The following is a 57,671-nucleotide window of genomic DNA, read 5'->3' as shown; positions in this document are numbered from 1 at the left end:
TTTAATTTCTTTAAAAAACTCATAATTCTCCTTCTTTCTTATGCTTCATTTAAAATAGCAGCTGTTTCTTCTAGTTTTACTGAGACAAAGCGAGAGACACCTGACTCTTGCATAGTAACCCCATATAAGACGTCTGCACCTTCCATCGTGCCTTTTCTATGAGTAATGACGATAAACTGTGTCTCTTGACTATAATCCTTCAGATAGCGGCTAAAACGTTCGACATTAGCTTCGTCAAGCGCGGCTTCCACTTCATCTAGGACACAAAATGGCACGGGTCTCACGCGTAAGATACTAAAGAGTAAGGCAATCGCGGTGAGTGCTCGTTCACCACCTGAGAGTAACGCTAATTGTTGGGCTTTTTTACCTGGTGGTTGGGCTTTTATTTCAACCCCTGTTTCAAGTAAATCATCTGGATTCGTTAACTTAAGTTCTGCATGTCCCCCACCAAATAATTGTTGAAACACTTCGCTAAAGGCCGATTTAATTTGGCTAAACGTTTTATCAAACCGCTTCTCCATCTCGGTATCCATTTCAAAAATAACATCGTATAATGTTTCCTTTGCCTCAAGTAGATCTTGTTCTTGGTTTGTTAAAAATTCAAACCGTTCATTAATACGGTCATACTCATCAATCGCCCCAAGATTAACGACACCTAATTCATCAATGTCACGCTTTAATAATTTAACTTTCATCTGGTCTTCAGCTAAGGTCTCGGTTTTGTCCGTCTCCTGTTGAAGCCGCTCAAAACTCATTTCATATGTTTCTTGTAAGTAGTTTAAGCGATTTTCTAATTCGACATCCAAACGATTCGCTTTCACTTCTAAACGGTTTTGTTCTTCTTTTTTTGCTGTTAGCTGATGACGTTCTGTTTTTAACTCAGCTTCTTTTGTTTCAAGCGTCGTTTGTAAGTTTAACCGTTGCTCGCGTTTTTGCTGAATCGTTTGTAGTAACGTCTGTTTTTCTTCTTCCAATGTTTTCAGCGTTTGAGCGAGGGCTTGTTTTGCTGCTTGATGTTTATCTTCATCCTTATGCAGATCATAAGCGTCGGTTAATTGTTGAACCGTCTCTAACAATTCTTGTTCTCTTGCTTTAACTGCTGTCAATTTTTCTAATTGATATTCGAGCGCCTTCATTTGTTCGGCGTAGTCGATCTTAAGTTGTTGCCACTGTTGATCGTATTGTTTCTTATACGCTTCATGGTGCTCTTTTTCTTCTTCTAGCTGATCAATGGCTTCTTTTAGCGCATCTAGCTGGGCCTTTGTTTTCGTTAACTTTTCTTCAGACTGTTCTTGTTTATTTTTCAATTGATTTTGATCATCATTAAACGTCTGAAGTAAGCGCTCATTGTAGTGATAACTTTCTTCTTGATGCTTTAATTCAAGTACTTTTGCTTTACGCACATCTTCCAATGCATTAAAGTGTGCCTTCTGTTCTGACATCGTTTCTTCCAGTGACTGAAGCTCTTCTTTTAACGCTTGATAAGCCTTTTCTTTCGCTTTAATCGAGTCCATATACGCGTCTGTTCGTGTCACAAATGCGTGTAACTTTTCTGTTACTTGCTTTAATTCCGTTTCACGCGAAAACAAAGAGGACTGTTGACGTTTCATCGCTCCACCGGTCATCGACCCACCAGGATTGACAAGATCCCCATCAAGCGTAACTACCCGGAATTTCCGGTCAACAGCGGTTGCGATACTATTCGCATCTTTTAACGTTTTAGCAATCAACGTCTGTCCGAGTAAATATTGAAGCACAGGGCGATAAGGTTCACTCGTATGAATCACGTCACTTGCGACCGCAATAAAGCCTGGTTCATGTTGTAATCGCTCTTTATAGACATGTGGCAGCACACGCGGTTTAATGGTCGTGAGCGGATAAAAAGTCGCTCGCCCTTGGTTATGTGTTTTTAAATATTGAATAGCTTCTCGGGCGGCTTTTTCATCTGAGACAATCACGTGCTGGGATTGCGCACTCATTGCCGACTCCATAGCCATTTGATAGTCACGCGGAATATCAATCAGCTCAATCACGGCTCCGTGGATACCTGTTAGAGCGTTTTTATCGCGTGCTTTAAGGACAGCTTTAACCCCTTGATAAAAACCTTGAAAGCTTTCTTTAAGCTCTTCTAACATATCTTTCTTAGATTCTAACTGATCAATTTGTCTTTCTGCATGGCGGCGTTTATCGTACATGTCTTGAAGTCGCGCTGACTCTTCGTCTAACTTGCTTTTTAAAGCACTGACATCCTTATTCTGACGTTCAAGCGTCTCACCTAACGCTGCCGTTTCTTGCGTGAGCTCTTTTAGCTCGTCATTTAGTTCAGCGCATAGAGATTTTTTATCGTTTACCTGCGCTTTAAAATCTAACTCTTTGTTAGACAAGTTGTGATAGTCTTTTTCATATGAGTCTCTGGCGTGTTTGAGTCGTGCCTCTTCGTTTAAAAGCTCGATATAATCACTTTTCTTATCGGCTAATTGTCGGTCAAGGTCATCGACAGACACCGCTAATTTTTCTTTCATATGAGCGATTTTAATTTTCAAATCTTGTACAGATTCAAGCATCGTACTATACGTCGTTTCAAGTGACTGTCTTCTCTTTCGCTCATCAGTGAGTGCTTGTTCGTTTTTTTCTTTATCTTCTACTATTTTATCTAGCGAAGCTTGTGCATGACGTTCACGTTCCAATAAGAGTTTTTGTTCACCCGATTGTTTTTCAAGTGTTTCTGTTACTTCTAATAAGGACGTTTGAAAAGACTGAACCTCTTCGTCAATGTGGTCTAACTGCGCATGAATATCATCATTTTTTTGCTCTTTTTGATCTAACTCCAGTTGCGCTTGAATCACATGATCTTTTAATTGGTCAATTTTCGCTAACTGTGCACGCCATTCTGTGAGCATACGATCAATTTCTGTATGAAGAACGGACTTTTCAACAGTCATCAATGCTTTCTTTTTCGCTAAGTAATCTTTAGCCACTGTCGCTTGTTCTAAGAGCGGTTCGCGCTGTTGATTAATTTCATGAAGAATATCCTCTACGCGGTTTAAGTTTTCTTCTGTTTCAACCAATTTAAACTCAGCTTTTTTCTTGCGTTGTTATATTTTAAAACACCCGCCGCTTCTTCAAAGATCACCCGGCGTTCTTCCGCCTTTGAACTTAAAATCTCTTCAACTTTACCTTGACTAATAATAGAGAAGGCTTCGCGTCCTAAACCAGAATCTAAAAACAAATCAACAATATCTTTCAGTCGACAAGACTCTTTGTTTATGTAGAACTCACTCTCGCCTGAGCGATAGACCCGGCGTGTCACACTGATTTCATTATAATCCAGCGGAAGGGTTCCTGAACGGTTATCTAGCGTTAAGGTTACCTCAGCCATATTAAGTGGCTTACGCGTATCACTCCCTTGAAAAATAATGTCTTCCATTTTCGTTCCACGCAATGATTTCGCTGATTGTTCACCTAGTACCCAGCGAATCGCATCTGTCACATTACTTTTACCACTGCCATTTGGACCAACAACAGCTGTCACACCTGGGACAAAATCAACGTGAATCTTTTCGGCAAAGGATTTAAACCCGACCGATTCTAATTTTTTTAAATGCATATTGTCGTCACCTTTTCTAATTAAACCAAAGAGTTAGGCACTCCTTGTTTCTTTTTCGCCGACTTTATTTTATCATAGATTAAGGACAGTTAGAAGATGAGATATGAGGGGGATAAACAAATGTCAACGAACCAATCACTTGAGTCATTGCTAAAGACGTTACAATCAAGGTTAAATGTTGTGAATGAAGGTGTATTTAATCCAGAAGATTTTGATCCAGACAAGATAGATGATTTAGCTGCACTTGTCAATTTTATCGAAGCACGCTCGCATTTATCTTTACAAGAAAATGAGGCTGTCATTACTGAATTAAAAGCCTTACGAAAATAAAACATCGCTTGAATCTATGTTAATTACAGGGATTCAAGCGATGTTTTGTACACTTTATTTTTTTAGGATTGGTGCAAATCAAGCGCCCGTTTAGCTGCACGTTGTTCTGCTTCTTTTTTCGTCCGGCCGTGGCCTTTTCCTGATACTTCTTGATTAATTTTCACATGAGCGACAAACTCACGGTCATGGGCAGGTCCATGTTCAGCGATAATTTCGTATTCAATTTCAGCATGTTTATTTTGTTGGATCAATTCTTGCAGTTGACTCTTATAATCCAGCCCATGTAAAAAGGCCCCTTCTTTGACTTTGGGATAGACATGCTGTTTTAAAAACGAAACCACGACTTCAAATCCTTGATCGAGATATAACGCCCCGATAAAAGCTTCAAATACATCTGCTAAGAGTGCCGGTCGTTTTCTTCCTCCGGTGCGTTCTTCACCTTTTCCTAGTAAGACAAATTTATCAAAATGCAATTCTTTCGCAAATTTCACCAGGCCGGTTCACAAACGATGGATGCTCTTAATTTAGTTAATTCACCTTCGGCTTTGTTTGGAAATTCACGGTAGAGATATTGAGAAATACCCAGTTCTAAAACGGCATCACCTAAAAACTCTAATCGCTCGTTATCTTGATAAATCCGATTTTTATGCTCATTGACGTAGGATGAATGAGTAAATGCTTGTTCAAGTATCTTTTGATCATGAAAGAAAATCCTTAACTCTTTTTGTAAATCTTTAAAATTCATTCCTTCACCTCCTTTTTTTCTCCCTATATCTTATCTTTATTTAGTGAAAAAAGCAAAGGTCTCGTTTAAAAAAACGAGACCTTTTTCAATATTTTTTAAGCTTGACTGTCTATGTAGTTCACAGCATCAGCTACTGTTTGAATTTTTTCTGCTTCTTCATCAGCAATTTCCATATCAAACTCATCTTCAAGTTCCATCACTAATTCAACAACATCTAGTGAATCTGCTTCAAGATCATCTTTGAAAGATGCTTCAAGTGTTACTTTTTCTTCTTCCACATCTAAACGGTCAACAACAATTTTCTTTACGCGATCGAAAGTTTCTGCCATTTGTCATTCACCCCCTTTCAAATAATATTATGATTACATGTACATGCCACCATCAACCGACAGCGTCTGTCCTGTAATATAGCTTGCCGCATCCGACGCTAAGAAATACACAGCATCAGCCACTTGTTTCGGTTCCCCAAGAGCTTTGAGTGGTATTTGATTGAGCAATAATGTTTTTTGTTCATCTGAGAGTGCATCTGTCATATCAGTCGTAATAAACCCAGGAGCCACCGCATTGACACGAATCTGTTTGGCTGCGAGTTCTTTCGCGGCTGATTTTGTCATGCCAATCACACCTGACTTCGCTGCGACATAGTTAATTTGACCAGGGTTTCCTGACAAGCCCACAACAGAACTTAAGTTAACAATCGCGCCACCTTTTTGTTTCATCATCGGACGTGCGACAGCTTTCATCATCAGAAAGACACCTTTTAAATTCGTATCAATCACCGCATCAAAATCGGCTTCTTTCATGCGCATAAGCAAATTATCACGCGTAATACCCGCATTATTAACGACAACATCAATCTGTCCAAACGTATCGATCGTCTCTTTGACCATGCTTTTGACATCAGTCTCATCGGCGACGTTTGCTTTTACCACAAGGGCTTCTTGACCTAAAGCTTCTACTTCAGCCTTCACAGCCAACGCTTTGTCTTCATTACCATTGTAGTTTACCACAACACTATAGCCATTTTCAGCAAAAGTTAAGGCGATTTCTCGACCAATTCCTCGCGATGCTCCAGTAATAAGGGCAACTTTTGTCATGATTCATCCTCCTTGTACCATTGAACAAAGGCCGTCAATGAGTCTTGATCTTCTACTTGAAAAACACGTGCCCGTCGATGAATTTTTTTCACTAAGCCGGTTAATACTTTTTTATTACCGACTTCGACAAAGGCATCAATTTCATCATGATCTAACAGATGGCGGATACTTTCTTCAAACCGTACTTTACTATAGAGCTGTTCTGTTAACCTGTGTTTAATTTCATCCGGGTCTGTTTCCGCTTGCGCTGTCACGTTATGTAATAACGGGACTTGCGGGACTTTAACATCCACATCCTTTAAGACAGATGCAAACTTGTCTGCTTGCGGCTTCATAAATGACGAGTGGAACGGCCCACTTACCGCTAAAGGAATGACACGTTTGGCGCCTTTTTCTTTTAATAACGGCGTTATTTCTTCAATCTTTTGTTTGTCACCTGAAATAACAATTTGACCAGGTGAATTAAGGTTAGCTATTTCTACTTGGTTATTTGTCGTATTTAATACGTCTTCAAGCACATCCTCAGTTAGACCAAGGACCGCACTCATCCCGCCTTTACCTTCTGGGTCGGCTTGTTCCATCAATACCCCTCTTTGGTAGACGAGTGTCGTTGCTTGTTCTAAAGTTAAACTCCCACTCGCAACAAGGGCACTATATTCTCCTAAACTATGTCCTAAGACCGCAACAGGTTCAACCCCTGCTGCTTTTAGAGCGTCTAACAATACACCACTTGTTAAAACAAGCGCCGGTTGAGCATGTTTTGTTTCTGTTAATGATTCGATTGGACCGTCAAACATTAACCCGCGCAGATCAAAACCTAACCAATCATTTGCTTGGTCAATCGTTTGTTTGGTTTTTTGGTCATGTTGATATAGACTCATGCCCATCCCTAAGTCTTGGGACCCTTGTCCAGGAAACATGAAGACAACACGTTTCATTCGCTCACCTCCATGTCCTTCATTGATTGAACCGTGTCAGCAATCGTCTCGCTCACCCGGTGTTCAACCATGGTCATAGTTTGTTTAATGGCGCTATAAATCGCTCGGTCATTGGAAGACCCGTGCGCTTTAACCACAGGCGCTTTTAAACCGAATAAAGCCGCGCCACCGTACTCTGCGTAATCTAATTGGTCTTTTAAACCTTTTAAATCTTTCTTTAAGACGGCGGCGGCGAGTTTAGTTTTTAGTGATGACATGAAAGTTGCTTTAAGCATCTTAAACATGTTCATCGCTGTCCCTTCGACTGTTTTAAGAGCAATATTGCCACTAAAACCATCCGTTACGACCACATCGGCCACACCTGAGAGTAAGTCACGCGCTTCCACGTTACCAACAAAGTTAATCGGTGCCTGTTGTAACAATTGAAACGCTTCTTTTGTTAATTCTGTTCCTTTATTATCTTCTGTTCCAACATTTAATAAACCGACGCGTGGTTGTTTTATCCCGCGTACTTTTTCGGCATAAATTGACCCCATGATACCATATTGTAGTAAATGTTTCGGTTTCGCTTCAACATTCGCTCCGACATCAAGCAGGACGAAGCCTTTTTGATCAATCGTCGGTAACGTTGGGCTTAATGCTGGGCGCTCAATACCTTTAATTCGGCCAACTTGAAATAACCCCGCACTCATTAATGCCCCCGTATTCCCGGCTGAAATACACGCATCCGCGCGGTGTTCTTTCACCTCATTAGCCATTAAGACTAAAGAAGCATCTTTTTTACGACGTACCGCTTTTACGGGTTCATCGTCCCCTGAAATCACGGTCGTCGTATGGATCATCTCAATCCGCTCGGTTGAAGTTAAAAACGACTGAATCTTTGATTCATCACCGACTAAAATAATCGTTAAATCTTTATGAGCTTTGGTTGCTAACATCGCACCTTTTACAATGGCTTCTGGTGCATGGTCGCCACCCATTGCATCTATGACAATTCGCATGAATTTTGCCTCCTACTGTTCCTTCTGGCGATACATCGTAAAGTTCCCTTTAAAAACGGGTTCGCTTTCTACAAAACTTTCCACGACCACACGTGTCCGGTTGTGTTTTTCCAACGTTTCTACGTGTGCTTTAGCTACGACACGTTCGCCTTGTTTCACTTGTCGAGTAAATTTAATCTCAGCCTTTTCAGTTAAGGCAAGTTCATCATCAATCACGGCCACCGCAAGTGAATTGGCTTGGGCAAACAAATGGTGCCCACGCGCGATATCATTGCGACTAAATACATGGTCTTTCGTAATATCTAATATGGAAATCGCTCGGTGATCAAGTTCAAGATCAATGATCTCTCCTATCACATCATCTAGCGGGAGTGCCTTCACTGTTTCATTCCACTGATCTGTCGCTACCGACTTGATTCGTTCACGTAATTCTGGAATCGATAACTCCATCCGATCTAACCGAATCGTTTGAATGCTGACCCTAAAAAAGTCCGCTAAGGCTTCGTCAGTAATAAAAGGCGTTTCTTCAATTTTATCTTTTAATTTCTCTTGGCGAATTTTCTTTGGTAATCGCATGTTTTCACCACCTATATCTGTGCCGTTTCTTCATCCTATGACTAGGTACTAATAGTAATATATATGACTTTGATTGTTTTTGCAAGTCTAAATTAATCAAATCCTTGTTGATATTGTTTTAAAATCGTTTCCACATGTTGTTTTAAAGGGGCATAGTCTAGGTCATTATCTAACAAATCACCGTATATAATATCAGTCGCATCGCGTCTTGCTGTCTCAAGCGTACGATAATCCTCCACTAAATCCGCTAAACGAAATTCTGGTAAACCGCTTTGTTTTTTACCGAAGAAATCCCCCGGACCACGTAACTTTAAATCATACTCAGCCAGTTCGAATCCATTGGTCGTCTCTGTCATGACCCGCATCCGCTCTTTTCCGACATCACCTTTTGGATCAGCAATCAAGATACAATAACTTTGTGTATCGCTTCTTCCTACTCGACCACGTAACTGGTGTAGTTGTGAAAGACCGAACCGCTCCGCATCATAAATAACCATCACGGTCGCATTTGGGACATTCACACCGACTTCAATGACCGTTGTCGAGACTAATACATCACGCTTTCCTTCAGTAAACTCCTTCATGACCGCATCTTTTTCATCATTTGTCATACGCCCATGTAGTAAGCCAATCAATACCCGGCTGTCATAATATACCGCTAACTGTTGATACAGATCAACCGCATTCTGGATATCCATCTTATCAGACTCTTCTATTAACGGTGTAACAATATACGCTTGATGCCCTTTATTTACTTCCTTTTCAATAAATGCTAAGATACGGTCTAACATAGTGTCTTTCACCCAAAACGTTTCAACCGGTTTTCGACCAACGGGCATCTCATCAATAATAGACACATCCATATCCCCAAAACTTGTTATCGCTAATGTCCGCGGGATTGGGGTTGCGGTCATAAATAGCACATCAGGATCCATGCCTTTCTCACGCAACACTTTCCGTTGATTCACACCAAATCGGTGCTGTTCATCAATGACAACAAAGCCGAGGGAATCAAAATCAACCTCAGCTTGAATTAAAGCGTGTGTTCCGATGACGACATCTACTTCGCCACTCGCAAGTCCCGCTAAAATCTCCCGCCGTTTTTTACCTTTGACTGACCCTGTTAACAATTCAATGTGGAGCGTGTCTTTAAACAGCTGACAAAAACCTTGATAGTGTTGTTCTGCCAGAATTTCTGTCGGCACCATTAACGCACTCTGACTACCAGCCGTATGTGTCAAGTAGATGCCAATCGCCGCCACAATCGTTTTCCCTGAACCAACATCCCCTTGCAGTAAGCGGTGCATGCGATAAGGTGAGGTTAAGTCTGCCTGAATCTGTTTCATCGCTTTCATCTGAGCGTCTGTCAGCGTGAACGGTAACGCATGGATAAACTGTTGCACCAGCTCAAAATCCGGTTGTTTTTTAACACCGGTCGTTCGTTCGCGGTTAAACTTTTTAATCGCCTGAAGTTTTAACTGAAACAACAACAATTCATCATACACGAGTCGTCGCTTTGCTTGTTTTAAATGTTTAAAACTTTCCGGGAAATGCATCTGTTTAAGCGCGTAAGCTAAAGAAATCAATTTATACTTCGTCATATATGTATCGGGTAAAAATTCATCTAGTTGTCCTTCGACTTGTTCTAAGGCTTGTTTGATTAGTTTTTTAAACCGTTTTGACGGAACGACTTGTTTTAATAGGTACACAGGTTCAATCGGCTCATCCGGTCCTTTCTCACCAAGAAAGTGATGCTCCGCTGTTAACTGTTGACGGTATTGATCCCACTTTCCTGTGACAGTCACCGTTTTACCTGCTTGTAATTGTGTTTTTAAAAAGTGGCGATTAAACATGATGACTTTTACTATCACATCACCGACTTGTAAGGGAAAAGTTAAACGAGATTTTTTCTTACCAAAAAAGCTCACTAAACTATCGGCGACGATTGTCCCTTGAATCGTCGCCTTTTGTTCGTGGATCAGTTCACTTAGCGGTAAGATTTGATGATGATCATAACGTGATGGAAAAGTATAAATTAAGTCTCTAACCGTATAGATGTGTAATTGATTGAGTTTTTCTTCTAGTGCCTCACCAACACCTTTTATTGTCGTTACTCGACTATCCAACATCGTTATCCACTCACTTTGTCGTTTGATTTGAGAATATTTCTTGAGCTAGTCGTTTCCCCGTTGGTGTGGCAGCCAAACCACCTTCTGCGGTCTCTTTAAATGCTACAGGCATCCGTTGACCGACGCGGTACATCGCTGAAATAACCTCATCCGTTGGAATGACGCTCTTCACACCGGCTAAGGCCATATCGGCAGATACAATGGCTTGAGAGGCGCCTAGTGCATTGCGCTTCACACAAGGTACTTCAACGAGACCAGCGACAGGGTCACATATTAACCCTAACATATTTTTTAGTGTGATACTAAAAGCATGCGCGGACTGCTCGGGCGTCCCGCCTGCCATTTCAACGACAGCAGCCGCCGCCATTGCAGAGGCTGACCCAACTTCTGCTTGACAACCCCCTTGCGCGCCCGAAATAAAGGCATTATTCGCCACCACTAACCCAAAGGCGCCTGTCGTAAATAAAAACTTGACCATATCTTCTCTTGACGCGTGTAATCGGTCTTTTACCGCAAATAACACACCAGGGACACAGCCGGCACTCCCTGCTGTTGGTGTAGCACACACTTTCCCCATCGCAGCGTTAACTTCATTTGTCGCCACCGCTTTACTAACCGCATCTAGTAAAATAGGACCTGAGAGAGGCTCGTGTTCAGTGAGATACTTATTGATTTTCACCGCATCGCCACCAGTCAGCCCAGTAACAGAGCGCACGCCCTCTAAACCTCGCTCAATAGCTTCTTCCATCACTACTAACTGAGATTCCATTCGACTAAATACATCTTCATAACTCAATTCATATAAAGCCATTTCACGTTCAATCATAAGATCTGCAATGGCTGTATTTTTTAATTCTGCCAGTTCAATTAATTCTTTTACAGTACGAAACATCCTAACTTCCCTTTCCTTGTCTCTATTTATCTCTATCGAGATTATACTTACAACAAACGATATGACGCGACATTAACTGAACCCAAACATCAATCGACGACTTTAGCGAGCCGCAAAATATGTTTAGCATCACGTAAAGCGGCTTCTACCTCTGGTTCAATGTTCTGATCTAATTCAATTGTCATGAGCGCTTCTTTACCAACATCTTTACGATTTACTTCCATCCGTCCGATATTTATTTCGTAACGGGCTAAAATTTCTGTCACTGATGCGATCGCTCCGAAACGGTCGTTATGCATCACTAAGATGGCAGGATGGTTACCTGACAAGTTTAAGTTAAAGCCGTTTAACTCAACAATTTCAACTTTACCCCCACCAATCGATTGACCGACCAACTCTAAATGATCTGTGGCATTCATTACTTCGATTCTCACCGTATTTGGATGAGGTACCGCAGAATAATCTTCGATAAACTCCACATGAATGCTTGATCTTTTGCGTGAGACAAAGCGTCAATGATTCGCTCATCATCCGTATTATATCCTAAAATCCCCGCGATTAAAGCAACATCAGTCCCGTGTCCTTTATACGTTTTTGCAAACGAGCCGTACAAGTGACATTTGACGTAATGAATGTCTTCAGCAAACAAGTAACGTGTCGCTCGTCCAATTTTCACTGCTCCTGCGGTATGAGAACTCGATGGCCCAACCATGATAGGTCCTATAATATCAAAAACTGATTGAAATTTCCCCATTCAGTCATCTTCCCTTCAACTTTAAAAATTAATGATATAAAGAAAAGTGTCTCGAAATAAAAATTCGAAACACTTTCGTCTAAATTCACGCTTATTCAACTGAGAAAATATAAGAATAGATGGGTTGTTGTCCTTGATGAACTTCAACTTCAAGATCTTCAAATTCTGCTTCTAAGTAATCAACGATCGCTGTCGTTAACTCATCTGTTGCATCTTCACCTTGTAATAACGTGAAAATCTCATCATCTTCATCAACTAATTCATTCAGTAACGCTTTGATTGTTTCAAATTGATCTTTATTAGATGCTTTGATTTTGCCATCGAGTAAGCCCATAAAATGGCCATTTTCAATTGTCAAACCGTCAATTTGCGTATCGCGAACGGCATACGTAATCTGCCCCGTCTTCACAGCTTTTGCACCGTCAATCATCTGTTGTTTATTTTCTTCTAAATTCGCCTCTGAATTAAACGCAAGTAAGGCGCTCATGCCTTGAGGAATGGTTTTTGTCGGTACAACGACGACGTCACACTCGGCTAATTCAGCTGCTTGTTCAGCGGCCATAATAATATTTTTATTATTAGGTAAGACGATCACTTTTTTCGCATGGGCTGCTTTAATTGCTTCTGTTATATCTTTTGTGCTAGGATTCATCGTCTGTCCGCCTTGCATCACGACTGTTGTACCTAGACTCTTAAGTAATTCAGCAATACCCTCACCAACTGAAACAGCGACAATACCGTATTCACTTAATTCTTTTGCCGTTTCTTTCGGTTGGTCTTCGTTCACGATTGCACTGTGTTGTTCACGCATGTTTTCTACTTTAATCATCATAAAGCTACCAAAACGTTGCGCTAAGTTCATCGCTTCACCTGGATATTCCACATGCACATGCACACGGACATAATCATCATCTGAAACAACGAGTAATGAATCACCCATTTCTGATAATTCCGAACGGAATGTTTCTTCGTCATACGGATGATCTTTTAACTTATCGTCTTCGAACTTCACCATGAACTCCGTACAGTAACCGAATTCAATCTCTGATGTATCCATATAATCTTGGTGATGTGATTGGTGATGTTCAGCACTTACTAAGTCATCCATCGCCACAGAAGCCACTTCACGTTCTGGTAAGGCTTCACCTTTTAATGAAGCTAAAAACGCTTCATAAATCACAACAAGTCCTTTACCACCACTATCAACAACACCGACTTCTTTTAAAATCGGTAAGAGTTCTGGGGTATAATCCAAAGATACTTTACTCGCTTTTACAACTTCTTCTAGAAATACTTCTAAGTCTTCTGTCGTTTCAGCAATTTCTAACGCTTTATTTGCTGTATCTTTTGCGACAGTTAAAATTGTTCCTTCTACAGGTTTAATAACCGCCTTGTACGCTGTTTTCACACCGTTCTCTAAACCTTTAGCGAAAGTTTTCGTTGTAAGAACATCAAGTCCTTCAACCCCTTTACTAAACCCTCTAAAAAGTTGAGACAAAATAACACCTGAGTTTCCTCTAGCACCCATTAAAAGACCTTTAGCAAACGCACTAGCTACGTCACTAATCGTTGGATTTTTTAGCTTACTTACTTCCTGAGCACCTGATGTCATTGATAAATTCATGTTTGTTCCTGTATCGCCATCTGGCACAGGGAATACGTTTAATGCATCAATCATATCTGCATTATTTGATAAGTGATCGGCGCCAACTAACACCATTTCTTGGAGCTTGTCACCTTCTAGTTGTTTTAATACCACAATGAGTTCCTCCCTTTAAACCTTACAAAAATAGACGTTAGTCAGCTTGAACACGTACGCCTTGAATATAAATATTTACTGCTTTAATTGGTAAGCCTAATGTCTTATCTAATGTATACTTGACTTGTGATTGCACGTTGTGAGCAATTTCAGAAATCTTAGTACCGTAGCTCACAATAATATACATATCAATAGAAATTTCATCTTCTTGTTGTGTCACAACCACACCTTTAGAAAAGTTCTCTTTTCTTAAGATTTCGGCAATACCGTCTTTTAATTGATTTTTTGACGCCATACCAACGATACCGTAACACTCAATGGCTGCACCACCAGCGACAGTAGCAATAACTTCATTTGTTATAGTGACGTGACCATCTTTTGTTGTTAATTCAATTGTCATCTGTTTACCTCCTAATTTGAATCTACCGTTTTTATTATCTCTTCATTTCTTTCACGATTAAAAACATGCATAGCCATTAAACATTTTACAATACTTTTTCACTTAAGAAAAGGATTTAACAAAAGAAAGCGTAGGAAACACTTTTATCCCTTTGTTTTTTAAATTTTTCTTCTCCCATTACTTTGAATGAAAAACCTTATGCTGTCAAGTGTTTATCCTTGATTTGCGACTAAAAACCTTGAAGTGATAAGCTTCTAAAAGAAGTTTTTTACTTAAATTTAATTGCAATTGTCGATTAACTATGATAAATTATATGAGTATGAAATGAGATAGTTGTATGTAGGAGGGAAAAATATGAGCCGTAAATGTGTCGTAACCGGACGTAAGACAGTTTCTGGAAACAATCGTTCACACGCTATGAACGCTAACAAACGTAACTGGAAAGCAAATGTTCAAAAAGTACGCATCATGGTAGACGGTAAACCAAAACGTGTTTACGTATCTGCTCGTGCATTAAAATCTGGTAAAGTTGAACGTGTATAATACGTTAATGATGAAATAAAGCGCAGTTGCCACTTATGGCCTGCGCTTTATTTTTATGCCTTTACATCTTAATGACGACACCTTAAGCTAATGCTTTCGCATCCGCTGCAATATCTTCCCGATAAAACTTGGCACTTTCACTGTAAAAAAGAGCATTCCCCTCAACCCTCTCATTAAAAAGTTTCTTGGTCTTCAGCACTTATTACTATGAGTATGCCTTTAGTGAAGGAAATAGACCCTTCAATCGTTAGGAGATGATTCGATAACGTCAAACTCGAGCCCTCTTCTAATGTCCGATCCACTAACGGATATTTAAACCCGTCTAACGTCACTCCGATAACTTTTTCGGTCGCAGGTAAAATCGAAATATAACGTTCGGGGTTTAGTTGAACCTTATGCACACCCGGTACATAGACGTCCATCGTATGATAACGATCGATCATTTTTGCCTTGATATTTCGTTTAACTAAGCGTTTCAACAAAGCGAGATTAGCTAACGTGTGGTCTAATCGACCGCCAGTAATACCATAAAAAATCAAGGTGTCTTCTGGTTGTTGTTGTATTGATTTAACCGCAAGTTCTAAATCTGAATCGTCTTTATCCGCCGGAAAAAGATGCATGTGTTTCGCATGTTGTTTAATTCGTTGCCGTTCTTCCGCCGTGACAGAATCAAAATCCCCAATCGCTTGAAATAGCGGCAGACTTTCTTCTAGAATATATAAACTTCCTCGGTCACAACCAATCCAATAATCAACAGGTTGATCTTTTAAACAAGGAAGGAGAGCCTTTGGCCCTCCTGCAACAATACCGTAAACGGTCATAATTACTTTTCCTCGATGACTTGACGTAATTGATCAATCGCTTCTTTACGGTCGGTTTTATTAAAAATAAAGCTCCCCGCAACGAATACATCAATACCTGCTTCTTTACACCAACGAGCTGTTTCTGTATTAATGCCACCATCTACTTCAAATTCTAAGTCAAGTTGCATATCTTTACGCCACTGATCGGCTTGTTTAATTTGATCGAGTACACTCGAAATAAATGACTGACCACCAAACCCTGGGTTCACTGTCATAAACAGCAATAAATCGAGTTCTGGTAAAATCGGACGAATTAACTCCACAGGTGTCGCAGGATTGATTACAAGTCCTGCTTTCACACCTTTTTCTTTAATATGCATAATCGTTCGGTGCAAGTGGGTACACGCTTCATAATGTACGGTAATAATATCCGCCCCACTGTCTGCGAATTGATCAATATAGTGATCTGGATTTTCAATCATTAAATGAACATCCAGCGGTAAAGTTGTTATGGGGCGAATCGCTTCAACGACAAGTGGACCAATCGTAATATTAGGGACGAAATGCCCATCCATGACGTCAACATGAATATAATCCGCACCTGCTTGTTCAACTTCTTTAATCTCATCGCCTAATTTACTAAAGTCTGCGGATAAAATCGATGGGGCTATTTTTGACATAATTAATACCTCGGCTTTCTTTGTTTAATCTCTTCATAAAACTGTTGATAATGCTCATACCTAAACAGGGCAATTTCTCCTGTATCGACCGCTTGTTTGACGCGACATTTCGGTTCATTCATATGCATACATCCTCTGAACTTACACGCGTCACTATATTGTTCGAAATCAACAAATAATTTCGGCAACTCCTCTAAATCAATCTCGGCAAAATCTAACGAACTAAATCCTGGCGTATCAGCAACGTGACCACCTAAGATAGGGACTAACTCCACGTGACGTGTTGTATGCTTCCCGCGCCCTAAACTATCAGAAATTTCAGCTGTCTTAATTTTTAAGTCTGGGTTTAATTGGTTTAAAAAACTAGATTTCCCCACACCCGATTGACCCGCAATCACTGTCGTTTTGCCTGTTAATAAATCTTCTAATTGCCTTGAATCTTGCTCTATAATGGTGGAGAATTCTTTTACAACATAGCCCATAGTCTCATAAATTTCTCGGTAATGAGCAACGGTTTGATAATCATCCTCTTCCAGCAAATCCATTTTAGTTAGTAAAATCACCGGTTCAATTTTATGCTTTTCAACCAACACTAAAAATCGGTCTAGTAACACCGTACTAAAATCCGGCTCTTTAACGGATACCGCAATCAGCGCCTGGTCAACATTGCTGACGGGCGGTCTGATTAAGGCGTTTTTACGCGGTAACAATTTGGTAACGGTACCGTCTGTCTTATTAGCTGATTCAAATTCAACAAAATCTCCTACAAGAGGCGTTTCTTTATTTTTCCTGAACACACCTCTTGCTCGGCATTGGAATATTTCCCCTACCTGGTCTTCTACATAATAAAACCCACTTAGCGCTTTCATAATCTTTCCTTCGGTCATTTATTCACCACCTTCAATGTCATCATATCGGATTGTTTTCTGAACCACTGTCTGATCATCACGTTCCACGCGGTAAACCGCTTGGTCATTCGGTGCAATTTCTAGAGGAATGGTAAAGGTAGTATCTGATGTAATCATCTGGACTTGATACGTCTCCGATAAATCATGTGAGATGTCATCAATATATATTCTCACTTCTTGTGGAATTAAGCGCTCTTCTTCCGTTGTATTGTCATCATCAGCAGGTAATTCATCCAGCGTATAAGATACGGTCACCTCTTCTCTATAGGTTTTGACAGGTTTTTCTTCTTCCCCAAGTGACACGACAAGGTTTACGACAGAGCCTTCTTCTACTTCGACATCACCTTCCGGTGATTGACGAATGACCTCACCTTCTGGCACGCTCTCGTGATGTTCTTCTGTTACTTTTGCGACTAAATTTTTATCCGTCAAATAATCTCGCGCTTCTATTTCATCTAAACCAGTTAAATCATCTAACGTCACCATACGCTTACCGACACTCACTTCAAACACAACAATCGTTTCAGATGGTACGACTTTTGTACCTGGCTGAGGCTCAACCTGGGTTAGAATGGTTCCAACCGGTTCATCTGAATACACATCGATCCGCTGAACATTTTGAAAATCTTGGCTCAATAACAGTCTTTCAACTTGACTATATGATTGATCGGTATAGTCACTTATCTCAATCGGTTCCTTACCTAATGAAACAACAAGACTAACAGCCGTTTCCTCTTTCACGAACCGTCCAGAGTCAGGCGACTGACTTATAACCATATTCACTTCGACTGTATCGTCAAAGACTTCTTCAATGTCATAAGTTAAATGATTATTTTCTAACCATCGTTTCGCTTCTTCAACATCGCGATTCGTTAACTCAATCAGTTCAACATCATCAGGTTGTAATAAAATCGGAAGGACAAACAAACTAAACAATACACTCAACAGTATAACCATGGCGGCAATAGAGCTGCCCCAAATAATTTTTTTCTTCTTCGACGCTTGTTTTTTCTCAAGAGAAGAGGTAGCTTTTTTTTCATCTTGAACCATGGCTGGCTTTCGGTGAACAACCGTATCGTGTGCTGACTGATTTTCAAATAAGCTTGCTTGGATCACGGGAACTTGTTTCGTTTCATCTCCTTCAATAAAAGGCACTTGAAACGGCGCTTCATGAAGCCGATCATCATTTAAGACCGTCCGTAAATCCTCAATAAATTCATCCATTGACTGATAACGATTTAATGGATCTTTTGCCGTTGACTTTAGTACGACATTCTCCACACTTTGTGGAACATCTTCCGCCCACTTCTTCACCGGGGGTACGACTTGTTGTAAATGCTTTAACGCAACAGAAACCGCTGATTGGCCTGAAAACGGTAAGCGTCCGGTCAATAATTCAAACAAGACAATCCCAAGTGAATAAATATCTGACTTCGTATTCGCCAAACCTCCACGGGCCTGTTCCGGTGATAAGTAATGGACACTACCTAAGACGGCATTTGTTTGAGTCATTGACGTCGAACTTAAAGCCAGCGCTATCCCAAAATCAGTGACCTTTACTTGCTTATCATGGGTCACTAGAACATTTTGTGGTTTGATGTCACGGTGAATAATATGATGATCATGGGCATGTTGAATCGCTTCGGCAATCTGGGACGTGATCATGACCGCTTCATCTGGGTCCAGCGGGGCATGAAGTTGAATGTAACGCTTGAGCGTCATACCATCCACATACTCCATGACCATATAATAAATATCATCTTCATCATCCACATCAAAAATGGTGACAATATTCGGATGAGATAAGCTCGTCGCATTTTGTGCCTCACGATGAAATCGTCTGATAAAATCATCATCATTGGCATACTCAAGCTTTAGTACTTTAATCGCCACTTCTCGCTTTAAAATGGTGTCAAACCCTAAATAGACATTTGCCATACCACCACCACCGATGAGTGACTGGACTTTATAACGTTCGCCTAATAATTTACCTTCTAACAAGAGGCTTCACCTCCTGTATCTTCACTAATTAAGACGAGGGAAATATTATCCTCACCGCCACGTGCATTCGCTTTAGCGATTAACTTTTCTCCAGCTTCATGAAGCGTCTCTGCCGATAAAATAATCGCTTGTATATCCTCATCCGACAGTTTATTCGTTAATCCATCAGTACAAAGCAACAATTGTTCACCGGGCTCACAACTGACCATGGCGACATCAATGTCGATTGGCTGGTCAGTACCAACAGCGCGAGTTAAGATGTTTTTCTTCGGGTGGACTCTTGCTTCTTGTTCGGTAATTTCACCTGCGCTCACAAGGCATTCACTAGTGAGTGATCCTTTGTGATTTGTCGCAGCTTTATGCCCGACATTTTATAACAACGGCTATCACCGACATGAGCGACAACAGCCATATCATCGACAATAATGACAGCCACAACGGTTGTCCCCATACCACGATAGGCCTCATTTTCCAAAGCTTTTTGATAAATATGTTCATTCACATTTTGTAACGACTGAGTAAGATACTGTTCGACATCATCGACACGTGTCAATCGTTGTTCTTTCGACCAATGCGTTTGAAAATACTTGAGCACCATTGCGCTAGCAACATCTCCCGCATTATGCCCCCCATACCATCCGCAATAATATAGAGCGCTTGCTTGTCTTGATTACAGACGACGCCTCCCGTATCTTCATTGTAGGGTCTGACGCGTCCTTGATCCGTTATAAATACATGTGTCATCTTTTCACCTCACCGACTGATTATGTTTCATCAGTTGCTTGTTTATATTGTAAACGCGTTAAGAAGAACCCATCCGTATGAAAATCATCCGGGAAAATTTGCAGACCAAAAAGGGGTAACCCCAACGGATTGTTGTAAAAATGCCGGCAATTCGGTAAAGAATGTCGGATCAACTTCATATCGCGTTTGTCCTGATAAAAATTCAGCAATCAACGCTTCATTTTCAGTTGGATCAATCGTACACGTGCTATAAATCAGTTTCCCGTCTTCTTTCAATAGTGGCATGATGGTGTTTAACATATCAAATTGAATCATCGAGAGATTTAACACGTCTTCACTAGTCTTTGTATACTTGATATCAGGTTTTGTTCGAATCACACCAAAACCAGAGCACGGTGCATCAATAAGAATCCGGTCAAATGTTTTGACCTCAAATGCTTGATCTAACTCGCGTGCATCCATTGCTTTTGTCTTAATATTAATCAGGCCCAATTGCGCCGCTTTTTTGTCAACTAATGTTGTTTTCTTCTCATGTAAGTCATAACTATACACTCGACCCGTATTCGATAACCGTTCAGCTAAATCGGTGGTTTTACCACCTGGTGCACTACAACTATCAAGGATGACTTGATCTTTTTCAACAGCCATCATCTCTCCGACTAACATAGACGTTTGATCTTGGATTGTGACAATCCCCTCGTCAAAGAAAGGATGTTTTAAAATGTTGCCCGCGTTAATAATAAGCCCTTTCGATGAAAAAGGAGAGGCCTCTACCTCAAAACCATCTTCAATTAATTGTTGTTTGGCGTCTTCAAGTGTCATCTTAAGTAAGTTTACTCGAACGGCTTTATCTGCTTTGATTAGTTGAGCGGTGGCGATTTTTTCTGCTTTTTCTAAGCCGTAACTATCGATCCAGCGTTCCATTAACCATTCTGGTGTACTCGTTTCGATACTCAATCGTTTCGTTACTGGTTCAATCGTTTCGTATGAAGGAAACCCTTGACGTAGCGCTTGGCGCAGAACACCATTGACGAGTTTGACGATACCTTGATGTCCGCGCTTTTTAGCAATTTCAACCGCTTCATTGACAACAGCATGGTCAGGTACTTTATCTAAATATTTTAATTGATAAAAAGATAAATAAAGCAACCACTTTACCCAACTTTGGAGTTTCCCTGTTTTTTTCACGAACTGGTCAAGATCATACGCGAGTGTTAATTTACGATTCAACGTGCCATAAACGAGTTCGGTGAATAAACCTTGATCTCTGATATCTAAGGCGTTATTTTTTAATGTTTGATCAATCAATAAATGACTAAACGCGCCATTATCTCCTACTTTAACTAGCACATCTAAAGCATGTGCTCGGACTGTTTTACTCATCATTTTCACCTAATACTTTCCCTACACTTAATGGATGTTGTCCATTTAAGAGGTCTTTAATTGGCATGCGTTTCTTCCCTGCCAGTTGAATATCTGTTAATTTTACTGAGCCATCCCCTGTTTGTACAATCACCCCATCTTGTTCTAATGCGGTAATGGTACCAGGCGCATGATCCGTTTGAGCGGACGTTTTTTCCACCCACCATAATTTTAAATTAGTTCCGTCTAAGGTCGTACTTGCGACAGGAAATGGATGCAGACCTCGCACATGATTATAAACATGCGTATTTGTTTCTTTCCAATCGATTCGCTCTTGGTCACGGGTAATATTTCGAGCATACGTCACCTGCGCTTCATCTTGTTTCACTGGCGTAAGCTCACCTGCGAATAATGCCGGCAGCGTAGCTTGTAATAAATCACGTCCTATGTGACTCAATTTATTAAACAGACTCCCCACGTGGTCATCTTCTTCAATTAAGATTTTTTGTTGGGTTAAGATATCGCCTGCATCTAGGCTTCTGCCATATACATAATCGTCACGCCTGTTTCGCTTTTCCCATCAATAATCGCTTGATGAATCGGTGCGCCACCCCGATATTCAGGTAAAAGCGAGGCATGAACATTAATACATCCATCTACCGGTGCCTCTAATAAAATATTAGGAACAATTTGGCCAAACGCCGCTGTCACGATTAAATCTGGTTTCGCTTCAAGAACTGGCGCATAATCTTCTTTTATTTTTTCCGGTTGAAAGACCGGCAAGCCTAATCGTTCGGCGGCCACTTTAACTGGCGGTGGCGTTAACACTTTTTTACGCCCCTTAGGTCGGTCAGGTTGAGTCACGACCAGCGGAATATCATAACCGTCTTTCACTAATTGTTCTAAGATAGGGACACTAAAATCCGGTGTTCCCATAAATACAATACGCTTCATGTTTAACCTTCTTTCTACATAAGTTGTTGTGGATTTAAATCAATATGGATCATTAACTGATTTTTATTACTTTCAGCCTCATAATGTTTTAATATTTTTCTTAACACTGTCATTAAGTCCGGTTCATCTTTATATTTTACCATGCATTGAAAGCGATAACGACCTTTAATTCTTTCAATGGGTGATGGCGTAGGTCCGAGGATGATAGCCTGTTCTGTTAAATGTTTATTGAGAAGTTTTTGAATCACGCGTGTCACTTCCTCTGCTTTTAAGCGGTTTTCATGCGTCACGGTTATTAACGTAAGGAAATAATAAGGCGGATACTGATAGGCCTTTCTTAGCGTCATCTCCTGTTTAAAGAAACCGTGATAATCATACTCTTTCGCAAATAACACACTGTAATGTTCCGGGGTATACGTCTGGATAATCACTTCCCCCGTCAATTCGTGTCTGCCCGCTCGACCTGATACTTGTGTAAGTAATTGAAACGTCTTTTCTGCGGCTCTAAAGTCAGGTAAGTTTAACAATCCGTCAGCTGCTAACACACCGACAAGCGTCACATCTGGAAAATCTAATCCTTTAGCAATCATTTGTGTCCCCAGTAAAATATCCGCTTGTTTTTTTCCGAATTGTTTTAATAAACGTTCATGCGCGCCTTTTTTTCTAGTCGTATCGACATCCATTCGGATGATGCGTGCCTCGGGAAAAGTTTCATTTAAAGCTTCTTCGACCTTCTCAGTCCCGGTCCCAAAAAAGCGAATCGATTCCGACTCACAATTTGGACAGACTTTAGGCATCGGCTCACTGTAATTACAATAGTGGCACTTCAATCGATGATCACGTTGATGGTAAGTCAGTGATATATCACAATCGGGACATTCAACGGTGTGACCACAATCTCGACACATAACAAACGTTGAGTAGCCGCGGCGATTTAAGAATAAGACGACTTGTTCTTGTTTATCAATCCGTTGTTGAATGGCTTCTTTTAATTGACGTGAAAACATCGTTCTATTTCCTTGGTGCAGTTCTTCTCGCATATCTTGAATTGTCACTTTTGGCATAACAGATTGATTGATTCGCTCTGGCATCTCAATCAGGTGATAGACGCCTTTTTTGCCCGCGCATACGTTTCAAGTGTCGGCGTTGCGGTCCCTAGCACAACGGGACAAGCGTGATAGATAGCACGTTTTTTGGCGACATCACGCACATGGTAACGCGGATGATCTTCTTGTTTATACGTTGACTCATGTTCCTCATCAATAATAATCATCCCGAGGTTTTCAAACGGGGCAAAAATAGCTGAACGCGCACCAACGGCAACACTCACTTGTTTCTTTTGAATTTTTCGCCACTCATCAAATCGCTCACCCTTAGATAGCGCACTATGTAACACCGCGACCGCGTCACCGAAGCGACGTTTAAATCGTTCCACCATCATCGGTGTTAAACTTATTTCCGGTACGAGAACAATCGCTTCTTTGCCCTGTTTGATCGCATGATCAATCGCTTGAAGATACACTTCAGTTTTACCACTACCGGTGACCCCATGCAGCAAGAAGGTGTCCGGTAAATTTTGATCCATCTTGGACACGATCGCATCTAAGGCCGCTTGTTGTTGCGGGGCTAATGTGAGCGGTATTGTTTTTTCTGTTTGTCCTTGATAAGGATCTCGATTAACTTGTTGTTTAACCAATCGAATTAATTGATGATCCTTTAATTTATTTAACGTGTTCCGGGTCGTTTGATTCTCTGACAACACTTGTTTTAAAGGCTGTGTCGCTGGATGATCCAAAAAGTATTGAACCAGCTCAAATTGTTTTTTTGACTGCTTCGTTAATTCGGCAAGATAAGCATCAAATTCGGCCTCTGTTCCAACCACTTCTACCATTTGGACAAACTTATAACTTTCATTCGTCGTCACGTGATAATCCCATTCGACCGTTTTTTCTTTTATCTCCTCGTTAATCACCCGCAAAGGTATATGTTCACTCAATTCATCAAAGGCGATATAGTCACGGCCGTCAAATAAATCCGCTAGCTGTTGATTTTTCGGTTCTTCCAGACGGTGGAGCGATTTATCGTACGTCGCTTTTAGTGCTTGGGGTAACATCGCTTGAAAGCTAGAGATAAAGAAACTCATCGTTGATTCAGCCAGCCATTGACCTAAGTCAATCAGTTCTTTGGTTAGCACCGGCTGCACATCAAGTGTCGCTTTAATCGCTTTTAATCTTGACTCATCTAGCGTTGTTTCATTGACTGTATGTAGCACATAACCCATAATCGTTCGGTTACCAAACGGCACAATGACACGCATCCCAACTTCTAAGGCACCTAATAAATGGTCTGGGATGAGGTAATCAAAGAAACGATCAATATTACTTGCAGGAACATCCACGACAACGCGGGCTATTTTTTCTGTCATACTTAATCAACTTCCTCACTAATCACTCGTAAAATTTCCTCTGCAACCCTTCGTTTGGATTGAAGCGGTAAGGTTTGTTCTTGACCTTTTTTCGTCACGATGGTGACCGCATTTGTATCAGCATGAAACCCTTGATTGGGCTTTGATACGTCATTAATCACGATCATATCTAATTGTTTATGCTGTAATTTTCCTTTACCGTAGGTTAAGACATCTTCGGTCTCAGCCGCAAAACCAACTAAATATTGATGGGTTTTCTTCTCACCGAGTGTTTTTAAAATATCTTTTGTGCGCACCATCTCAAGAACGAGCGGTTGCTTTTGTTTCTTCATTTTTTGATCATACGTCACTTTAGGCGTATAGTCACTAACAGCGGCAGTCTTAATCACAATATCTGCTTCATGGTAGCGCGACGTCACCGCTTCATACATATCTTCTGCCGTTGTGACATCAATTTTAGTGACACCAACAGGTGCCTCTAAGTGAACGGGACCACTTATTAACGTCACGTCCGCTCCGAGTTCTTGTGCTACCGCGGCTAATTGATACCCCATCTTGCCTGATGAATGATTCGTTAAGTATCTGACTGGATCTATTTTTTCTTGTGTTGGACCAGCAGATATTAATAGTCGCTTTCCTTTTAAAAGTGCGCGTTTATTAGTCGTTTGTTCGAGAAATCGCACAATCTCCTCTGGTTCAGCTAAACGGCCCTTACCGACATAGCCACAAGCAAGGTAGCCTTCGTCTGGTTCAATAAAGGACACACCCCTTTTACGTAGCGTATTCATATTTTCAATCACGGCTGGGTGCTCATACATATGCACATTCATGGCAGGTGCAAAAAACACGGGACATGTCGTCGCAAGAAGCATCGTTGATAATAAGTCATCCGCAATACCTTGCGCATATTTACCAATCATATTAGCCGTCGCTGGTGCAACGACAACATAGTCAGCCCAATCAGCGAGGGCAATGTGTTGAATTTCTGATGCATCTAATTCATCAAATGTATCTAAATAAACAGGTTGTCTTGAAATGGCTTGAAATGATAGCGGTGTGACAAATTTTTGTGCGCCGTTTGTTAAAATCACTTTGACAATCGCCCCACTTTGTGTGAGTTTACTCGTTAAACTAATGGCTTTATATGCCGCAATGCCACCCGTCACCCCAAGGACAATCTTTTTTCCGGATAATGTCATCGTTTCTTCACCCTTTCTTTATGCATGAAAACCCCCAAGCCACCGTAATTGGCGAACAAGGGGGTTAACGTGTGTAAATTTAGCGACGTTCTTTGTATTCAGTTGAAATAAATGTCAACTTATCTGCATAGATTTCTTCTAGTGCGATCCCGACATTTGTTGCTGAGGTCGGCTCTTCAATTTGAACAATTTTTTCATCTTGAATTTGACGTGCACGACGTGATGATAAGGTCACAAGGGTATACTTAGAATTAATTTTCGTTAATAATTGGTCAATAGATGGATCTAACATCATGATTGACTCACCTCCAGGATTTTCTTGTATTCAGATGCGACACGTTCACGTTTACAGTGCTCGCTTTTAACAATCGCTTGGACGTTTTCTACCGCGTGATCAACTTGATCGTTCACAACAACATAGTCATAAGCGTCCATCATATCAATTTCTTCTTTTGCGGCATTCAATCGATTCATCACAAGTGTTTCTGTTTCTGTGCCACGACTGACAATCCGATTTTTTAATTCTTCCAAACTTGGTGGTGATAAGAAGATAAACACACCTTCTGGGAAGTTTGCTTTGACTTGCAGTGCCCCTTGAACTTCAATTTCTAAAAAGACATCATTACCGTCTTCTAATTGTTGTTCAACATACTCACGCGGTGTACCGTAATAGTTCCCGACATACTCAGCGTGCTCGAGTAGTTGATTGTTCTCGATCATTTGTTCAAAAGCTTCTTTTGAACGATAGAAATAATCCACACCTTCTTGTTCACCCGGTCGCATTGGACGTGTCGTCATCGATGTCGAATATTTTAATGATGTATCTTTTTTAAACAGCGCTTTTCTCACTGTTCCTTTACCTACACCGGAAGGTCCAGATAAAACGAAAAGAATGCCTTTTTGTTTAAATAACAACGTTAATCCCCCAATCAAGCTAATACCGTTAGCTTTAATCTAATAATTCTTCTTCGTGTGTCACAACACGGTTACCAACTGTCTCTGGTTGAACCGCAGATAAAACGACGTGGTCACTATCTGTGATAATCACCGCACGTGTCCGTCTACCATATGTTGCATCAATAAGTTTATTATTCTCTCTTGCGACAGAAATAATACGTTTGATTGGCGCAGACTCTGGTGAAACAATCGTGATAATTCGGTTGGCTGAGACAACATTACCAAATCCGATATTAATTAATCGTAAACTCAATTTTTGCTCCCCCTTAAACTATAGCCGCTCATCATATGAATGACATAATAATCTTTATAATTATAGTATAAAATGCGCCATTTTGGAATGCTTCTTGACGAAATTCTTTTATTCATCATCGATTTAACCATCTTAATCACGTCATCTCGTAACTTCAGTATACACAATGATGCTCGTTTTTGTAAATGTTTCACTCGTTCCCTCTCGTGTTCATAGTAAAAGTAGTCGGCTATTTCGTCGGTATCATCACACGTCTATCCGTGCTATAATAACAACACGAGGTGATGACGTATGACATATGATGGTATGGTGACACGACGGGTAAGTAAAGAATTACAGGCATTACTTGCAACAGGTCGTATATTGAAAATTTATCAACCAACAAAAACCGAATTAATTTTAAATATCCGCGCCAATGGAAAAACACACCGGTTATTATTATCGATGCATCCTGTGTATGCACGTATCCATTTAACGGATGAGAAATTTACTAATCCAAAGGAACCACCGATGTTTTGTATGTTACTAAGAAAGCATTTGGAAGGTAGTTTTATCCGCGAGATTATCCAATATGAGAATGAACGCATCATTGAGCTGTCTATTCAAGGGAAGAATGAGATCGGTGATGATATTCGAAAGCGACTGATCATTGAAATCATGGGTAAACATTCCAATATTATTTTAGTCGATGCTGATAAAGGACACATTTTAGATGCGATGAAACATTTATCACCGTATCAAAATCGCTTCCGTACGATTCAACCGGGACAACCTTATATTTATCCACCGACACAAGATAAAGTGAATCCCTTTGATTTAAACAAAAAAGATAGAGAAACAATCGTAAAACAATCTTTACATGAGCGCGCGTTCATGACACATTTCATGGGTGTCTCCCCTCAAATTGAGCAAGAACTACAGACTTTTGGGGATGATATTGACTCACAAATCCATGGTTTTCATCAACTTTTAGTCGATATTGAAAACGGTCAGATTGATCCTGTGATTGATCAAACGAAACATGCGTTTTATCTGTTTCCACTTAAATCCTTTAGTGAAAACTTAAAACATTTTGCATCAGTCAATGCCTTACTTGATTATTTCTATCGCGATAAAGCCGAACGTGATTTAGTTAAACAACGCGCGGGTGATTTGATTCGGGTATTACAAAATGAACGCAGTAAAACCTTAAGAAAAATCAAAAAGCAACAACAGACGTTAAAAAAAGCCGAGCATGCGCCGAGCTATCAAAAGAAAGGCGAATTATTAACGGCGCATATGCACCTAGTTAAGCAAGGTGATTCCTCTGTTGATGTATTAGATTATTACGAAGAAGATACACCCACACTGACGATCGAATTAAATCCGAATAAATCACCGAGTGAGAATGCTCAGAGTTATTTTAAGACGTATCAAAAATTGAAGACGTCTAAGAAGATGTTAGACATTGAAATCCAAAAAGCGTATGAGATGATTGACTATCTTGACCAACTCATCGAACAAATTGAAAAAGCACGTTTAGAAGATTTAGATGAGATTAGAGAAGAATTAGAAGATGAAGGTCTGATTAAAAAGAAAGTGCTTAAAAAACCAGAAAAAAGAATAAACCGAAAAAACCATCACCTGATCGATATCAATCAAGTGATGGGACGATCATCTTGGTCGGAAAAAACAATAAACAAAATGACTATTTAACGATGAAGCTTGCCGGAAAACAAAATATTTGGTTACACACAAAAGATATTCCAGGCTCACACGTTGTGATTCGCTCTGATGCCCCAAGTGAGGCGACGTTAAATGAAGCCGCTCTCTTAGCGGCGTATTTCAGTAAAGCTCAACAGTCAAGTGCCGTTCCGGTTGATTATACTGAAATCAAACATGTGCATAAACCAAACGGCGCAAAACCAGGGTATGTGATTTATGACCATCAGAAAACCGTCGCCGTGACACCGAATAGAGCCATCGTAGAACAATTAAAAGAAAATGATCAAGCTCATACACATTAATAGAAAAGAGACGCTCCTATTGTCATGGGAGCGTCTCTTTTTATGGTCTGAACTCTTGACTACTTTAACTCATCGCGCCAGCTAAGTAAGTCTTGTTGCTCCTCGGCAGTAATGGTGCCTTCATCTAGCAAGTATTCAATCAGTTGATCAAAGTTTGCTAACGTTTCATATGGGACGTTCACTGTTTCAAACGCTGCTTCTGCTTTTTTCAAACCGTAACTAAATATCGCGAGCACTTTAACGACGTTTGCGCCAACAGCTTCAATCGCACGGACTGTTTCAATGACAGACCCACCAGTTGAAATTAAATCTTCAATAACGACGATGTTATCACCTGGTTTAATAACACCTTCAATTTGATTTTGTTTACCATGTTTTTTTGCTGACCCACGTACATAACTCATCGGTAAATCGAGTTGCTGACTTAACCATGCTGCATGTGGAATACCCGCAGTTGCGCAACCTGAAATACCATCAATGTTATCTTTCATATCAGCGAGTTTATTAATAAAGCCCGTTGTGATCAGTTTTCTTACGTCTGGATAACTCATCGTCAACCGATTGTCACAATAAATGGGTGACTTAATTCCAGATGTCCAAGTAAATGAGCAATCAGGCTTTATTTGAACCGCATCAATATCAAGTAAATGTTTAATGATTCGGTGTTCATATGTCATAATTAACTGCCTCCAATGCTTTTAAATATTGTTGTCTTGGGTTGTCACTTTGAGTAATACTACGCCCAATCACTAAGTAATCAGCCCCATTTTGTTTGGCAAGTTCGGGTGTCGCTACACGTTGTTGGTCATCTGCTCCACTATTCACTAGGCGAATGCCTGGTGTCACAGTGAGAAACGCTTGTCCAAGTGCTGCTTTAATTTTCGGAACCTCTAGAGCTGAACAAACCACGCCATCAGCCCCATTTTGTTTAGCTAATGCCGAAAGGTCGATCACTGCCTCGTCCACAGATTGATTAAGCTTTAATTCCTCACGCAGTGTATGCTCATTATGTGACGTTAAAATCGTGACTGCAATTAAGTCTGCGACCGTGTTTAAACTACCTTCTATTAATCCTTCTTTTGCTCGCCTAATCATCTCTGCTGAACCAAGTGCATGAACATTGGTCATTTGCACATCTAAGCGCGCAATATTTTTCATCGCTTTATAGACCGTCGTCGGAATATCATGCAGTTTTAAATCAAGAAATACCTCTTGATTTCTTGCGCGTAAACGTTTGACGACATCGGGGCCTTCGTTATAAAATAACTCCATCCCAACCTTCACCGGTACATCGGTCAATTGGTGTTTAATTAAAAACTGATCAGCTGTCTGAAAGTCTTCAAAATCTAGTGCTAAATAAATCGGTTTACGCATCGATATGCCCCTTTCCTATCGCATCGGTCACTGAATCAAACCCATACTTATTTAAAACAAATGGTAAGTCATCAATAATCTCAGAACAAACGAGAGGATTTTCGAAATTCGCTGTACCAACCGCGACCGCGCTTGCGCCTGCAAGCAAGAATTCTAAGACATCTTCTGCATCTCTTACCCCGCCCATACCAATAATCGGGATATTGACCGCTTCATATACTTGATAAATCATCCGGATGGCCACGGGTTTGATCGCCGGCCCACTTAATCCACCTACACCATTACTTAACAACGGACGACGTTTGTTTAAATCAATCGTCATCCCTGTCAGTGTATTAATCATTGTTAATCCATCAGCCCCCGCTTGTTCAACTGCTTTAGCGATGGCGACGATATCCGTCACATTCGGTGAAAGCTTAACATAGACCGGTACGTTTGCCGCTTGTTTTACGCGTCGGGTCACTTCCGCGGCTACTTCTGGGTCGGTACCAAACTGGACGCCACCTTCTTTCACATTCGGACATGAAATATTGAGTTCAATTGCCGCAATATCACTACGTCTTAAGGCTGTTGCCACTTGTTCATATTCTTCAATCGTACTACCAGCAACATTAGCAATAACCGGTAAATCAAATCCAGCTAAAAATGGTAGTTCTTCATTGATAATTGTTTCCACACCAGGATTTTGTAGGCCAATCGCATTCAGCATACCCGACTTTGTCTCCGCCACTCGCGGGGTATCATTACCAAGTCGTTTATGTAATGTCGCTGCTTTAACCATAATTGAGCCAAGTTTACTTAAGTCATAAAACTGACTGTATTCTTTTCCAAAACTAAAACAACCAGACGCAGGCATAATCGGGTTCTTTAATGCTAACCCTGGTAATTCCACCTTTAATAGACTCATAACTGCACCTCATTTGCTTTAAAAACTGGCCCGTCTTGGCAGACCTTTTTCGTTGATTCACCGTCCGTTGTTTTAACAACACACGCATAGCAAGCACCAATGCCGCAACCCATACGTTCTTCAAGTGATAAATAACCGGTTGTATCTTTTAATTTTGTTTCAACCGCTTGAAGCATCGGAGTCGGACCACAACTAAAATAGTAATCACCAAAGAGCGATTGTTCATTAATAACATCGGTCACAAACCCATGTATCCCGTAAGTACCATCGTTCGTAGCAACAAAGACATCCCCAAGCGTCTGAAAATCATCTTCATAAAAGACATCCGCTGCTGATTGAAAGCCTAAGATACTTGTCACTTTGATGCCTTTTTTAATAAGCTGTTTACCGAGATAATAAAGCGGGGGCACACCAATCCCACCACCAATAAGTAGCACATGTTCGGCTTCAATGTCATCCATTGGATAACCGTTACCACATGGAATCAACAAATCAATCGCGTGACCTTCTGTCAGTTTAGCTAATTGGTCTGTCCCCTTACCAAACACTTTAAAGATCAGCGTCATCGTTTCATTTGTGTTACTGATATCACAAATAGAGATAGGGCGACGAAGCATATGCTCCGTCCCTTCCCCCACCTTAATGTGAACAAACTGACCTGGTTTTATCGTATTTAACATGTCTGCCTGAACATGAATCACTAACTTAAACGTTGCCTTTGCAATATTCTCAATCGACACCACGTGTGTCTCTAACTTTTTCATTAGCGAATGACCTCCTGATTAACAACCATCGGACGTGCTTGGAACGTTGTTTGATCGATGACATTAAGAATCGCGCGCGCTGTATCAAGACTCGTGAGTGAGGCAATACCATGTTCTACTGCTGCTCGTCTAATTTTAAACCCATCACTAAGCGGTTTATTACCTGATGTCAGCGTATTAACAACAAAGTGTACCGCGTTCTTTTCAATCAATGATAAAACATTTTCTTGATCTGAACCAATCTTATCGACCGCTGTCGCAATCACACCGTTCTCTATCAAATGTTCCGCTGTCCCTTGCGTCGCATAAATATCAAAACCAAGTTGTTGGAAGCCACGCGCAATGTCTGTTGCTTCTGCTTTATCTTTATCTGCGACAGTAAATAACACCGCACCTTCAAACGGAATCTCAATACCTGAAGCGACAAGCCCTTTAAACAGTGCTTTTGCGAGTGTTTTATCGCGTCCAATCGCCTCACCTGTTGATTTCATTTCAGGCCCTAAAATCGTATCGACACTTTTTAGTTTCTGGAAGCTAAAGACCGGTACTTTAACTGACACGTGATCCGCTTCTTCTAATAGCCCTTCTTCATAGCCAAGACTCGCTAAAGATTCACCCATAATGGCACGCGTTGCGAGATTTGCCATCGTGACATCGGTAATTTTACTTAAGAATGGAATCGTCCGGCTCGCACGCGGATTCACTTCAAGTACGTAGACATTATCTTGATGGACGACAAACTGAATATTGATCAGCCTTTAATATTTAAGGCTTTAGCAATCTTAATGGTCGTATCAATTAATTGTTGTTTCGTTTCCTTACTTAGGCGCTGGGTTGGATACACCGCAATCGAGTCACCAGAGTGCACGCCCGCGCGCTCAATATGTTCCATAATGCCGGGAATAATCGTCGTTTCTCCGTCACTAATCGCATCAACCTCAACTTCGATACCTGTTAAATATTTATCAATTAACACAGGATGTTTACGTTTAATATGCGTCGTCTTTTCTAAATAATGGGCAAGTTCTGTGTCATTATAGACAATCTCCATTTGACTCCCACCAATAACGTATGATGGTCTAACTAGAACTGGGTAACCGATACGGTTCGCAACAACTTTCGCTTCATCAAGCGCCTTGACACTCTCGCCCTTTGGTTGTGGAATCGATAAGCTTGTAAGCAGTTGTTCAAATTTATCACGGTCTTCTGCCCGGTCGATGGCTTCTAAGTCAGTACCAAGAATCGTGACGCCGCGTCTCGTTAAACCGTCTGCTAAGTTAATGGCCGTTTGTCCACCAAACTGCACAATCACACCGACAGGTTGTTCAAGTTCAACCACATGCATCACATCTTCTAATGTTAGTGGTTCAAAATATAATTTATCTGACACACTAAAGTCAGTCGAGACGGTTTCTGGGTTTGAATTCATAATAATCGCTTCATAGCCCATTTCTTTTAAGGCAAGGACAGAGTGGACGGTCGCATAATCAAACTCAATCCCTTGTCCAATTCGAATCGGACCTGAGCCAATGACGATCACCTTTTCACGGTTAGAGACAAGTGATTCTTGCTCTTCTTCATAACTCGAGTAAAAGTACGGCGTACTTGATTCGAATTCTGCCGCGCACGTATCAACCATCTTATAGACCGGTTTAATGTTATGTTCCATACGCATGTTATAAATGACATCTTCAGAAAGACGGGTAATTCGCTCCAGTTGGCGATCTGAAAACCCGAGTTTTTTGGCTTGTTCTAACGATACGGCTGTTAGTTTTTCATTTAATAACACGTGTTCAAACTGAATAATTTTTTGTAGTTTCGTTAAGAAGAAGCGATCCATTTTCGTTAGCTCAAATAGCTGTTCAACCGTGTAATGACGACGCAGTAGTTCTGCTAAGACAAAGATGCGTCGGTCATCAGCTTTTACGACTTGTTCGAGTAAATCTTCATCCGTTAAATCCACACATTCTGGCAAGTAGAAATCATCATCATTAAAGTCAAGAGAACGAATCCCTTTTAAGAATGACTCTTCGAAGGTACGACCAATGGCCATTACTTCACCAGTTGCTTTCATTTGTGTTCCTAGCGTGCGATTACCAGAGGTGAATTTATCAAATGGGAATCGTGGGAATTTTGTCACAACATAATCAAGTGCGGGTTCAAACGCACTATAAGTCGTTTCGGTCACAGGATTTTTTATTTCATCAAGCGTTAAACCAATCGCAATTTTAGCGGCAATCTTGGCAATCGGATAACCTGTTGCTTTGGATGCGAGGGCACTTGAGCGACTCACACGCGGATTCACTTCAATGATGTAATATTGGAAACTATCCGGGTCAAGGGCGAGCTGAACGTTACAGCCACCTTCAATTTCTAATGCGCGAATAATTTTTAGTGAGGCATTTCGCAACATTTGGTATTCACGGTCACTGAGTGTTTGTGACGGGGCAACAACGATGGAGTCTCCGGTATGAATCCCAACCGGATCAATATTTTCCATGTTACATACAACAATCGCTTGATCATTTTTATCGCGCATCACTTCGTATTCGATTTCTTTAAATCCGGCAATATTACGTTCAATTAAACATTGATTAACCGGCGAATACTGCAACCCACTGCGGGTAATCTCCCGTAAGTCTTGTTCGTTATAACACATACCCCCACCAGAACCACCGAGCGTATAGGCTGGTCTAACAATCAGTGGGTAACCGATTTGATCTGCAAAGGCGAGAGCCTCATCAACAGAATTAACAATCTCACTTTCTGGTACCGGTTCATTTAAATCATGCATTAACTGACGGAACTTTTCACGGTCTTCTGCCAATTGAATGGCATCAAGGCTGGTCCCTAACATTTCGGTTGGGTATTTATTTAGTATGCCACTTTTTTCCAACTCAATGGCTAAGTTTAAACCTGTTTGTCCACCTAAGGTCGGTAAAATCGCATCTGGACGCTCTTTTTGAATGATTTTTGATAAATATTCAACGGTTAAAGGTTCCATATATACTGTATCTGCAACCGTATGATCAGTCATAATGGTCGCTGGGTTAGAGTTCGCAAGCACGACTGTATAGCCTTCTTCTCTTAATGCTTGGCACGCTTGTGTTCCTGAGTAATCAAATTCTGCGGCTTGACCAATAATAATCGGACCTGAACCAATCACGAGGATCTTGTTGATGTCTGTACGTTTTGGCATTAGAGCGCCTCCTTGTTTAATCGTTTTGCGTTTTCAATATTCGTCATAAATTGATCAAATAAGTAACTCGTATCCTCTGGACCTGGTGAACTTTCTGGGTGATACTGCACACAAAATGTTGGGTACGTCGTATGTTTGACCCCTTCAACTGAATCGTCATTGATGGCAATGTGCGTCAGTTCCAAATCCGTTCCCTCTAATGACGCACGTGTCACCGCGTAGCCATGATTTTGTGAAGTTAAGTGTGTTTTACCAATTGTTAAGTCTTTCACGGGATGGTTCGATCCGCGATGACCGAAGCGCATTTTTTCCGTATCCGCACCCGCGGCGAGGGAAATCAGTTGATGACCAAGACAAATACCGAACACGGGTACATGTGGCATGATGTCTTTAATCATGTCAATCGCCACCGGCACATCTTTCGGGTCTCCTGGTCCATTGGTCAACATAATACCTTCTGGTTTTAATGCTAAAATCTGTTTGGCGGTATAGTCATAAGGTACGACGGTCACGTGACAGTTGCGTTTCGTGAGGTCGCGTAATATACCGTGCTTCATCCCAAAATCAACAAGGACAACCCGGTGTCCTCTACCTGGCACCACATAAGGGTTTTTCGTTGAGACACGACTGACTTGGTCTGTCATGCCTTGTGAAAATATCGGCTTGTCGTTATGCTCATCTCCTGCGGCTGTTAGGACGGCGCGCATCGTTCCGTGTTTTCGAATAATTTTCGTGAGCTTTCTCGTATCTATGCCACTAATGGCTGGAATCTCTTTCTGTTTTAGGAATTCATCAAGTGTCTCTTCATGTCTAAAGTTTGACGGAGCTTCACACATTTCTTTTACGACAAAGCCAAACACTGACGGATCAATCGATTCAAAATCATCACGATTAATACCGTAATTACCGATCAGCGGATATGTCATCGTCACAATTTGACCACAGTAAGAAGGGTCAGATAAAATTTCTTGGTACCCTGTCATTCCTGTATTAAAGACAATTTCGCCTTCTTTTTGATTTAAATCACCATAGGCATCACCGGTAAATACCGTTCCGTCTTCTAGTATGAGTTGTCGTTTCATTTTGTTTCCCCCTTATAGACAAGTTCTCCGTCAACGAACGTCATCATAACTTGACCCGTTACATTCATTTGATCAAATGGGGTATTTCTGCCCTTTGATTCAAATGTGCTTTTATCAATAACTGTTTTTGCCTGTACATCTAATAAAACTAAATCCGCTGGTCTATTTAGTTCTAGTTTCCCTTGTGTTAGTCCGAAAACTTCACCCGGCTTCACTGCTAAGTAGCCAATTAAATCCGCTAACGTCATCACACCTGTTTCTACAAAATGAGTATATAGGAGAGAAAATGCTGTCTCTAACCCGACAATACCAAACGGCGCTGTCTCAATCGGCTGATTTTTCTCATCACTATGGTGCGGCGCATGATCGGTGGCGATAAAATCAATCGTACCATCTAGTAAACCTTGAAGCAGTGCGTCGCGATCTTCTTTTGCGCGCAGGGGTGGATTCATTTTAAAGTTCGTGTCACGTTCCTTAATGTCATCTTCCGTTAAGATCAAATGGTGGGGTGATACTTCTGCGGTTACGTGAATACCGGCTCGTTTCGCATCTCTTACTACTCGCACGCTTTCTTTTGTTGAGACGTGACACACATGATAATGACAGTTTGCTTTTTCAGCCAACAAAACGTCACGCGCAATTTGCGTCGCTTCACAAATCGATGGAATACCGTTGACACCTAGTCGACTCGCCACGTCACCATCATGCACGCAGCCACCGTAAATGAGTGAATTATCTTCACAGTGTGCCACAATCGCTTTATTATTTTTGGCTGCTTGCTTCATCGCTTCATACATATCGCCAGCCGTTTGAACGCCGACACCATCGTCAGTAAATTGAAACGCTCCTGCTTGTGTTAAAGCGTCAAAGTCAACAAGCGCTTCGCCTTTTAATCCGCTCGTAATCGACGCGTAAGGATAGACTTTCACGAAGGCATCTTGTTTAATCTTGTCTTGTACCACTTTAAGCGAGGACACATCACTCGGCACTGGGTTTGTATTTGGCATCGCACAAATCGTCGTATAGCCACCTTTAGCTGCTGCTTTTGTTCCTGTTTCAATTGTTTCTTTATGTTCCCCACCTGGTTCTCTTAAGTGGACATGGACATCAATAAAACCTGGCGCAAGGATAAGGCCCGTCGCATCGATTACCGTATCTGTTTCTGTCGGTTCGATGTGTTGCCCCATTTGGTCGATTTTTCCGTCCACTACCAAGATATCAATCGTTTGTTGTTGATCATTAACTGTATAAGCGTTCTGGATAAGTAAAGTCATGTTTAATTTCCCCCTTTTTTAACTGTTGTTGAAACAAAACCATTTCGATGACAGCCATCCGGCTATAAACACCGTTGGCCATTTGTTTAAAGATTCTTGATTTCTCTGCTTCAACGAGCGTGTCGTCTATTTCCACCCCTCGATTTACAGGCGCTGGATGCATGACAATCGCATGTTCTTTCAATCGATTATACCGATCGATGGTTAAGCCGTACTGATTTAAGTAATCGGCTTTATTGAGTGCTTCTTTACTTGAGTGGCGTTCCAGTTGAATTCTCAACAACATGATCACGTCACTATCTTCAACCGCCTCATCAATCTCGAGATAAGGAAAATCAAGCGTGTCATCTCGGTAACTTTCTTTTGCGGATAACCGTACGTCAGCGCCAAGTGTTGATAAAGCAATCGCATTGGAACGTGCCACGCGTGAATGGAGAATGTCTCCAACAATCGTTACTTTTAACCCTTCAAATGAACCGAATTCTTGATACATTGTATATAAGTCCAGTAGTGATTGGGTCGGATGCTCACCCTTACCGTCGCCACCGTTAATGACAGGAATGTCAAGTTGGGCCGCCAGTTCTTGTACCGCATTTTCTTTTGGATGACGGATGACAATGGCTTTTGCACCAATAGCTTCAAATGTTTTAGCCGTATCGTAGACTGTTTCACCTTTTAATGCACTTGAAGATTCGACATGAAAATCGAGCACGTTAAGCCCGAGCTTCTTCTCAGCTACTTCAAAACTCATTTTTGTCCGTGTACTCGGTTCATAAAATAAATTCGCAATAAACATCTCTTCTTTTTTATAACTTGGTTTAACTTGACCGGTTTCAATCGCTTCAATTCTTTTTAATAATCCGAGTAGTTGGTCTTTTGTCATTGTTTTCATCGATACAAAATCTTTCATTAGTCCGTCACCCTTTCTTGAATTATGTACATCATTGTTTTAGAAAAGGCTAGCCGAAGCTAGCCCATTTTATTCTTGATCCATATCGGTATCGCCAAACATTTTACCGTTACCAAAGGCGGCTTCTTTGCCTGGTAAGATTAAGTTTAAAAATACACCGATAAAAGCTGCGAGGGCCATACCCTCTACTTTAAATCCGAAGTCACCAATGGAGAATTGAACCATGGCGCCACCGATCCCAATCACAAGGATGACCGATGAGATAATTAAGTTACGGTTATTACCTAAGTCGACTTGGTTATCCACTAACATTCTAAGTCCACTTGAGGCGATGATCCCGAACAAAAGAATCGATACCCCACCCATTACTGGTGTTGGAATTGAGATAATCACATCTGAAATAATGCCGATAAATCCGAAAGTAATCGCCAGAACCGCAGCCCCACCAACAACGAAGACGCTAAAGATTCTCGTAATCGCTAGTACCCCGATATTTTCACCATACGTTGTATTAGGTGGTCCACCTAATACAGAGGCGATCATGGTTGCAACACCATCACCTAAAATCGAGCGGTGTAAACCAGGGTCTTTTAAGAAGTTACGTCCAACAACTTTTGATAGGACCATCTGGTCACCAATGTGTTCGGCAATTGTGACGAGTGCGACAGGTACCATAATCGCCATAATATTTAAATTTAAGACGTCGAGCGGTTGATAATGCACAAACGGGATAACAAACTCCGGTGCGACAAAAACTGCACTTAGAAATTCTGTAAATGAGCCGGCTTCAATAATCTTGGTAAAGCTTGCTTGAATAGCGGATGTATCTACAATCCCTTGAATCAATGCATACGTATAACCGACGATGATCCGATAAGAATGGGAATGAGGCCAAAGAATCCTCTAAAGAACAAGGAACCCACAATCGTGACAACCAGTGTAAGAATCGCAACTGAAAAATGCGTCGCACTATACTCGCCTTGGACGTTCATCGCCATATCAACAGCGGTTGGCGCAAGGCCTAAACCGATCACGATAATGACCGGGCCGACAACAACAGGTGGTAAAGCTTTCATGATCCAGTCAAGACCGAATGAAGCAATTAAGAGCGCCACAAGGCCGTATAGTAGACCTGCGACAAAACTCCCCATCATCGCGCCTTCAATCCCACCACCGACCGCTCGAGCTGAGATGATTGGCGTGATAAACGCAAAACTTGAACCTAAGTATGCGGGGATACGTCCTCTTGTGATTAATAAGTAACTTAATGTCCCTGTCCCACTTGAAATGAGGGCAACTGATGCGGGTAATTCGGTTAAAAACGGAACGAGCACAGTGGCTCCAAACATAGCGAATAAGTGCTGTAAACTTAACATAAACCATTTTGATTTTTTTGGAACGTCTCTAACGTCCATGACCATATCTAATCTTTCCATCGACATGACTTCCTCCTTTTAATCTCTCTCATTTGTTTTATCTGTTTCAAGGCATTAAAAAACCTCTTTACGACGCTCGAACGTCATAAAGAGGTAGACGTGTCCATTTAGGTACACGTATCCTATTTACAACCTTCGAAGCCTCTCTGGACTTACATTAAAGGTTTGTGCTTATTTTTCATTAATACTCACTAAATCGATGGTGTCATGTTCTGATAACTGAACCGTCACAATCTCATCTTGTGAGGTCGGAATGTTTTTTCCGATATAATCCGCGCGAATCGGTAGTTCTCGGTGCCCCCTATCAACAAGGACCGCTAACTGAATTTGTGCCGGACGTCCAAGATCAACGAGTGCATCCATCGCAGCTCTAACGGTTCGACCTGTAAAGAGCACATCATCCACGAGAATCACTTTTTTACCGTCAATATTTGTCTCAATCGTCGCATCATTGACTTGTGGTGATGATTCTGTCGATACGTGCGTTAAATCATCGCGATAAAGCGTTATATCAATCTCACCAATTGGAACGTCTATCCCTTCAATGTGGTTGATTTTTTCTTTTAACCTTTTACTTAACGGGACACCTCGTGTTTTAATCCCGATTAAGACGAGATCATCCACACCTTTATTACGTTCAAGAATTTCATGGGCAATACGTGTGAGGGCACGATTAATAGCCGCTTCATCAAGTATTTGTGCTTTTTCTTTCATTTGTTTATGCCTCCCCTCAACTGTCCTTTACTCGACCTATAATCAAAAAATCCCTTTTCTCCGCGCACAGAGAAAAGGGATTAGTCAGATATGCTAATCATACAATCGGCTTTTCAGTCTCACGGGACTGTCTTTAAAGGTGTTATTTAATTCTGTTTCCATTATGCCCGACATACGCTTTAAAGTCAATAGCTTTGGCGTAGATTTTCTAATGTGTCGGTTAAAATCTTTGGTGGTTCTGAGGTAAACGTTAACCATTCCTCAGTTGTTGGATGATGAAAACCAATTTCCTGTGCATGTAGTGCTTGACCTTCAGTATCAATTGATTTTCGGTGTCCATACTTTGGATCACCGACGAGCGGAAAGCCAATGTAACGCATGTGCACACGAATTTGGTGCGTACGCCCTGTTTCAAGCACACATTTAATGACCGTATATTGTTGCCCAATCCGTTCAAGCACTTCAAAATGGGTGACAGCTTCCTTCCCACCTGTCACAACCGTCATCTTTTGACGGTCTTTCGTATCGCGACCAATCGGTGCATCAATCGTGCCGTATTCATGTGGAATATCTCCATGCACTAAGGCGATATACGACCGTTTTACCGTCTTATCCTTCAATTGTTGTGCCAACGATTGATGAGCGTGATCGTTTTTCGCCACCATAAGTAAGCCGCTTGTATCTTTATCAATTCGGTGAACGATACCTGGTCGAACCACATCATGAATGCCCGATAAATCTTTAATATGATACATTAACGCATTAACAAGTGTCCCGTTTGGGTGTCCAACTGACGGATGGACAACCATGCCTTTTGGCTTATTCACAACGACGACATCCGCATCTTCATACACCACTTCTAATGGAATATTTTCCGGTTGAATATCTAATTCCTCTGGCGGTTTTTCTTCTATGACAATCTGGTCGTTCGGTTGTACTTTATAATTCGCTTTAACCGTCCGTGCATTAACTGTTATATAACCTTCCTTGATCCATGTTTGGATCTGGGCTCTTGATAAATCTTCACGTTTTCAGATAAATATTTATCAATCCGCTGGCTTTTTTCTTCTTCTAATACGTCATACGTTTCACTCATGCTTTTTTATCCTTTCTAACTTCCTCAAATAAGGTGATAATACCAATCAGAATCACGCCAACGACAAGACTCGAGTCAGCGACATTAAAAATCGGGTAATCATAACTAAAGATATATACATCAAGAAAATCGACGACTTCTTGAAATCTCACACGGTCAATAAAATTCCCAATCGCGCCACCTAAGACAAGACCTAAACTAATCCCTAACAGGCGATTCGTTTTTGCATAGTGCTCGATGTAGTAGATAATAATACCAACCACGATGAGCGTGATTACATAAAAGAACCACATTTGACCTTGTAAAATCCCCCACGCCGCTCCAGGGTTTCGGTGTGATGTTAAGTAAAAGATATTGTCGATAATCGGAATACTCTCACCAATCGTCATATTTTCAATGACTAAATACTTCGTCCACTGGTCAATGATAATCATGACCACAGCAATCACATAATACACGCATTTTCCCCACTTTCTTTTTACTCTTTCTCGATTTTACCACACTTTGCGGTATTTTTCTTCAATTAAAAAAAGAAACGTCTTTACATGAGCCGGCACCACGTAGGGTGGAGGCTCAAACAGACGTTTCTTTTTACATTCATTATTCTACATCTTGATAATGTTCATCAACAATCGTTGCACAGCGTTCACATAGTGTCTCATAAGCTTCAACTGTACCGACCGTGTCATCTGCTACCCAGCAGCGTTCACATTTGTCAGCGTCATATTTTTCTACAGCCACTTCAACATAATCATATCCTTTAGCGATGTCACCGGTTGTGACGAGATCCACTTTTGATACGATAAACAATTGATCGAGGCGGTCAATCTGTTCAAGGACGGAATGCGTCAAGTCATCTTTAGCTTTTACGGTAATCTTCGCTTCAAGCGACTTACCAATGACTTTTTCTGCACGTGCTTCTTCTAATGCTTTTAGAATATCGTCACGCACGACTAAGAAATGATCCCATTTCTTAAGTAAGTCCGCTTCCCCACCAATTTCACGCGCTTCTGGCATATCCGTTAACTGGACATGACTCGCTTCTGTTTGCGGGATATATTGCCACACTTCTTCTGCAGTATGCGTCAAAATTGGCGCAATAAGTTTTGTGACGGCGACAACTGTTTCATAATACACCGTCTGAATTGCGCGGCGACGTGTACTGTCAGCCGATTCGATATATAGAATATCTTTCGCAAAGTCAAGATAAAACGCGCTTAGTTCTTGTGAGACGAATTGGTGTACACGATTATAAACTTTTTGGAAGTCATACTCGTTATACGCCTTTGTGACTTTTTTGATTAACTGTTGTAATTTAATTAACATGTAGCGATCAACTTCATGTAAATCTTGTTCAGCTACCGCGTCTTTACTTGGATCAAAATCACTGATGTTACCTAGTAAGAACCTGAACGTGTTACGGATTTTACGATAGCCTTCTGATGTTTGTTTCATAATATCATCAGATACACGCACATCTGCTTGGTAATCAACAGACGCCACCCAAAGACGTAAAATATCCGCACCGTATTGTTTCATAATTTTTGATGGCAGTACGACGTTACCAATCGATTTACTCATCTTGCGGCCTTGACCATCAAGTGCGAAACCATGGCTTAATACCGATTCATACGGTGAACGACCACTTACAGCTACCGATGTTGACAGTGATGAGTTGAACCAACCACGGTACTGATCAGAACCTTCAAGGTATAGGTCAGCCGGACGACGTAATTCAGGACGTTCTTCGAGGACACCTTCATGAGATGAACCTGAGTCAAACCAGACATCCATGATATCCAGTTCTTTCGTAAATTCACCATTTGGGCTATGTTCTGATGTGAAGCCCTCTGGTAATAAATCTTTCGCTTCGCGTTCAAACCAAACATTTGAACCATGTTCTTTAAAGAGCTCAGCGACATGATTGATTGTTTCATCTGTAATAATTGGCGTTTGGTCTTCTCCGTAAAATACTGGAATAGGCACACCCCAAATACGTTGACGAGAAATACACCAATCTTCACGATCACGTACCATATTATAAAGACGCGTTTCGCCCCACTTAGGAATCCAATTCACGCGGTTAATTTCTGAGAGAATATCATCTCTAAAGTCTTTAATTGACGCAAACCATTGATTCGTTGCGCGGTAAATGACCGGTTTTTTTGTACGCCAATCGTGTGGGTACGAGTGGGTAATAAAGCTCAGCTTCTTAAGCGCACCCGCTTCATCTAATTTTTCTGTGACCAATTTATTAGCTTCATCATAAAACAGGCCTTCAAATCCAGGAGCTTCTTCAGTAAAGACCCCTTTATCATTTACAGGACATAAAACATCGAGGCCATACTTTTTACCAACGATAAAGTCGTCTTCACCATGACCTGGGGCGGTATGGACAAGACCTGTCCCACCATCGGTCGTAACGTGATCGCCTAAAATAATTAAAGAATCACGGTCATATAATGGGTGTTTCGCAACTAAGTTATCAGCTGCTTGTCCTTTAAAGGTTTTAACAATCTCATAATCAGTCCATTCGAGCTCATCTTTTACAGTCTCGAGCAACTCTTCTGCGACGATGATTTTTTCATCATTCACACTTACAACGACATAGTCAAGATCCGCATGCAAAGCAATCGCTAAGTTAGACGGAATCGTCCATGGTGTTGTTGTCCAGATGAGGAACTGTTCGTCACCATCTAATAAGTCGCCACCATCTTTTACGTTAAAAGCAACATAAATAGAAGCTGAACGTTTATCTTGATATTCAATTTCTGCTTCAGCTAAAGCTGATTCAGATGATGGTGACCAGTATACCGGCTTAAGGCTTTATAGATGTAACCTTTTTTCGCCATGTCACCAAACACTTTAATTTGAGCAGCTTCATAATTTTTATCTAACGTAACATAAGGATGATCCCAGTCTCCACGTACACCAAGTTGTTTAAATTGTGTCCGTTGATTATCGACTTGCTTCATCGCATAATCGGCACATTTTTCGCGGAATTCAGCCGCCGTTAATTTCTTACGATCGACTTTTTTCTTTTGCAGGGCATTTTCAATCGGTAACCCGTGTGTATCCCAACCTGGGACGTAAGGTGCGTTAAAACCTGTCATTGATTTAAATTTCACGATAAAATCTTTTAAAATTTTATTTAACGCGTGTCCCATGTGTAAGTCACCGTTAGCATACGGCGGTCCATCATGCAAAACAAAAAGCGGACGATCTTTCGTACGGGCTTGTACTTGTTCATAGAGGTCTTGTGCGTCCCATTCTTCTTGCATTTTTGGTTCTTTATTCGGTAAGTTTCCTCGCATTGGAAAGTCTGTTTGTGGCATGAGTAACGTTTTTTTATACTCCATTGTTCATCCTCCTTAAAATTTTCAATAAAAAAAGTCCTCCTATCCCAAAAGGGACGAGGAGAACTCGCGGTACCACCCTAGTTAGCTTATTAAGCTCACTCTTTTGTCGTAACGTGACGTAGACGTTCATTCTTACTATGAGTTCAGAATGAAAGCTTGAAGATGATATTCGTTCATTTAGGGATCATACTAGGCTTTCACCACCCCTAGTTCGCTCTTATGATAATAAATGACTTACTGTTCTTCGCATCGCTTTATCGTTTCATTTAATTAAATACCCTGTCCATGAATTATAGGTAATTATTGCACAGCCGTCAAGTCGTGTCAATATTTTTATTCGTCGTCTTCGTCCAATTCATTGAGTTCCATATTTAATAATTGGTCCCAATCGTTTGCTTCAACAAGTTCTAGTTGAGCTTCAATCAACATTTTCAGACGCGTACGGAAGACTTTCCCTTGCTTCTTAAGTTCTTCTACTTCAATTTCAATCCGACGTGCTTTTTCTAGAGCTTCATTAATGATACGATCAGCATTTTTCTCAGCTTCTCGGACAATTAGCTTCGATTCTTTCGTCGCGTTGCCTCTCACTTCATCGGCGGTTTGTTGCGCTACGAGAATAGATTTATTTAATGTTTCTTCAATGTTTGAAAAATGCGTTAATTTATCTTCTAGTAATTCGATCTCACGCTTTAATTCCTTCTTTTCGCGAATGACCAGTTCAAAATCTTTCATGACTTGATCTAAAAATTCATTGACTTCATCTTGGTCATACCCGCGCATCCCTCTGGAAAATTCCTTATTGTGAATATCTAGTGGTGTTAATGCCATTATGTATTCCTCCTTCGTATCGTTTATGCCTTTCGACAACATGTGTTAAAAGAAAACCCTTTCTTCTATTGTACCAAACGTTGATACAAAATGCGCCATTTTTCTTTCTTTGTTTGCCCTTCAATTGACGATAACCTAGCTCGACCTTTTTTTCTCACACTAATCAAATCATTAGGTTCAACGGTAAAGGCCGGAGAATCCACGACTTTAAAATTCACCTTCACCCACTCACGTTCCACCAACGCCTTCGCATCTTTACGACTCATCTGATACATGTCTTTGATTAATACATCTAAACGCAAGGACGATACTGTCGTTTGATGAGTCGTCCACGTCGATGGATGTGGACGGTAGGTGATTAAAGGGGCTTCAATAAAAGCTACTTGCGCTTTTTTTACTTGAGTAAATTCTCGTAAAACAAACGGACATATATCCTGATGGACAAGCAATTGAATGGTTCCCGTTGCCTCCTCTATCGTGATATCCCCTAACTTCTTTCGGTCAATCCCGAGTGATAGAAAACTGCCTAACACATCGGGGTGCTTAATGTCTACAAATTTCGTTGGAAAGGAAGCTTCAAGTAAACAAACCGGAAAATCATCATCTTCAACCGATTCATAATAAGGACTTAATGCATACATCGTCCGTTCCACCTGGTTGTCACCAAATAAACACGTGACGTTGAACCGATCATCATTCCCAATAATGGATTCAAAAATATGCGCCTCTCTCGGATCTAAAAAATCGGTAAATCTCGTCATAAATTGTCGTTCGACTTGGTCTCTGAGATTGAGAACATTATCGACAAATGGGCGTTCTTCTGGTCTGAAATGTTGATATAACTCCATCGCACTCACCTATAAAACATAAAGAATATAAATCAGTCCACGACGCGCAAAGCTTAAGACAAATAACGCGACAAGGGCTGAAATATCCAACATGCCAATCGGCGGAATAATCCGTCTAAATGGTTCCAAATATGGTTCCACAATCGAACCTAAAAAGCGACCAATTGAGGATTGTCGTGCACCTGGGAACCAAGACATCAAAATATAGCCAATAATCGCAAATTGATACAAATCAAACAATCTTAATAATATACTTTCCATCGTTAATACCTTCCTTGTTCATCAAATTCGTCATCTGTAAGTGAAGAAATCGCACCTTCGATTTCAACATTATCAGGTGTACATAAAAACGTATGGGGTCCAAGTTTTTGAATATCGCCTGAGACCGCATAAACAGTGCCACTTAAAAAATCGACAATCCGCGTGGCTTCTTCTTTTGATACGCGTTGCAAGTTAATGACAACAGACCGTCTATTGACAACGTGATCGGCAATATCTTGAATTTCATCATACCGTCTCGGTTCAGACAAGACTACTTTAGCTTGAGACTGAACCGACTGTAAACTCACAATATTTTCTTTTTTCTTTTTCGGTTCGTCTTTGTCGTGTTTGTCACTACGTGTTTTTTGAAAAGCCTCGTAAGAGTCATCTGGTATTTCTTCATAGTATTCTTCTTCATCGACAGAAAACAATGTCCGAAACTTATTTTTCATACTCATATTTCTCCCTACCTTTCAGGATTTACTAATGTCGAGCCAATTCTAAGATGGGTTGCCCCTTCTAAAATAGCCCACTCAAAGTCATTACTCATCCCCATTGATAAATAGTCACACGGCGCATGAGGTAACTCTAGTGACTTAATGTGATCACAGCACCTTCTTAACTCCTTAAATACACCGCGTACAAGTGATTCATCAGTCGAATGGGGCGCCATCGTCATGAGCCTACGATACGGATGTTTTCAAGGCTTGATAATGACTCAACAAAGGCTTGAAGTGCCTCTTGTTCAACGCCACCCTTCGTTGCTTCGCCACTAATATTGACTTGAATAAAGCAATTCAATGGACTTGAGCGCCGTTTATTGAGTTCTTTTGCGATTTTCATCCGGTCAAGCGCGTGAAAATAATCGATTTTCTCTGCAATTTCTTTTACCTTGCGCGATTGCAGTGGCCCAATAAAGTGCCAGGCAACGTCCTTTATGGCTTCGATCTTTTCTTGGGCTTCTTTCACCCGATTTTCACCTAAATCGCTTATACCAAGCGCCTTTACTTTCTTTGTTTCATCTATTGTAACATATTTCGTCACGGCAATGAGTGTTAACTCACTCACATCGCGTTGAGCTTTGTCACAAGCTGCCTTAATGTCTTCTTGTAGTTTGCGATAACGTCGGTCTAGTGTCATGTCATGTCCCCCTCTTACCCATTCTTTTTCTACTGAAAAATATAGCCCATCATACGTCCGGTTTGTTGTTGTCTCCTAAATGAATATAAATCCGGATGACTGTACGTATCGATAGATGATTTATTGATGTGATGGGGCTTAACCCCTAATGTCACTAAATAATGTTCATTCACTGCTTTTAAATCTAAAACATATTGATCTTCTGATAACTTAGTTGCTAGCTCATTTGTGATAGGTAGCGGCATTTGCTCTACCACCGCACGGCTTACTTGATAATGCTCTTTTTCAATCGCTGGTCCGATCGCGACGTGTATATGTTCGATCTCACTACCAAGTAACAGACACGTCTCGAGCATCGTTTTAGCCATCCCTTTCGCCGTCCCTTTCCACCCTGCATGCGCAATCCCGATGAGGCGCTGAACGGGATCAAAAAAGTAAAGCGGCACACAATCAGCATAAAACTGAGCCAACACGACCCCAGAGGCTTTCGTAATCAGCCCATCTACACCTGGTATGTGGTCGGTTAAGGTGTAGGCACCGCGCCCAGCATCTACTTTTTCCACCACCGCCACACGCTTACCATGCACTTGTTCTGCAAAGACGGCTTGACTTAATGATTGGTTCATTTCATTTAACACACGGCTTCTATTTTCAATTACGTCGGCATCATCATCACCCACATGAAGGCTGTATTCAAACTCGTAAACGGATCTTTTGATACCCCACCGATACGTGTAGAGATCCCTAAATTAATCTGATAGTGGTTCTGAATCTCCTCCGCATGCAGTCGCCGAGGTGATTGTCTTTTGAATAGTTCCATTTTATCGCTTCCTCACACAATTTCTTTCATTCGTTTTTATTTTATCATATATACGCATGGAAAAAGAACCATTTCTCTCACGTATGAAAGAAATGGTTCTCTTTAATCATCTTCTTTGATTATTTTTTAAGGCAACAATTAAGACGTCTTCTCCGACTGTCTCAATCTCCCTTAAATCAATCACGTGTTCTTCTGCCTCTTTTCTCATGGACATTTTACGTTTTTCTCCGATGACGAGATGGGTCACAACACCTTTGTTCTCATCAATGATAACGTCGGTAATAAAACCTAACCGCTCTCCTGTCGTCGTTGAGACACATTCACGTTTTTTTTAAATCTGTGTAACGCATAGGTCACCTTCTTTCCCTTCAAAACATTACTCAACTTCTTTCATCTTCTGTTTCATCGCCTTTAGCGCCTGTTTTTCCAACCGGGACACTTGGGCTTGTGAAATACCAATTTCATCTGCGACTTCTGACTGGGTTAATCCTTCATAATAGCGTTTATTTAAAATGAAAAATTCCCGTTTATTTAAACCGTCTAACGATTGTTTTAAGGCAAGGTTCATTACCCAATCTGTTTCGGGCTCTTTATCACTCGTAACTTGATCCATTAATAATACAGGGTCCGACCCATCGTCATAAATCGGATCAAATAACGACATCGGTTCTTGAATGGCATCTAACGCAAAAACGACATCGACGAGCTTCACGCCTAGGACTTCACTCACTTCCTTTAATGTTGGTTCAACATGTCGCTCATTCATCAATTTTTCTCGTGTTTTCATAATTTGATAAGCTAAATCTTTTATGGACCGAGAAACTCTAATAGGTTGGTGATCTCTAAAGTGACGTCGAACTTCTCCTAAGATCATTGGAACCGCATAAGTCGAAAACTTAACGTTATGTTTTAAATCAAAGTTATCAATCGCTTTAATTAAACCGATACACCCCACTTGAAATAAATCATCGCCTGATTCTCCTCGGTGCTGAAAGCGTTGAATGATACTTAATACTAGACGCAAATTGCCACCAATAATTGTTTCACGCGCTGTTTGATCGCCTGCTTGATAACGTTTGAAAAGGATGCGCATATCTTCATTCTTTAGTACCGGTAATGCCTTTGTATCAACACCACATAAGTCAACCTTAAATCTGGCCATTGTGAACCTCCTAGTTGAATATTACGTCTACTAGGAAGTATCACCAAGTCACCTATGAATATGCAGGAAGTATCTGGTGAATCTACATCGACTCTTGAAAACTATACTGTAACTGCTTTAAGATTTTCTTCTCTAAACGTGAAATATATGATTGAGAAATGCCGAGTAAATCTGCCACTTCTTTTTGTGTGAGTTCATCTTTTTTATTCAAACCAAAGCGTAGCGTCATAATATATTGATCACGCGTTGATAATTTTTTGAGTGCTTCTTTCAATAGGGCATGATCGACATGTTGTTCAATATCTTTTTCAATGACATCCGGTTCTGTCCCTAACACATCTGAAAGTAATAAGGCATTACCGTCCCAATCTACATTAAGCGGTTCATCAAATGACACCTCTGTTTTTCGCTTACTTGTTTTACGCAAAAACATCAAAATTTCATTTTCAATGCAACGCGACGCGTATGTAGCCAATTTAATCTTTTTTTCCAATTTAAATGTATTTACGCCTTTGATAAGTCCAATCGTCCCTATACTAATTAAATCTTCAATATGCACACCGGTATTTTCAAATTTACGCGCCAGATACACGACAAGACGTAAATTACGTTCGATTAAACTCGCTTTCGCTGCTTGGTCACCTTGGTCTAAACGTTCCAATAATTGATACTCTTCTTCACGGTTAAGCGGCTGAGGGAGCGCTTCTTTCCCGCCGATATAATAAACGGCTTGTTTCTTCATCATTCGTTTGATTAGCCATTCTCGACAACGCTTAAACATAATACGACACACTTTCATACTCCTCCGCACCCTTTCCTTTATGATTTTAATAACGTCAATAGCTGTGGACCGAATAACGCTTGAAATCCTTCCTCCTCTCTAAAGTTCTGTTGCCTTAACCCGAGTAACACATGACTCACTTCTTTTACCTCTCCGTGATCAATAACGGTAACACAATCAGGCTTGATGCACGTCATAGCCTGTACATTCGCATTGATATCTTGATAAAATAACTGTCTTTTTTTATCCTCATCCGTTTGTTCAAGATGAAGGTTGAATTGATTAAACGTGATGGGATCAATAAATAGTACGGAAGCATGTGTAATGGGGTCAATTAATTGATGACCAGTATCAAAAAACGCCTTTAATTGAACGGTTTGTTGATTCATCGTTACCGTGATATCATACAGATGTTCTGTTTGAATATGGCGACAGACACCATGTTGATAAAAACGTAAGTATAAATGATAGCTGACGATGAACAACATCAGCATCAATGGAAGTGATGCCGTTATGTGTGACTTAATGAGTAATAACGCGCCTGCAAAAAAACAAGATACCATTGTCATTGTCACAAATCGTTGACTTATTTTGGCTTTACTAGGTGAGAAAAATAACCAGCTTAAACAGATAAGGGAGAGTAACAGTTGTATAAAACGGTAGTGGGAGAAAGACATAAGTACTGGCATAATATCGATAAGACTGAGTAGAAAAGAAATTACGTGACACCAGACACGTGATGTCTTCATACCCATAATGTGACACGTTAAAGTAATGAGTAGTATATGCGCGCCATAAGTCAGCAAAAATACGAGATCAACGTACACGTAAACCGGCCTCCTTCCCTTATAGGTACCATCATATCAGAGCCATGTCGCAAAGCTTGTCAAATGATTGTGCAAATAAACCGTTTATGATGGAGGTTTTGTATAAAAATCAGTCCCCCTTCTTATGCAGTGACCTACTTTAGAAATGAAAAACCACGTAGGATGAAAGTTATTCTCTCATCCTACGTGGTTCACTATTTATTCAACATGTCATTTTATCAGCTTATCGACGACGGTTGCGATTCCGTAAAAACGTTGGAATATCCAAAGTGTCGTCTTCGTTAAACGCCGGTTCATCTGGTGTTGATTGTTCTTGTTTTTGTTTTGTTTCTTGAGTTGGTCTTGTTGTTTGAGTCGGACGCGTATGATCTGACTTTTTCTTTGTCTCATCAAAACCCGTCGCGATAACCGTTACAACAATCTCATCTTTTAATTCTTCATTCATCACCGCACCAAAAATGACATTCACTTCTTGGTCTGCTTCATCAGTAACAATCGCTGCTGCTTCTTGTACTTCGTACAAGGTAAAGCCAGAACCACCCGTGATATTCATCAAAATACCATGAGCCCCGTCAATGGTTGTTTCAAGTAACGGTGACGAAATGGCTTTTTTCGCTGCTTCAGCGGCACGATTTTCACCTGTCGCAATCCCGATGCCCATTAAAGCTGACCCTTTATCTTGCATAATTGTTTTCACGTCCGCAAAATCGACGTTAATAATACCTGGTGTAGCAATCAGATCACTGATCCCTTGCACACCTTGGCGTAACACATTATCAGCTTCTCTAAAAGCTTCTAGCATCGGTGTGTTTTTGTCGATAATTTCCAATAAACGGTCATTTGGAATCACGATTAACGTATCGACATTTTGTTTTAATCCATCAATACCTTGAATCGCTTGTGTTGAACGTTTGCGACCTTCAAACATAAACGGACGCGTCACAACACCCACCGTTAACGCACCAATTTCTTTTGCGACTTGAGCAATGACGGTGCCGCACCCGTTCCGGTACCGCCACCCATACCAGCTGTCACAAAGATCATATCCGCCCCTTGTAAGGCTTCTTCTAACTGTTCCTTACTTTCTTCAGCAGCTTTGCGACCAACTTCAGGGTTCGCACCTGCACCGAGGCCACGTGTCAGTTTCGTACCTAATTGAATCTTCACTTCTGCTTTTGATAAGTTTAGTGCTTGCGCATCGGTATTCACCGCAATAAATTCCACACCTTGAACACCGTGTTCAATCATACGGTTGACAGCGTTGTTACCACCGCCACCAACCCCGATAACTTTAATCTTTGCTAATTGATCTAATTCTGTATCAAACTCTAACATATTCTTTCCTCCTAATCGCAACAGTTCTCTATTTTATTAATCGAAAAATACTTTGAATAATTTTGCTACACCTGACTCTTTTGTCTCATCTTTTGGTTTTTTCTGTTTCATTGGTTTCGATTGTTTTGGCTTGTCTTTTTTGACCGGTCGTTCCTCATATTGCGCTTGGTCCGAGACAGCATCTGATAGAGGTCTCCCTTGTATTTTCGCATTATCATACGCGAATTTCAAAATACCTACACCAGGCGTGTATTGTGGTTCTCTTACGCCAATGTAATCAGGCACAGCCACACGAACATTACCTTGATAGAGATCTCTAGCTAGTTCTAATGCTCCTGGCATTAACATCGTACCACCAGTTAACACAAACCCTCCTGGTAAGTCACGATAACCTAATTTAGAAATTTCTTTAGCCACTAACACAAAAACCTCTTCTAGTCGTGCCTCGATCATGTCAGATATATCTTTTTGATTGAATGTAGAAATCTCCTCTGTACCAATCGCTTTTACTTCAAATTGTTCTTCTTCATTGGCATCAGGGAAATAGCCATATCCGTGTTTGATTTTAATTTGTTCTGCTTCTTCAAAACTTGTCTTTAAACCATACGAAATATCTTTAGTGATATTCTCACCACCAATAGGAATCATTCGTGTGCCCTTTAACTGTCCATCATCAAAAATAGAGACGGTTGTTGTGCCACCACCGATATCAATTAACGCCACGCCTAGTTCTTTCTCATCGTCTGACAAGGCAATGGCACCGGCGGCTAGTGGTTGTAAGACTTGGTCTTGAATATCAAGCTGTGCTCTTTCCACACACTTCGTTGTATTATGTATCATTGTTCGTGACGACGTAATAATCGTGCCTTCCATTTCAAGCCTAACACCGATCATCCCGCGTGGGTCATTGATTCCTGCTAAACCATCAACAATAAATTGTTTGATCACAAGATCTAAAAATTCACGATCGGTGGATAAGAGATGACTTTAGCATTATCAATTACACGAAGCACATCTTCATCGTTTATTTCTTTATCATCATTTGGTACTGCCACAATCCCTTGACAAGGAAGTAATTCTACTTGATTACCATTGTAGCCAATAATAACAGAATGAATGTGCATATCTACCATTCTTTCAGCAGATTCAATGGCTGCTCGAATCGATTGAACCGCTTTATCAATGTCGACGATTCCACCTTTTTTTATGCCCTTTGACTTGGCCGTACCTACACCAATAATGTTTAAACGTTCATCAGCTATTTCTCCGATGACCACTTTTATTTGGGACGTTCCTATGTCCAAACTTACTAACACTTCGTTAGCCAATACTAGCACCTCCTATAAGTGACACCACTTATTTCACTCGCTTTAATTCTTTTTTGTCCATGTTCACATGTTTGATTTTTATTCATGATTTTCATTTCTTTTATGTTCTACCTTCATATCATCATATTTTATAATAAGATGTGATGAAACAACAATTTTTTGTTAAAAAGGTATGCACTACGCTAAGTATATCATTTAATTGCTAGACATTTAATAGTCTATTAAAAAATATCATACTTTTTAATGATTTTACCATGAAATCCATTGTTTTTACATGATTCATTCTACGTATTTCACGATTTGTCGATGTATTTCGACTATTCAGCAGTCGAGGACGATTGGTTTTGTTTCTTTAATACTTTTTGTTGCTGCCATTTATCAAATAAACGGCGTCTAATGATGGCGATATTTTGGAATAAACGCCAGCCAAACGCAAACACAGCTGCTAAATATAGGTCTACCCCTAATTGCTCACCAATAAACGTTAATAAAACAGCCAAGGTAATATTAAAGAAAAAACCCGTAACAAATATATATTGATTAAATACATGTTCAAAGTGGGCCCGTATACCACCTAGCAAGGTATCAAACGCCGCTAAGATCGCGAGCGATAAATAATTGGAGTAGACGGCTGGAATCGTCAAATCTGACAACAATCCTAACCCAATCCCTAGCCCTAAAAATAATACCATTAACCACATTATTCTTCACCTTCCTCATAATCTGTTACTTTAACATAATTAAGCGTTAATTCATCTGAATATTTAGGGACGGTGATGGTTTGTTTTTCGTCCATGGTAAGTTTAATATTGTGAATAGCTAAGTCATTGATCGCTTGGCTTACTTCCATGTAGTTAATGAGCCGCTCAGGTTCTTCGGTCAAGACTAGAATGGTGATTGGCAAATCCCTTAATGGTCGTTGATTGACATAGACACGACCCATTACGTCACGAATCGCCGTATGATTGACAATGCGCTCAGCACCTATGGCTAAGTGTTCAGCACCATAGACGTTTAACTCATTAACCAATCGATTCAATAATTCACTCGTTAACTCAGGGAAACCTTCGGTTTCACTTGCCTGTTCAAAATCCGCCACAAGGGTTAACTCAACGCCGGGTCCTGTCATTTCTGTTAAACCCGCTTGGTCTTGTAAGGCACTAATTTGATTCCGCAATGTCTGAGTTTGTGTGACGTATACATTGTCTTCATAATCCGCTTGAATGTTTTTCAATTCATTTAATTCTTCTTGCAACACTTGTTGACGTTCTTGTTCCTCTAACAGTGCTGTTCTGATTTCCCATAAATCTCTCGTATCACGCGTTTTAGGCTCCTCTTCAATTGAGAGGTGCAAACTAATCATGACACCGATAAAAAAGGCAGCCGCCGCGAGAATCACTGTCTGTTTTTTCATAAATATGTCATCCTTCTTATTGTGGTGTCATTTCTACTCGTTTTTCACCGTATTCCACTTCAATCCGTTCATTCACTAACTGATCAATCACGCCTTGTTCTAATTCAAGGGACTGCCGAAGCGTGTCTTGGTCACCGATCGCTTCAATCGTAAATGGTGCAGGATGTGTTTTGCCGTCAACGGTAATCACAGGGCCAACACAAAACACATGACTATGGTGGAATATCCGCTGACCATTAATTTCTATCGCTTCAGCCCCAGCACTTAAGAGCTCATTAATGACTAATTGGACATGTCGGTCGTGAACAATATAGTCATTCACATTCGCTTCATCCGGTACATAATCCTGGTCTTTCAAAGTGATAAACACACCCGGACCTTCTACCGCTAACTCACCGACATAAGCTTGTAACTCTCGCTTTAATTCAACAGCTGACATTAGATTTTGTTGTTCTTCACTAAGAGAAGTTTCCATCTGAAGCAACTCTACCCGCAAATCGTTAATTTGTTGTTCAAGCGCATTATTTCGCTCTTCGAAATCAATCAGCTGTTGCCGATAGTAAAAAGCACGGTCCCATTCTTCAACCGAGACCGGATCGTCATCTAACAATATTTGTGCTTGTTCATAACTTACAGCGACTAAATAGCCAAAAACAAATAAAACAAGCGATAATATGACATGTTTACCTTTCACATGCATAAACCTATTCATCCTCTTCTATAATCAATTGATTTTCTTCGCCTTCTTCATATATCTCTAAATCTGGATCAGTCGTCGGTTGTTCTGAAAACTGATTAAAAATGGCCCCAGAGTGATCAATTTCAATCAAACCAGGATTGGCTTGATCTAATTGACTCACAACAGATGGGTACGCCTTTATGTGTTCACTAAAACCTCTAATGGTCGTCAACAACTCAAAGCCATCAATCATATTTAAATGGACTTGATAAGGATTCGCTTCTGTTGGAGAATAGTGAATCTCTGAAATATGACTCAATAAATAGGTCGGTAAGGCTTGCATACCTTCAATCATTAACTTGCGAATCTCTTCATTGTCAAACCCAATGAGTAAAGGGGCATCGCCTTTATAATCGACTTTTTCAACATGGTCTAATGTATGACCACTCTCCAACAATGGCGACAAACTTTCCCCTTGGTCAATATAAGCAATTTTCTTATACTCTGTGACGGCCACCGTCACTTCGTGTGTCCATGAGCGTGTCACTTTAGCGGTTTTAATTTCTGGTAGTTCCAAGATCTTCGCTTCGATATTTTCGAGTTGAAATGACCATAGACTCCGTTCTGTTGATATATCACTTTGCTTTAGAATAACGTCTTTTGATACAAATTGTGATCCTGTCACATTTATTTCTCGCACATAACTTAGCGGAGATTGCAAGTAAACAACAAAGACAATAAGAACTAATAAACATGTTAAATAAAAAATAAAGCGCCGATTCGCTTTCTTTCGGCGCGTCTCTCTCAGTTTTGGTATCCGATCTTCTATCGATACTACCTTTTTTTCTCCGGTCATTATTAACGCCTTCTATCTATAAAGTAATCATCGTGTCTCTACCCTAAATTATAGCATATTTATATAGGTCATGATGGAGTTTTTCATATGACTATTGAATGGTTTTTTATCGTTTTAGGGCGAGAAGACACCTTCCTCAAGTGCGTCAGCACTAGGTGGCTGATGAATCGCTCGTTTTGAATATTTTTGAAGTGACAAACATATATTCCTCGTC

Annotated in this window: 52 protein-coding genes, 11 pseudogenes and 1 other annotated feature (1 of these 64 running past the window's edge); of the genes and pseudogenes, 4 read left to right on the top strand and 59 right to left on the bottom strand. The window is 40.7% G+C overall.

The features are described 5' to 3' along the window. The 3 genes in view from ftsY to JCM19043_RS17240 are tightly spaced (at most 15 nt apart) and all read right to left on the bottom strand, a layout consistent with a single transcriptional unit that may run on beyond the window. On the bottom strand, positions 1-23 hold the 5' end (the start) of the coding sequence (gene ftsY, locus JCM19043_RS03050; RefSeq protein WP_062319889.1) for a signal recognition particle-docking protein FtsY. The gene continues 970 nt to the left of window position 1, outside the view; 23 of the gene's 993 nt are visible here — the first part of the coding sequence; the start codon lies at positions 21-23; the stop codon falls past the left edge of the window. 15 nt (positions 24-38) lie between these two features. Beyond that, positions 39-3,068, bottom strand: a complete 3,030-nt coding sequence (gene smc / locus JCM19043_RS03045) for a chromosome segregation protein SMC (RefSeq protein ID WP_231631378.1) — start codon at positions 3,066-3,068, stop codon at positions 39-41. Continuing rightward, the gene (locus JCM19043_RS17240) at positions 3,044-3,607 is read right to left on the bottom strand and encodes an AAA family ATPase (protein ID WP_231631377.1); all 564 of its coding nucleotides are present in this window, start codon (positions 3,605-3,607) and stop codon (positions 3,044-3,046) included. The genes smc and JCM19043_RS17240 overlap by 25 nt, the downstream gene beginning before the upstream one ends. A 120-nt stretch (positions 3,608-3,727) precedes the next feature. Here JCM19043_RS17240 and JCM19043_RS03040 point away from each other — a divergent pair, with 120 nt between their 5' ends. Next, on the top strand, positions 3,728-3,937 hold the full coding sequence (locus JCM19043_RS03040; RefSeq protein WP_062319887.1) for a DUF1128 family protein: 210 nt from the start codon (positions 3,728-3,730) through the stop codon (positions 3,935-3,937). A gap of 62 nt (positions 3,938-3,999) precedes the next feature. Here the strand turns inward: JCM19043_RS03040 and rnc are convergent. The 11 genes and pseudogenes from rnc to JCM19043_RS02985 form a co-directional block, all read right to left on the bottom strand. Next, positions 4,000-4,682: pseudogene (gene rnc / locus JCM19043_RS03035) on the bottom strand (ribonuclease III). Between the two features lie 95 nt (positions 4,683-4,777). Beyond that, positions 4,778-5,011, bottom strand: a complete 234-nt coding sequence (locus JCM19043_RS03030; protein ID WP_062319884.1) for an acyl carrier protein — start codon at positions 5,009-5,011, stop codon at positions 4,778-4,780. A gap of 33 nt (positions 5,012-5,044) precedes the next feature. After that, a complete protein-coding gene (gene fabG / locus JCM19043_RS03025) occupies positions 5,045-5,779 on the bottom strand; it encodes a 3-oxoacyl-[acyl-carrier-protein] reductase (protein ID WP_062319882.1) in 735 nt (244 codons plus the stop codon). After that, entirely contained in the window at positions 5,776-6,717 is a 942-nt protein-coding gene (gene fabD, locus JCM19043_RS03020) for an ACP S-malonyltransferase (protein WP_062319880.1), read from the bottom strand. Before fabD ends, fabG begins: the two co-directional genes overlap by 4 nt. Further along, on the bottom strand, positions 6,714-7,718 hold the full coding sequence (plsX, locus tag JCM19043_RS03015) for a phosphate acyltransferase PlsX (RefSeq protein ID WP_062319878.1): 1,005 nt from the start codon (positions 7,716-7,718) through the stop codon (positions 6,714-6,716). The genes fabD and plsX overlap by 4 nt, the downstream gene beginning before the upstream one ends. Before the next feature lie 12 nt (positions 7,719-7,730). Next, positions 7,731-8,294, bottom strand: coding sequence for a transcription factor FapR (fapR, locus tag JCM19043_RS03010; protein ID WP_062319876.1), 564 nt, complete (start codon positions 8,292-8,294; stop codon positions 7,731-7,733). A 92-nt stretch (positions 8,295-8,386) separates the two neighbouring features. Then, positions 8,387-10,423 (bottom strand): ATP-dependent DNA helicase RecG, encoded by a 2,037-nt coding sequence (gene recG, locus JCM19043_RS03005; protein WP_062319874.1) that lies wholly within the window; start codon positions 10,421-10,423, stop codon positions 8,387-8,389. Between the two features lie 10 nt (positions 10,424-10,433). Continuing rightward, positions 10,434-11,315, bottom strand: coding sequence for an L-serine ammonia-lyase, iron-sulfur-dependent, subunit alpha (gene sdaAA / locus JCM19043_RS03000; RefSeq protein ID WP_062319871.1), 882 nt, complete (start codon positions 11,313-11,315; stop codon positions 10,434-10,436). Positions 11,316-11,404: 89 nt separating this feature from the next. Continuing rightward, positions 11,405-12,069: pseudogene (gene sdaAB, locus JCM19043_RS02995) on the bottom strand (L-serine ammonia-lyase, iron-sulfur-dependent subunit beta). 91 nt (positions 12,070-12,160) lie between these two features. Further along, the gene (locus JCM19043_RS02990; RefSeq protein WP_062319869.1) at positions 12,161-13,828 is read right to left on the bottom strand and encodes a DAK2 domain-containing protein; all 1,668 of its coding nucleotides are present in this window, start codon (positions 13,826-13,828) and stop codon (positions 12,161-12,163) included. Positions 13,829-13,865: 37 nt separating this feature from the next. Beyond that, positions 13,866-14,228, bottom strand: coding sequence for an Asp23/Gls24 family envelope stress response protein (locus tag JCM19043_RS02985; RefSeq protein ID WP_062319867.1), 363 nt, complete (start codon positions 14,226-14,228; stop codon positions 13,866-13,868). A 354-nt stretch (positions 14,229-14,582) separates the two neighbouring features. Here JCM19043_RS02985 and rpmB point away from each other — a divergent pair, with 354 nt between their 5' ends. Continuing rightward, positions 14,583-14,771, top strand: coding sequence for a 50S ribosomal protein L28 (gene rpmB, locus JCM19043_RS02980; RefSeq protein ID WP_062319866.1), 189 nt, complete (start codon positions 14,583-14,585; stop codon positions 14,769-14,771). A 173-nt stretch (positions 14,772-14,944) separates the two neighbouring features. Here the strand turns inward: rpmB and JCM19043_RS02975 are convergent, their stop codons facing one another. From JCM19043_RS02975 to remA, 14 genes and pseudogenes are all read right to left on the bottom strand, one after another. Then, positions 14,945-15,592, bottom strand: coding sequence for a thiamine diphosphokinase (locus JCM19043_RS02975; RefSeq protein ID WP_062319863.1), 648 nt, complete (start codon positions 15,590-15,592; stop codon positions 14,945-14,947). Positions 15,593-15,594: 2 nt separating this feature from the next. Further along, positions 15,595-16,254 carry a ribulose-phosphate 3-epimerase gene (gene rpe / locus JCM19043_RS02970; protein WP_062319861.1) on the bottom strand — a complete coding sequence of 220 codons (660 nt, stop codon included), beginning with the start codon at positions 16,252-16,254 and terminating at the stop codon, positions 15,595-15,597. A 2-nt stretch (positions 16,255-16,256) separates the two neighbouring features. Next, a complete protein-coding gene (rsgA, locus tag JCM19043_RS02965; protein ID WP_062319859.1) occupies positions 16,257-17,141 on the bottom strand; it encodes a ribosome small subunit-dependent GTPase A in 885 nt (294 codons plus the stop codon). After that, positions 17,142-19,163 carry a Stk1 family PASTA domain-containing Ser/Thr kinase gene (gene pknB / locus JCM19043_RS02960; protein ID WP_062319857.1) on the bottom strand — a complete coding sequence of 674 codons (2,022 nt, stop codon included), beginning with the start codon at positions 19,161-19,163 and terminating at the stop codon, positions 17,142-17,144. After that, positions 19,157-19,477 (bottom strand): SpoIIE family protein phosphatase, encoded by a 321-nt coding sequence (locus JCM19043_RS02955; RefSeq protein ID WP_062319855.1) that lies wholly within the window; start codon positions 19,475-19,477, stop codon positions 19,157-19,159. Before JCM19043_RS02955 ends, pknB begins: the two co-directional genes overlap by 7 nt. Then, entirely contained in the window at positions 19,474-19,758 is a 285-nt protein-coding gene (locus JCM19043_RS02950; RefSeq protein WP_197274727.1) for a protein phosphatase 2C domain-containing protein, read from the bottom strand. The genes JCM19043_RS02955 and JCM19043_RS02950 overlap by 4 nt, the downstream gene beginning before the upstream one ends. Next, a complete protein-coding gene (locus tag JCM19043_RS16245; RefSeq protein ID WP_156321318.1) occupies positions 19,713-19,907 on the bottom strand; it encodes a hypothetical protein in 195 nt (64 codons plus the stop codon). Before JCM19043_RS16245 ends, JCM19043_RS02950 begins: the two co-directional genes overlap by 46 nt. Positions 19,908-19,991: 84 nt before the next feature. Next, positions 19,992-21,290, bottom strand: a complete 1,299-nt coding sequence (gene rsmB, locus JCM19043_RS02945) for a 16S rRNA (cytosine(967)-C(5))-methyltransferase RsmB (protein ID WP_369813734.1) — start codon at positions 21,288-21,290, stop codon at positions 19,992-19,994. Then, positions 21,283-22,223, bottom strand: a pseudogene (fmt, locus tag JCM19043_RS02940) (methionyl-tRNA formyltransferase). The gene rsmB and the pseudogene fmt overlap by 8 nt, the downstream one beginning before the upstream one ends. A 14-nt stretch (positions 22,224-22,237) precedes the next feature. After that, positions 22,238-24,648, bottom strand: a pseudogene (gene priA, locus JCM19043_RS02935) (primosomal protein N'). Positions 24,649-24,650: 2 nt separating this feature from the next. After that, positions 24,651-25,847, bottom strand: coding sequence for a bifunctional phosphopantothenoylcysteine decarboxylase/phosphopantothenate--cysteine ligase CoaBC (coaBC, locus tag JCM19043_RS02930; RefSeq protein WP_062319851.1), 1,197 nt, complete (start codon positions 25,845-25,847; stop codon positions 24,651-24,653). Positions 25,848-25,926: 79 nt separating this feature from the next. Further along, positions 25,927-26,142, bottom strand: coding sequence for a DNA-directed RNA polymerase subunit omega (rpoZ, locus tag JCM19043_RS02925; RefSeq protein ID WP_369813733.1), 216 nt, complete (start codon positions 26,140-26,142; stop codon positions 25,927-25,929). Continuing rightward, the gene (gene gmk, locus JCM19043_RS02920; protein ID WP_062319849.1) at positions 26,139-26,762 is read right to left on the bottom strand and encodes a guanylate kinase; all 624 of its coding nucleotides are present in this window, start codon (positions 26,760-26,762) and stop codon (positions 26,139-26,141) included. Before gmk ends, rpoZ begins: the two co-directional genes overlap by 4 nt. Positions 26,763-26,796: 34 nt before the next feature. Continuing rightward, on the bottom strand, positions 26,797-27,057 hold the full coding sequence (remA, locus tag JCM19043_RS02915) for an extracellular matrix/biofilm regulator RemA (RefSeq protein ID WP_062319847.1): 261 nt from the start codon (positions 27,055-27,057) through the stop codon (positions 26,797-26,799). 291 nt (positions 27,058-27,348) lie between these two features. Here remA and JCM19043_RS02905 point away from each other — a divergent pair, with 291 nt between their 5' ends. Both JCM19043_RS02905 and JCM19043_RS18550 read left to right on the top strand, forming a co-directional pair. Beyond that, the gene (locus JCM19043_RS02905; RefSeq protein ID WP_369813732.1) at positions 27,349-28,752 is read left to right on the top strand and encodes an NFACT family protein; all 1,404 of its coding nucleotides are present in this window, start codon (positions 27,349-27,351) and stop codon (positions 28,750-28,752) included. Then, positions 28,716-29,063 carry an NFACT RNA binding domain-containing protein gene (locus JCM19043_RS18550; protein WP_369813731.1) on the top strand — a complete coding sequence of 116 codons (348 nt, stop codon included), beginning with the start codon at positions 28,716-28,718 and terminating at the stop codon, positions 29,061-29,063. Before JCM19043_RS02905 ends, JCM19043_RS18550 begins: the two co-directional genes overlap by 37 nt. A 59-nt stretch (positions 29,064-29,122) precedes the next feature. Here JCM19043_RS18550 and pyrE read toward each other — a convergent pair whose 3' ends face one another. The 31 genes and pseudogenes from pyrE to JCM19043_RS02765 form a co-directional block, all read right to left on the bottom strand. Then, positions 29,123-29,740: an orotate phosphoribosyltransferase gene (gene pyrE / locus JCM19043_RS02900; RefSeq protein WP_062319843.1), complete on the bottom strand. Its 618-nt coding sequence runs from the start codon at positions 29,738-29,740 to the stop codon at positions 29,123-29,125. After that, positions 29,730-30,437, bottom strand: a complete 708-nt coding sequence (gene pyrF / locus JCM19043_RS02895) for an orotidine-5'-phosphate decarboxylase (RefSeq protein WP_062319841.1) — start codon at positions 30,435-30,437, stop codon at positions 29,730-29,732. Before pyrF ends, pyrE begins: the two co-directional genes overlap by 11 nt. Next, positions 30,430-31,344, bottom strand: coding sequence for a dihydroorotate dehydrogenase (locus tag JCM19043_RS02890; protein ID WP_062319839.1), 915 nt, complete (start codon positions 31,342-31,344; stop codon positions 30,430-30,432). The genes pyrF and JCM19043_RS02890 overlap by 8 nt, the downstream gene beginning before the upstream one ends. Further along, entirely contained in the window at positions 31,341-32,108 is a 768-nt protein-coding gene (locus JCM19043_RS02885) for a dihydroorotate dehydrogenase electron transfer subunit (RefSeq protein ID WP_062319837.1), read from the bottom strand. The genes JCM19043_RS02890 and JCM19043_RS02885 overlap by 4 nt, the downstream gene beginning before the upstream one ends. After that, a pseudogene (carB, locus tag JCM19043_RS02880) lies at positions 32,108-35,307 on the bottom strand (carbamoyl-phosphate synthase large subunit). Before carB ends, JCM19043_RS02885 begins: the two are co-directional and overlap by 1 nt. Next, a complete protein-coding gene (locus JCM19043_RS02875; protein ID WP_062319835.1) occupies positions 35,307-36,389 on the bottom strand; it encodes a carbamoyl phosphate synthase small subunit in 1,083 nt (360 codons plus the stop codon). Before JCM19043_RS02875 ends, carB begins: the two are co-directional and overlap by 1 nt. Beyond that, positions 36,386-37,663, bottom strand: coding sequence for a dihydroorotase (locus JCM19043_RS02870; protein WP_062319833.1), 1,278 nt, complete (start codon positions 37,661-37,663; stop codon positions 36,386-36,388). The genes JCM19043_RS02875 and JCM19043_RS02870 overlap by 4 nt, the downstream gene beginning before the upstream one ends. Then, positions 37,629-38,573 (bottom strand): aspartate carbamoyltransferase catalytic subunit, encoded by a 945-nt coding sequence (locus JCM19043_RS02865; protein ID WP_062319831.1) that lies wholly within the window; start codon positions 38,571-38,573, stop codon positions 37,629-37,631. The genes JCM19043_RS02870 and JCM19043_RS02865 overlap by 35 nt, the downstream gene beginning before the upstream one ends. Before the next feature lie 69 nt (positions 38,574-38,642). Continuing rightward, positions 38,643-40,009, bottom strand: a pseudogene (locus JCM19043_RS02860) (solute carrier family 23 protein). A gap of 171 nt (positions 40,010-40,180) precedes the next feature. After that, positions 40,181-40,723 carry a bifunctional pyr operon transcriptional regulator/uracil phosphoribosyltransferase PyrR gene (gene pyrR / locus JCM19043_RS02855; RefSeq protein WP_062319828.1) on the bottom strand — a complete coding sequence of 181 codons (543 nt, stop codon included), beginning with the start codon at positions 40,721-40,723 and terminating at the stop codon, positions 40,181-40,183. Between the two features lie 185 nt (positions 40,724-40,908). Beyond that, a pseudogene (locus JCM19043_RS02850) lies at positions 40,909-41,819 on the bottom strand (RluA family pseudouridine synthase). Beyond that, complete coding sequence (lspA, locus tag JCM19043_RS02845) at positions 41,816-42,277, bottom strand: signal peptidase II (RefSeq protein ID WP_255349933.1); 462 nt, start codon at positions 42,275-42,277, stop codon at positions 41,816-41,818. Before lspA ends, JCM19043_RS02850 begins: the two are co-directional and overlap by 4 nt. Before the next feature lie 142 nt (positions 42,278-42,419). Further along, positions 42,420-45,178, bottom strand: a pseudogene (gene ileS, locus JCM19043_RS02840) (isoleucine--tRNA ligase). Positions 45,179-45,224: 46 nt separating this feature from the next. Continuing rightward, positions 45,225-45,437, bottom strand: a binding site (T-box leader). 74 nt (positions 45,438-45,511) lie between these two features. After that, on the bottom strand, positions 45,512-46,006 hold the full coding sequence (locus tag JCM19043_RS02835; protein WP_062319826.1) for a DivIVA domain-containing protein: 495 nt from the start codon (positions 46,004-46,006) through the stop codon (positions 45,512-45,514). A gap of 65 nt (positions 46,007-46,071) precedes the next feature. Then, positions 46,072-46,854: an RNA-binding protein gene (locus JCM19043_RS02830; protein ID WP_062319824.1), complete on the bottom strand. Its 783-nt coding sequence runs from the start codon at positions 46,852-46,854 to the stop codon at positions 46,072-46,074. 9 nt (positions 46,855-46,863) lie between these two features. After that, positions 46,864-47,115, bottom strand: a complete 252-nt coding sequence (locus tag JCM19043_RS02825; RefSeq protein ID WP_062319822.1) for a YggT family protein — start codon at positions 47,113-47,115, stop codon at positions 46,864-46,866. A gap of 2 nt (positions 47,116-47,117) precedes the next feature. Then, the gene (locus tag JCM19043_RS02820; RefSeq protein WP_062319820.1) at positions 47,118-47,573 is read right to left on the bottom strand and encodes a cell division protein SepF; all 456 of its coding nucleotides are present in this window, start codon (positions 47,571-47,573) and stop codon (positions 47,118-47,120) included. Between the two features lie 8 nt (positions 47,574-47,581). Then, positions 47,582-47,794, bottom strand: coding sequence for a hypothetical protein (locus JCM19043_RS18545; RefSeq protein WP_369813730.1), 213 nt, complete (start codon positions 47,792-47,794; stop codon positions 47,582-47,584). Then, positions 47,791-48,255, bottom strand: a complete 465-nt coding sequence (locus JCM19043_RS02815) for a YggS family pyridoxal phosphate-dependent enzyme (RefSeq protein ID WP_369813729.1) — start codon at positions 48,253-48,255, stop codon at positions 47,791-47,793. Before JCM19043_RS02815 ends, JCM19043_RS18545 begins: the two co-directional genes overlap by 4 nt. 29 nt (positions 48,256-48,284) lie before the next feature. Next, positions 48,285-48,935, bottom strand: coding sequence for a peptidoglycan editing factor PgeF (pgeF, locus tag JCM19043_RS02810; protein WP_062319818.1), 651 nt, complete (start codon positions 48,933-48,935; stop codon positions 48,285-48,287). Next, complete coding sequence (locus JCM19043_RS16240) at positions 48,911-49,075, bottom strand: hypothetical protein (protein ID WP_156321317.1); 165 nt, start codon at positions 49,073-49,075, stop codon at positions 48,911-48,913. The genes pgeF and JCM19043_RS16240 overlap by 25 nt, the downstream gene beginning before the upstream one ends. Positions 49,076-49,181: 106 nt before the next feature. Beyond that, a pseudogene (locus JCM19043_RS15925) lies at positions 49,182-49,391 on the bottom strand (PRC-barrel domain-containing protein); the annotation flags it as partial. Between the two features lie 60 nt (positions 49,392-49,451). Then, entirely contained in the window at positions 49,452-50,237 is a 786-nt protein-coding gene (gene sigG, locus JCM19043_RS02805; protein WP_062319816.1) for an RNA polymerase sporulation sigma factor SigG, read from the bottom strand. 82 nt (positions 50,238-50,319) lie between these two features. Next, the gene (sigE, locus tag JCM19043_RS02800) at positions 50,320-51,036 is read right to left on the bottom strand and encodes an RNA polymerase sporulation sigma factor SigE (RefSeq protein ID WP_062319814.1); all 717 of its coding nucleotides are present in this window, start codon (positions 51,034-51,036) and stop codon (positions 50,320-50,322) included. Between the two features lie 20 nt (positions 51,037-51,056). Further along, positions 51,057-51,845: a sigma-E processing peptidase SpoIIGA gene (locus tag JCM19043_RS02795; protein ID WP_062319812.1), complete on the bottom strand. Its 789-nt coding sequence runs from the start codon at positions 51,843-51,845 to the stop codon at positions 51,057-51,059. A gap of 223 nt (positions 51,846-52,068) precedes the next feature. Continuing rightward, positions 52,069-53,180: pseudogene (gene ftsZ / locus JCM19043_RS02790) on the bottom strand (cell division protein FtsZ). A 36-nt stretch (positions 53,181-53,216) separates the two neighbouring features. Continuing rightward, positions 53,217-54,508: pseudogene (ftsA, locus tag JCM19043_RS02785) on the bottom strand (cell division protein FtsA). 317 nt (positions 54,509-54,825) lie between these two features. Then, a complete protein-coding gene (locus JCM19043_RS02780) occupies positions 54,826-55,209 on the bottom strand; it encodes a small basic family protein (protein ID WP_062319810.1) in 384 nt (127 codons plus the stop codon). After that, complete coding sequence (locus JCM19043_RS02775) at positions 55,209-55,922, bottom strand: DUF881 domain-containing protein (RefSeq protein ID WP_062319808.1); 714 nt, start codon at positions 55,920-55,922, stop codon at positions 55,209-55,211. The genes JCM19043_RS02780 and JCM19043_RS02775 overlap by 1 nt, the downstream gene beginning before the upstream one ends. A 16-nt stretch (positions 55,923-55,938) precedes the next feature. Next, positions 55,939-56,622 carry a DUF881 domain-containing protein gene (locus JCM19043_RS02770; RefSeq protein ID WP_062319806.1) on the bottom strand — a complete coding sequence of 228 codons (684 nt, stop codon included), beginning with the start codon at positions 56,620-56,622 and terminating at the stop codon, positions 55,939-55,941. A 4-nt stretch (positions 56,623-56,626) separates the two neighbouring features. Beyond that, on the bottom strand, positions 56,627-57,457 hold the full coding sequence (locus tag JCM19043_RS02765; RefSeq protein WP_062319804.1) for a cell division protein FtsQ/DivIB: 831 nt from the start codon (positions 57,455-57,457) through the stop codon (positions 56,627-56,629). Positions 57,458-57,671: the final 214 nt, after the last annotated feature.

The sequence above is a fragment of the Halolactibacillus sp. JCM 19043 genome, from assembly GCF_001310395.1.
GTDB classification, from domain to species: Bacteria; Bacillota; Bacilli; order Bacillales; family Amphibacillaceae; genus Halolactibacillus; species Halolactibacillus miurensis.
This window is presented reverse-complemented; position numbering and strand designations above follow the sequence as displayed.

Bases quoted from the DNA above. Each gene is read 5' to 3' on its own strand.
- JCM19043_RS17240 (WP_231631377.1), bottom strand. From the start codon at position 3,607: ATGCATTTAAAAAAATTAGAATCGGTCGGGTTTAAATCCTTTGCCGAA.
- JCM19043_RS03040 (WP_062319887.1), top strand. From the start codon at position 3,728: ATGTCAACGAACCAATCACTTGAGTCATTGCTAAAGACGTTACAATCA.
- JCM19043_RS03030 (WP_062319884.1), bottom strand. From the start codon at position 5,011: ATGGCAGAAACTTTCGATCGCGTAAAGAAAATTGTTGTTGACCGTTTA.
- fabG (WP_062319882.1), bottom strand. From the start codon at position 5,779: ATGACAAAAGTTGCCCTTATTACTGGAGCATCGCGAGGAATTGGTCGA.
- fabD (WP_062319880.1), bottom strand. From the start codon at position 6,717: ATGAAACGTGTTGTCTTCATGTTTCCTGGACAAGGGTCCCAAGACTTA.
- plsX (WP_062319878.1), bottom strand. From the start codon at position 7,718: ATGCGAATTGTCATAGATGCAATGGGTGGCGACCATGCACCAGAAGCC.
- fapR (WP_062319876.1), bottom strand. From the start codon at position 8,294: ATGCGATTACCAAAGAAAATTCGCCAAGAGAAATTAAAAGATAAAATT.
- recG (WP_062319874.1), bottom strand. From the start codon at position 10,423: ATGTTGGATAGTCGAGTAACGACAATAAAAGGTGTTGGTGAGGCACTA.
- sdaAA (WP_062319871.1), bottom strand. From the start codon at position 11,315: ATGTTTCGTACTGTAAAAGAATTAATTGAACTGGCAGAATTAAAAAAT.
- JCM19043_RS02985 (WP_062319867.1), bottom strand. From the start codon at position 14,228: ATGACAATTGAATTAACAACAAAAGATGGTCACGTCACTATAACAAAT.
- rpmB (WP_062319866.1), top strand. From the start codon at position 14,583: ATGAGCCGTAAATGTGTCGTAACCGGACGTAAGACAGTTTCTGGAAAC.
- JCM19043_RS02975 (WP_062319863.1), bottom strand. From the start codon at position 15,592: ATGACCGTTTACGGTATTGTTGCAGGAGGGCCAAAGGCTCTCCTTCCT.
- rpe (WP_062319861.1), bottom strand. From the start codon at position 16,254: ATGTCAAAAATAGCCCCATCGATTTTATCCGCAGACTTTAGTAAATTA.
- rsgA (WP_062319859.1), bottom strand. From the start codon at position 17,141: ATGACCGAAGGAAAGATTATGAAAGCGCTAAGTGGGTTTTATTATGTA.
- JCM19043_RS16245 (WP_156321318.1), bottom strand. From the start codon at position 19,907: ATGACACATGTATTTATAACGGATCAAGGACGCGTCAGACCCTACAAT.
- rsmB (WP_369813734.1), bottom strand. From the start codon at position 21,290: ATGAGTAAAACAGTCCGAGCACATGCTTTAGATGTGCTAGTTAAAGTA.
- coaBC (WP_062319851.1), bottom strand. From the start codon at position 25,847: ATGACATTATCCGGAAAAAAGATTGTCCTTGGGGTGACGGGTGGCATT.
- rpoZ (WP_369813733.1), bottom strand. From the start codon at position 26,142: ATGATGTTAGATCCATCTATTGACCAATTATTAACGAAAATTAATTCT.
- JCM19043_RS02905 (WP_369813732.1), top strand. From the start codon at position 27,349: ATGACATATGATGGTATGGTGACACGACGGGTAAGTAAAGAATTACAG.
- pyrE (WP_062319843.1), bottom strand. From the start codon at position 29,740: ATGACATATGAACACCGAATCATTAAACATTTACTTGATATTGATGCG.
- pyrF (WP_062319841.1), bottom strand. From the start codon at position 30,437: ATGCGTAAACCGATTTATTTAGCACTAGATTTTGAAGACTTTCAGACA.
- JCM19043_RS02890 (WP_062319839.1), bottom strand. From the start codon at position 31,344: ATGAGTCTATTAAAGGTGGAATTACCAGGGTTAGCATTAAAGAACCCG.
- JCM19043_RS02885 (WP_062319837.1), bottom strand. From the start codon at position 32,108: ATGAAAAAGTTAGAGACACACGTGGTGTCGATTGAGAATATTGCAAAG.
- JCM19043_RS02875 (WP_062319835.1), bottom strand. From the start codon at position 36,389: ATGAAACGACAACTCATACTAGAAGACGGAACGGTATTTACCGGTGAT.
- JCM19043_RS02870 (WP_062319833.1), bottom strand. From the start codon at position 37,663: ATGACTTTACTTATCCAGAACGCTTATACAGTTAATGATCAACAACAA.
- JCM19043_RS02865 (WP_062319831.1), bottom strand. From the start codon at position 38,573: ATGAAAGATTTTGTATCGATGAAAACAATGACAAAAGACCAACTACTC.
- pyrR (WP_062319828.1), bottom strand. From the start codon at position 40,723: ATGAAAGAAAAAGCACAAATACTTGATGAAGCGGCTATTAATCGTGCC.
- JCM19043_RS02835 (WP_062319826.1), bottom strand. From the start codon at position 46,006: ATGGCATTAACACCACTAGATATTCACAATAAGGAATTTTCCAGAGGG.
- JCM19043_RS02830 (WP_062319824.1), bottom strand. From the start codon at position 46,854: ATGGAGTTATATCAACATTTCAGACCAGAAGAACGCCCATTTGTCGAT.
- JCM19043_RS02825 (WP_062319822.1), bottom strand. From the start codon at position 47,115: ATGGAAAGTATATTATTAAGATTGTTTGATTTGTATCAATTTGCGATT.
- JCM19043_RS02820 (WP_062319820.1), bottom strand. From the start codon at position 47,573: ATGAGTATGAAAAATAAGTTTCGGACATTGTTTTCTGTCGATGAAGAA.
- JCM19043_RS18545 (WP_369813730.1), bottom strand. From the start codon at position 47,794: ATGACGATGGCGCCCCATTCGACTGATGAATCACTTGTACGCGGTGTA.
- JCM19043_RS02815 (WP_369813729.1), bottom strand. From the start codon at position 48,255: ATGACACTAGACCGACGTTATCGCAAACTACAAGAAGACATTAAGGCA.
- JCM19043_RS16240 (WP_156321317.1), bottom strand. From the start codon at position 49,075: ATGGAACTATTCAAAAGACAATCACCTCGGCGACTGCATGCGGAGGAG.
- sigG (WP_062319816.1), bottom strand. From the start codon at position 50,237: ATGGCCAGATTTAAGGTTGACTTATGTGGTGTTGATACAAAGGCATTA.
- sigE (WP_062319814.1), bottom strand. From the start codon at position 51,036: ATGAAAGTGTGTCGTATTATGTTTAAGCGTTGTCGAGAATGGCTAATC.
- JCM19043_RS02780 (WP_062319810.1), bottom strand. From the start codon at position 55,209: ATGTGGTTAATGGTATTATTTTTAGGGCTAGGGATTGGGTTAGGATTG.
- JCM19043_RS02775 (WP_062319808.1), bottom strand. From the start codon at position 55,922: ATGAAAAAACAGACAGTGATTCTCGCGGCGGCTGCCTTTTTTATCGGT.
- JCM19043_RS02770 (WP_062319806.1), bottom strand. From the start codon at position 56,622: ATGCATGTGAAAGGTAAACATGTCATATTATCGCTTGTTTTATTTGTT.
- JCM19043_RS02765 (WP_062319804.1), bottom strand. From the start codon at position 57,457: ATGACCGGAGAAAAAAAGGTAGTATCGATAGAAGATCGGATACCAAAA.